Source organism: Cryobacterium sp. HLT2-28 (assembly GCF_004402495.1).
GTDB classification, from domain to species: Bacteria; Actinomycetota; Actinomycetes; order Actinomycetales; family Microbacteriaceae; genus Cryobacterium; species Cryobacterium mannosilyticum.
On record NZ_SOFH01000009.1, the window covers coordinates 55,784 to 110,369 of the forward strand.

Here is a 54,586-nt window from a genome sequence, read left to right on the forward strand (position 1 = left end):
ACCCGGACATGCCGGTGCCGTCGTAGGCGATATCGAGCCTGATCCGGGTCGTTTCCGGCGGAAGGGTCTCGTCGAACACCGGGGGAAGAATCACGGAGGTAAGTGTATGGGCCGGGCCGGGTTATCGTTGAACCCGGACAGCGTCCGCTCCCGCCATGAATCCCAGTCGCCCCAACCCCACAGTCGCTCGCCCGGACTCCGTGGGCACCGCGCCGAAGCGCCTGGCCGGGCTGGACGGGCTGCGCGGGATAGCGGTCACCCTGGTGGCGGTCTACCACTTCTTCCCGGCCGCTTTGCCCGGCGGGTTCGTCGGCGTCGACGTCTTCTTCGTGATCAGCGGTTTCCTGATCACCGGGCTCCTGATCGCGGAGCACCGGCGCACGGGCAGGTTCGCCCTCCGCCGGTTCTGGCAACGGCGGGCCCTGCGCCTACTGCCGCCCTTGGTTCCCCTGGTCCTGGTGGCCTGCACCGCCGCCTGGCTCATCGGCGGGGACGTGCTGGTCGGGCTCGGCTGGCAGGTGCTCGGCGCGCTGACTTTCGGCTACAACTGGGTGTCGATCGCCGGGTCGACGAGCTACTTCGACACCGCCCAGCCCGAACTGTTCCGCAACTTGTGGTCGCTCGCGGTGGAGGAGCAGTTCTACCTGGTCTGGCCGTTCGTGCTCTTCGCCGTGCTTCTGATCCGCGGCCCCTGGCGCCGCGTGGCCCTGGTCGGCGGGCTCGCCGCGGCCGCCATGCTGTGGATGGCGGTGCTGTACCACCCGGGGAGCGACCCGACCCGGGTGTACTACGGCTCGGATACCCACAGCTTCGGTCTCTTTGCGGGTGCCGCCCTCGCGCTCCTGCTCGCCCCCGGCGCACCGGCGACGCCACTCCCCCGGCTCCGGGCGGTCCTCGGCCGGGCACGGCCGTGGCTGGGACTGACCGCCTTCGCCGGACTCCTCGCCGCGGCCTGTGCGCTGCCCGCGACCGGGGCCGTGACCTACCGGGGCGGACTGGTCGCGGTCAGCCTGCTCAGCACTATCGTCGTCTGGGCCGCGGTCCGCGGCCGCCGGTTCGGACCGTCCCTCGATGTGGTGCCCCTGCGCTACCTCGGCGAGCGGTCGTACGGCATCTACCTCTGGCACTGGCCAGTGCTCGTGCTGGTGCAGGTGGCGTGGCCCGCGGCCGCCGGGCCCGATGGGTTGGCGGGGTTGCCGGCCGGACTCTTCGCGGGGATCGTTGCCGGGGCGCTCACCCTGTCGGCGGCGGCGGCGTCTTATCGCTGGCTGGAGCGACCCGTCCGGGCCTCTGGGGTGCGGGCCGGCATCCGTCGGCTGTCCGCCGCAGCATCCGGCTCGGTCCCGCGCCGCTCACTGGTGGCCGTCGGCATGGTCGCCTCGCTGCTCGTCGTCGGAGGCACGGCGGCGGCGCTGGTCACCGCGCCCCGCGAGACCAGCGCGCAGCAGGAGATCGACCGCGGGCAGAGGGCGATGGATGCCGCGGCCGCGGCCGCCACGGTCGCCGCCAGGCGCGCCGCCGACTCCAGTCACCGGCCGCTGCCCGGCGGCAGCATGATCACCGCGGTGGGCGACTCGGTGATGCTGGCGTCCGCCCCCGAGCTGCAGACCAGCTTCCCGGGGATCTCCATCGATGCCGCGGTGAACCGGGGCATGCGCTCCGCACCCGGCATCCTCACCGCCCTCGACCAGGCCGGCACCCTGCGCTCGGTCGTCGTCATCGGGCTCGGCACGAACGGGCCGATCGACGAGGATGAGCTCGCCGCGATCCAGGCCGTGACCGGACCGAATCGGCAGTTGATCATGGTCAACGCCTTCGCCGAGCGAGACTGGACTGCCGGCGTCAACGCCACCCTGGCCGACTTCTCCGCCCGGTATCCGCTCGTGGAACTGGCCGACTGGCACGATGCGATCGCTCCGCACTCCGACGTGCTCGCCGAAGACAACATCCACCCGGGACCGACCGGCGGGCAGATCTACGCCGACACCATCTCCTCGGCGATCCGGCTCCTCGCCACCCACCCGCCGCGCGGACCGCTCGACGTCTACCGCCTCGGCGACTAATCGGCCGGCCTCGCCCGCTTCCTCTCCCCCGGCTTCCCGATTCCGCCGCCGAACTGTGAGTTCGGCACCACTTCGGGCCGAAAAACAGGTGCACAGCTCACAGTTCGGCGAGGTGTACCTGAGGCGGATGAGGCTTTTGGGCATGGAAAAAGGGGCCCGACCTGAGTCGGACCCCTTTCAGGTAAACAAAGAGCTCGCGCTTACTTGGCTTCCTCAGCGTCGGCCGGAGCAGCGGCGTCGGCCTCAACGACCTCGACCGGTGCGGCGTCGGCCTCAACGACCTCGACCGGTGCGGCGTCAGCTTCAACGACCTCGACCGGGGCAGCCTCTTCAGCGACAGGCTTCGCGGCCTTGGCCGAGGAGGACTTCTTGACCTTCGGGGTCAGCGGCTCGAGGACGAGCTCCATCTGGACCATCGAGGCGTTGTCGCCCTTGCGGAAGCCGAGCTTCGTGATGCGGGTGTAGCCGCCCTCGCGAAGTGCAACCTGCGGCGCGATCTCGGTGAAGAGTTCGTGCACGACGGTCTTGTCGCCGATGGTGGCGAGGACGCGACGACGGGCGTGCAGGTCGCCCTTCTTCGCGAACGTGATCAGTCGCTCGGCAACCGGACGCAGGCGCTTGGCACGGGTCTCGGTCGTCTTGATCGACTTGTGGGTGAACAGGGACGCGGCCAGGTTGGCGAGCATCAGGCGCTCGTGGGCCGGTCCGCCGCCGAGGCGGGCTCCCTTAGTGGGCGTAGGCATTGGTAATCTCCAGTATCAAAAGTCGAAAGTCAGTCTGAGCGACTGCTTTAGATGGTTTCTTCGTCGTAGCCGCTGTAGAAGTGGGCGCCGTCGAATCCGGGCACCGAGTCCTTGAGCGACAGGCCGAGCTCTACGAGCTTGTCCTTGACCTCATCCACCGACTTCTGACCGAAGTTGCGGATGTTCATCAGCTGGGTCTCCGAGAGGGCGACCAGTTCGCTGACGTTGTTGATGCCTTCACGCTTGAGGCAGTTGTACGAACGAACCGACAGATCGAGGTCTTCGATCGGAATCGACAGTTCGGTCGACAGCACGGCGTCGACCGGCGCGGGGCCGATTTCGATGCCCTCAGCCGCGGTGTTCAGCTCGCGGGCCAGACCGAACAGCTCGGTCAGCGTGCGACCGGCGGATGCGATGGCGTCGCGAGGCGAAATCGCCGACTTGGTCTCCACGTCGACGACGAGGCGGTCGAAGTCGGTGCGCTCACCGGCACGAGTTGCCTCGACACGGTAGGTCACCTTGAGCACGGGCGAGTAGATCGAGTCGACCGGGATCTGGCCGGCCTCTGAGTACTCGTTGCGGTTCTGGGTGGCCGACACGTAGCCGCGGCCACGCTCGATGGTCAGTTCGAGTTCGAACTTCGCCTTGTCGTTCAACGTGGCGATGACCAGCTCGGGGTTGTGCACCTCGACCCCGGCCGGAGCCGAGATGTCAGCGGCGGTGACCTGGCCGGAACCCTGCTTGCGCAGGTACGCGGTGATCGGCTCGTCGTGCTCGCTGGAGATGACGAGACCCTTGATGTTCAGGATGATCTCGGTGACATCTTCCTTGACACCGGGAACGGTGCTGAACTCGTGCAGCACACCGTCGATCCGGATGCTGGTGACAGCGGCTCCCGGGATCGAGGACAGCAGGGTGCGGCGCATCGAGTTGCCGAGGGTGTAACCGAAACCAGGCTCGAGAGGTTCGATGACGAACCTGGATCGGAACTCCGAAATGTTCTCTTCGGTGAGCGTGGGGCGCTGTGCGATAAGCACTATTGATTCCTTTCGGCTAAGTGTCCGCTATATGACACTTGCGTGGCGAGGTATTGAGTGTGAAAGAAAACGGTGACCTGGCAGCGACAGGCTCGAGTCCGAGCCTGTCGCTGCCATGGTGGCGGTGATCGAGCCGGTCGAAAGCTCGACGAACTCGATCACCGCGAGGGAGTTAGACCCGGCGACGCTTGGGCGGACGGCATCCGTTGTGAGCCTGGGGCGTCACATCGTTGATCGAACCGACCTCGAGGCCGGCGGCCTGAAGCGAACGGATCGCCGTCTCGCGTCCGGATCCGGGGCCCTTGACGAAGACGTCTACCTTCTTCATGCCGTGCTCCTGCGCCTGGCGGGCGGCCGACTCGGCTGCCAGCTGTGCGGCGAACGGGGTCGACTTGCGCGAACCCTTGAAGCCGACTCCGCCTGAGGACGCCCAGCTGATGACCGCACCGGTGGTGTCGGTGATCGAGACGATGGTGTTGTTGAACGTGCTCTTGATGTGGGCCTGGCCCACAGCGATGTTCTTCTTTTCTTTCTTGCGCGGCTTCCGAACGGCCGACTTTGGTGCTGCCATGAATTTCTCCTGAATCCTGAGGGCGAGACGGGCCGGGCCGAGGCCTAGCGCGCCTTCTTCTTGCCGGCTACGGTGCGCTTCGGGCCCTTGCGGGTGCGAGCGTTGGTCTTGGTGCGCTGGCCGCGAACGGGCAGGCCCTTGCGGTGGCGGATGCCCTCGTAGCTGCCGATCTCGACCTTGCGGCGGATGTCAGCGGCAACCTCACGGCGGAGGTCACCCTCAACCTTGAAGGTTCCTTCGATGTAGTCACGGAGGGCGACGAGCTGGTCGTCACTCAAATCCTTGACTCGGATGTTTCCATCGATTTCAGTGTCGGCGAGGGTCTTGAGTGCCCTCGTACGGCCAACACCAAAGATGTAAGTCAGTGCAACTTCCACGCGCTTGTCGCGAGGAATATCAACGCCGGCTAGACGTGCCATTGTGGCTTCTCCTGTATATGAGTGGAGGTCTGTAGCAATGCCTGTTCATCGGCCTCCAACCGATGGTGTCGCCCCGAAGGGTTCCCGGCAGTGCTATTTTCTGTATTCAGTTTGTCTCGACGCGCCCGGCACCTGTGCGGTGATCGGGCGTGTCAAGATCAGCCCTGACGCTGCTTGTGACGCGGGTTCTCGCAGATGACCATCACGTTGCCGTTACGGCGGATGACCTTGCACTTGTCGCAGATCTTCTTGACGCTGGGCTTGACCTTCATTGTGTGTCCTTGTATTCGCTGTCTTCGTACCCCAGGAACGCCTCGGGCCGTTACTTACAGCAACGCTTACTTGTAGCGGTAGACGATCCGGCCGCGAGTCAGGTCGTACGGGCTCAGCTCCACGATCACGCGGTCCTCAGGGAGGATACGGATGTAGTGCTGACGCATCTTGCCCGAAATGTGGGCAAGAACTTTGTGGCCGTTGGTCAACTCAACACGAAACATCGCGTTGGGAAGAGCTTCGACTACTGCGCCCTCGATTTCGATGACACCGTCTTTTTTTGCCATAACTCACTATCGCTAGGGTATTGATTGCTGGTCGTGCGTGGATTGTGGTGCCTTGACACGCCGAATGCGACGGCATCAGACACCAAGGATTTACTCTATGGTATGAAGTTGCGATTTGCCAATTCATGCCTATAATCCGCGGAGTGTCCGACGCCGCCGCCGGGTTCGTGCCCTCGAGCGTGTTGTCTAGAGCCGGTCCTGGGCCGCGCGGACGACCTGCACCACGTCCGCGAAGAGCGGATGCGCGGGGTCGAGACCGCAGACCTGGCCGGTGAACGCCTCCGCGGTCTCGGAGCGCAGCATCCGTTGCAGTTCGACGCTCTGTTCGTCATCCGGCACGTCGAACCGGAGGGCCGCGCCGACCGCCGCGAGCAGCGCTGTCGGGCGCGCGCCGCCTTCGGCGATCTCCGCCGCCGGCCCGATGAACCGCTCGTGGCGGCTGAGCTTGCGCATCGGCTGGCGCCCCACCCGTTCGACCGTGTCCGGCAGGGCGGGGTTCGCGAAGCGCACCAGGATCTTCTCCCGATAGGCGCGCTGCGCCGCCTCGTCGAGGCCGTGCTTGGCCACCAGCAGGGCGGAGGTCTCCTCCAGCACGCGACGGGCCCCGTCCAGGACCTCGGGCACCGAGAGGGCGTCGGAGATCCGGGACACGCCGGCGAGCGCGCCGAGGTAGGCCACTGTGGCGTGGCCGGTGTTCACGGTGAACAGCTTGCGCTCGATGTAGGGGGCCAGGTTGTCGACGAAGGTCGCCCCGGGGATGACCGGGGCGGAGTCGCCGAAGGCGCCACGCTCGATCACCCATTCGTAGAACGCCTCGACGGTGACGTCGATGCCGGATCCGGCCGCCTGGCCGGGCACGATCCGGTCGACCGCCGTGTTGGCGAACGCGGCCCTCCGGGAGAGGTTCTTCCGGTCCTCGGCGGACACGTCCTTCCAGACGTGCCCGGCGAGCACGTCGGTGGCGTTGATCGCGTTCTCGCAGGCCATCACGGCGAGCGGCGCGAGCTCGGCCGCCCTCCGTCTCAGGCCGGCGAGGATCACCGGCGCCACGAAGGGGAGGACGGTCGGCCCGACCGCAGTCGTGATGATGTCCGCGGTCGCGATCTCCTCGATCAGCCGTTCCTCCTCGGCGCGGCTGTTGATGGCGCGGAAGTCGTCGACCACGCGGTCGGTCGACGTCTCCCCTGCCTCGTGCACGGTGTAGCTCGTCGCGGCCTGCAGGGCCTCGATCAGGGAAGCATCCACATCGGCGAAGACAACCTCGTATCCGGCATCGTGGAGCAGGAGGCCGACGAATCCGCGGCCGATGTTGCCCGCGCCGAAGTGGATGGCTTTCATTCTGCGTTGACCTCCTCGAGGAGCGTGAAGATGTCCTCGGCCGTTACGGCATCGATCAGTTTCTGCACCTCGTCCTCGTCCGAGAAGACGACGGCGATCTTCGAGAGGATCCCCAGGTGCTCATTGTTGAGGCCGGCGATGCCGACGGCGAACCGCACCGGCTGCCCGTCCCAGTCGATCGGTTCGGGATAGCGCACGAGCGACAGGGACGACCGGATGATCGACTCCTTGGCTTCGTTCGTGCCGTGCGGGATGGCGAGGAAGTTGCCCATGTAGGTCGACACGCTCGCCTCCCGGTCGAACATCGAGTCGACGTAGGCGCTCGTCACGGCGCCGGCCGCCACGAGCAGGGCGCCGGCCTCGCGGATCGCGTCCTGCTTCGTGGTGGCCGTGCCGGCGGCCACCACGTTGCCGGGTTCCAGGATGTGCTGGGTCATCGTGTTGCTTCCTCGGTCGCCCGGCTCTGCAGCAGGGTGACGACCTCGTCGTATTTCGGGCTGTTCATGAAGTTGTCCACCGAGACGAAGATCGAGTCAGGCGACTTGGCCTGCGCTCGGGCGGCCAGGTCCTGGTGGGTGATGACCAGGTCGGCCGTGCCGTCGAGGTTCGCGATGGCCTGGTTGACCACAGTGATGCCGTCGAGCCCGGCCTTCTTGATCTTGTTGCGGAGCACCGATGCGCCCATGGCGCTCGAGCCCATGCCGGCGTCGCAGGCGAAGACGATGTTCTTGACCGGACGGCTGGTGCCGGCCGCCGTGGCGCCCGCTCCGGCGAGTCCGCCAAGGACGCTGCTGGACTTGCCCTTCATCGCCTCCGTCTTCGCGACGGCTCCGGTGAGGTCGCCGTCGAGGCCGTTGGCGATGTCGCGCTTGCGGCTGGACCGCAGGATGACCGCGGCGATCAGGAACGACACCGTAGCGGAGAGGATCACGGAGAGGATCACGCCGAAGTAGCTGTCCGACGCGGTCTGGATGAGGACCGCGAAGATGCTGCCCGGTGAGGCCGGAGCGCGCAGGCCGGTCTGGAAGGCCACGTTGGTCGCCACGCCGGTCATGCCGCCGCCGATGGCCGCGAGGATGAGGATCGGCTTCATCAGCACATACGGGAAGTAGATCTCGTGGATGCCGCCGAGGAAGTGGATGATGATCGCACCGGGCGCGCTCGCCCGGGCAAGGCCGAGACCGAAGAACGAGTAGGCGAGCAGGATGCCGAGGCCGGGGCCGGGGTTCGCTTCGATCAGGAAGAGCAGCGACTTTCCGGATTCCGAGACCTGCTGAACGCCGATCGGCGTGAACACGCCGTGGTTGATGGCGTTGTTGAGGAACAGCACCTTGCCGGGCTCCACCAGGATGCTCGCCAGCGGCAGCAGGTTGTTGGCGACGAGCCAGTTCACGCCACTCTCCAGCACGGAGCTGAAGCCGGTCACGACGGGGGCGATTCCGAAGAATGCCCCGAGGGCGAGGATGCCGCCGAGGATGCCGGCGGAGAAGTTGTCCACCAGCATCTCGAAGCCGGGCTTGATCTTGCCGGCCCACAGGCCGTCGAGCTTCTTCAGCAGGTACGCCGAGAGCGGGCCGACGAGCATGGCGCCGATGAACATCGGGATCTCACTGCCGACGATGACACCCATCGTGGCGATCGTGGCGATGACACCGCCGCGGATGCCGTAGACCATCCGGCCACCGGTGTTGGCGATGAGCAGTGGGAGCAGGTACACGATCATCGGGCCGACCATCTTGGCGACCGTTTCGTTGGGGGTCCAGCCGGTGGGAATGAAGAACGCGGTGATGAGACCCCACGCGATGAAGGCCGCGATGTTGGGCATGATCATTCCGCTGAGGAAGGTGCCGAAACGCTGGACGTGCACGCGGGCTCCCCCGCTCTTGTTCTGTGTCCCGGTTGACGTCGTCGTCATTTTTCTGCCTTTCGTGTTGGTTGTGATTGTGCGGGTGCGTGGATTGTGTGCGTGCGGATCACGCCTGGGCGTCGTGGTCGGTGGTGAGCAGGCCGGCAAGGGTGTCGAGCACGAGGTCGGCATCGGTTCCTTCGGCGGTCAGGGTGACCTCGTCGCCGAAGTTGATGCCGAGCGAGATGACCCCGAGGATGCTTGCCGCGTCCGCGACAGTGCCGCCCTTGGCGGCCAGTGTGACCTCGAGGCCGGAATCGGAGGCGGCCTGCGTGAACAGCCTCGCCGGCCGGGCGTGCAGCCCGTGGGTCGATCCGATCAGAACGGTGCGTTCAGCCATCGGCGTGTGTCCTTTCTCGTGCATTCGTTCTCCCGCGGTCTCGGTGGAGTCCGGGGGTGGTCAGCCGGTCAGAGTGTGCAGCGCCGCTTCCAGTGCCTCGTCGCCATCGCGTGCGGTGAAGATGGTGGCCGGCAGCAGCGAGCAGCCTGCGCCCGCCCGTTCGGCCAGCGCAGTGAACTCGTCGATGCGGGGAGCAAGGTGCGGTCCGACCAGGAGGACATCGACGCCGTCGAGGGCATCCGGCAGGTCCGACTCGCTACCCGCCGACACCTCCAGGTCGAGACCGCGGGCGGCGGCCGTCCGGCGCATCCGCAGGGCCACGAACGTGCTGGACGCACCGGCACCGCAGACAACCAAAATCTTCATCGATTCACCTTTCGCAGTAGCGCTGAGCCCAGTCTGGCCAGATGGTCCTGATCCGGCCACCACGTCCTTTTCCGCACCCCCGGAAGCGGTTCTGAGCGGAACAACGGGCCAGGCGTGGTTGACTACAAGCGGATTGATGGAGCTGTGTGCAATGAGCGATAAACAGACACGGATGCTGGACTACCTGTCCCAGACGCCGGCCTGGGTCACCGCCGGCGAGCTTGCCGACCTCCTGGGCGTCACCCCTCGCACCGTGCGGAGCTACATCACCGCGGTGAAGGCGGCCGCGCATCCGCTCGAGGTCGTCGAATCGGGTGCCGCCGGGTACCGGCTCGACCTGGATGCCTACGCCGCCTACCGGGCAGCGCGGCGGTCGAGCACCGAGCCGGAGACCCCGCAGAACCGGCTGTACGCGCTGGTGCGCCGGCTCACCGAGGCGGAGGCCGGACTCGACGTGTACGACCTGTCCGAGGAGTTGTTCGTCAGCGACTCAACCGTCGACGCCGACCTGGCGAAGGTCAGGCAGCTGCTTCCCGACACCGGGCTCACCCTGATCCGCCACGGCAGCGTGGTCACCCTCAAGGGCTCCGAGACGGATCGCCGCCGCCTTCTCAGCCGGATGTTCCGGGAGGAGAGTTCCCGCGGCCTGCTCGAGCTCGAGGCGATCCAGAAGGAGTTCGCGTCCGAGAGCCTGGGGGCGTTCAAGACCGACCTGATTGCGATGCTCGACTCCCAGGGCTACTTCGTCAACGAGTACGGCACCAACGACGTGCTTCTGCATGTGGCCATCGCGATCGACCGGGTGACCAGGCGCACCGCCCCCGGGTTCGCCGCCGCCTCCACCGGCCCGCCCGACGACATGACCTTGGCCCTCGCCGCCCTGGTCACACGCCATTTCCAGGTCGAACTGGGCAGCGGGGACCTCGATTACCTGGCCCTGCTCCTGAAGACCAGGGTGATCACGCCCGGCCACGACAAGCCCGCCGCCGTGCTGATCGAAAGCTTCGTGCGCGCCGAAGACCTCGAATCGGTGCGCCGGATCGTCGGCCAGGCCGGTGAGGAGTTCCTGGTCGACCTGGTCGAGGAGAATTTCATCGTTCGCCTGACGCTGCACGTTCGAAACCTGATCAACCGCGCGCAGGACCGTTCGTACTCGCACAATCCGCTCACCCGGTCGATCAAGACGAGCTACCCGATGATCTACGAGCTGGCGGTGTACATCGCCAGCGCGCTGCAACGCCAGGAGAACATCGTCATCAACGACGATGAGATCGCCTATATAGCCATGCACGTCGGGGCGCACCTGCAGCAGCAGTCCCGCCGGGAAGACCTGGTCAGCTGCGCCCTGGTCTGCCCGAACTACTACGACATGCACGTGCTGCTCCGGGAACGCATCGAACGGGTGCTGGGCGACGAGCTCGAGGTGGTCTCGGTGATCACCCGCAGCGACGTCGAATGGGCGGAGATCGAGGCGGACCTGGTGCTCACCACCATCGACCCGCTGGTGCCCTCCGAGGGCGTCATCGTGATCCAGCCGTTCCTCACCGAGGGCGACATCGAACGGGTCAGGAAGGCCGCCAGCCGCATCCGCCGGATGCGTCGCCGCGCCCACCTCAAAGACGACCTGCTGCAGTTCTTCGACGAGTCGCTGTTCTCGCACAACTTCTACGTCGCCGACGAGAGCGCCATGATCAGGGCCCTCGGCGAACGGATGCTCAACCAGGGCACCATCGGGCAGGACTACATCGACGGCGCGATCGAACGCGAACTGATGTCGTCGACGGCGTTCACCGACAATCTCGCGGTGCCGCACTCGATGTCGATGACGGCGAACCAGACCTCGATCGCAGTCGTCGTCAACGACTCACCGATGGACTGGGGTGAGAACCGGGTCAACGTGGTGGCCCTGGTGGCGTTCAGCAAGGAAGGACGGCGCAGTTTCCAGACCGTCTTCGACCAATTCGTCGAGGTCTTCTCAGACCGTGCCGATGTGCAGCGACTGGTGAAACGGTCCGTGGACTTCGCCTCGTTCATCGACGAACTCGTCCACCTGATGGACCAGTAACCGGCTGGAACTCCGGCGCCGGCTCAGGCCGTCGCGTCCACCCAACTGCGGGACTTGAAGGCGTAGATGGCCGCGTCCAGGGCCTCGTCGCCGTTCTGCGAGGCGAAGACGGTGTCCGGAAGGAGCGCGATGCCGACCCCGGCCTTGATCGCCTGCGCCCGGATCTTCTCATAGCGCGGCGCCAGGTGCGGCCCGACCAGCAGCACGTCGACCGGCCCGAGGGAACCGGGCAGGTCGGATTCGCTTCCGGCGTGCACCGAGACATCGAGGCCCCGCTCGGTCGCCGTGTGGCGAACGCGGTGTGCCACGAAGGCGCTGGAGGCACCGGCACCGCAGACGACGAGGATCTTCATTGACGTGCTCTTTTCTCTTGGCGGGTTGTACCCACCTCAAGTCTCTCGCGTCCGGCGCCGCCCCGCCACCAAACCGCGCCCGGCCCAATCCCCCGTTCGCGAGGCCTTGCGGGGGACTCCCCTACTGGATCGGCACCGGGGTGATGCCGAGCGGCGCCAGGCCGGCGGCGCCGCCGTCTTCCGCGGTGAGCACCCAGATGCCGTCCTTGTGCACGGCGACGCTGTGTTCCCAGTGCGCGGCGGCTTTGCCGTCTCGGGTGGCGACGGTCCAGTCGTCAGCCCGGGTGTACGTCTCGATGTCGCCGAGCACGACCATGGGTTCGATCGCGACGACCAGGCCGGGCTTGACGTCCGGGCCCTTCTGCCGCACCCGGTAGTTGAACACCGGCGGGGCCTCGTGCATGGACCGGCCGATGCCGTGGCCGACGTAGTCGGTCAGGATCCCGTACTGGCCCTGGGATTCGACATAGTCCTCGATGGCGTCGCCGACCTCGTTCAGGTGGCGCGCGACCGCCAGCCTGGCGATGCCGTGCCACAGGGACTGTTCGGTCACCTCCGAGAGCTTCTGGCGTTCCGCCACGAGCTCAGGCCGGCTCGGGTCGGGAATGACGAAGCTGAAAGCCGCGTCGCCGTTCCAGCCGTCCAGGATCGCGCCGCTGTCGATTGAGACGAGGTCACCGGCCGCGAGGACCCGGGAGCCGGGGATGCCGTGCACGACGTCGTCGTTGACCGACGCGCAGACCGTGTGGTGGTAGCCCTGTTCGAGTTTGAAATTCGGCTGTCCGCCCAGCGCCACGATGGCGGCCTCCGCCGCGGCGTCGATCTCCAGGGTCGTCGCCCCGGCCCGGATCGCGGCGCGGGCCGCGTTCAGCGACGCGGCCGTCGCCAGGCCCGGGGCGAGCATGAGTCGCATCTGCGCCGGCGACTTGTAGATGGAACGTCGAAGGCTCATGGTGTCGATCCCTGCATTGCTGATTGTCGTGCGTGAATTGCCGCCGGCCGGGTGCGGCCCGCGTGCGCTCGGGCCCGCGGCTCAGGCGGCGTGGATGCCGCGCTCTGCCAGGGCGTCAAGGATGCGGGTGGTGACCTCGTCGACGGCGCCCAGGCCGTCCACGGTGACCACGATGCCGCGGGAGCCGTAGATGTCGATCAGCGGGGCGGTCTGCTCCGCGTATACGTCCAGGCGGTGCCGGATGACCTCGGCCGTGTCATCGGCCCGGCCCTGCTCGGCTGCACGCTTGAGCAGCCGGGCGACGACCTCGTCGGTGTCGGCGACGATCTGCACGACGACGTCGAGGGCAGTTCCGTCGGCTTCGAGCAGACGGTCCAGCTCCTGCACCTGGTCGAGCGTGCGCGGGTACCCGTCGAGCAGGAAGCCCGCGGCGGCATCGGCCTGGTGCAGGCGGTCGCTGACGATCGCGTTGGTCAGGGAGTCGGGCACGTACTTGCCGGCGTCGATGTACTCCTGCACCTGGATGCCGAGGGGGGTCTTGTTCTTCACGTTGTAACGGAAGATGTCCCCGGTCGAGACGGCCGGGATCGCGAAGGCCGTGGCCATCCGCTCGGCCTGGGTGCCCTTGCCGGCCCCGGGCGGGCCGATCACGAGGAGACGCGTCATCGGAGAAGCCCTTCGTAGTGGCGCTGCTGGAGCTGCGAGTCGATCTGCTTGACCGTCTCGAGTCCGACGCCGACGATGATCAGGATGCTTGCTCCACCGAACGGGAAGTTCTGGTCGGCGCCGATCGCGGAGAAGGCGATCAGCGGCAGCAGCGCGATCAACCCCAGGTACAGGGCGCCGGGCAGGGTCACCCGGGTGAGCACGAAGTCGAGGTACTCGGCCGTGGGGCGTCCCGCGCGGATACCGGGGATGAAGCCGCCGTACTTCTTCATGTTGTCGGCGACCTCTTCGGGGTTGAAGGTGATCGCGACGTAGAAGTAGGTGAAGCCGACGATGAGCAGGAAGTACATTGCCATGTAGAGCGGGTGATCGCCCTTGGTCAGGTTGTTGGTGATCCAGGTCACCCAGGCGGCGGGCGACTGGCCGGCCGCGGGCTGGTTGAACTGCGCGATCAGAGCGGGCAGGTACAGCAGCGATGAGGCGAAGATGACGGGCACGACGCCGGCCATGTTCACCTTGATCGGGATGTACGTGTTGTTCCCGCCGTAGGTGCGGCGACCGACCATCCGTTTGGCGTATTGCACAGGGATGCGCCGCTGTGACTGCTCGACGAAGACCACGGCGGCCACCACGAGCAGTCCGACCACGATCACGATCAGAAGGATGTCGATGCCCTTCTGCTGGCCGATCGCACCGAGCGAGTTCGGGAAGCGGGCCGCGATCGAGGTAAAGATCAGCAGGGACATGCCGTTGCCGATGCCGCGCTCGGTGATGAGCTCACCCATCCACATGATCACGCCGGTGCCGGCGGTCATGGTGATGACCATGAGCATGATGGCGTACCAGGCGTCATTGGTGATCAGTTGCGAGCACTCGGAGCTGGCCGACGTGCCGAAGAGAGCACCACTGCGGGCCACCGTGATCAGCGTCGTCGACTGGAGGATGCCGAGGGCGATGGTGAGGTAGCGCGTGTACTGGGTCAGGGTGCTCTGACCGGACGCACCCTCCTTATAGAGGGTTTCAAAGTGTGGGATGACCACGCGCAGCAGCTGCACGATGATCGAGGCCGTGATGTACGGCATGATGCCCAGCGCGAAGACTGAGAGCTGCAGCAGTGCGCCACCGCTGAACAGGTTGACGAGCTCGTAGAGGCCGCTGGTTCCCTGGTTCGCGGCAAGACAGGCTTGCACGTTTCCGAAGTCGACGAACGGCGCCGGGATGAATGAGCCCAGGCGGAACAGGGCAACGATCCCCAGGCTGAACCCGATCTTCTTGCGAAGGTCGGGCGTGCGGAATATCCGCGCAATGGCGCTGAACACAATGCCTCCAGTTGATAACGTGAAAAACGAGCTTGTCGAGACCAGCATCGAAAGATTTCGATCGGTGGCCTCGACAAGCTCGTTCAGCGTCGACGGACTTACTTGATTGAGCCACCTGCAGCGACGATCTTCTGCTCTGCCGAGCCGGAGACCTTGTCCACCGCAATGTTCAGCTTAACGGCAATGTCACCGTTGCCGAGAACCTTGACCTTCTCGTTGTCGCGAACCGCGCCCTTGGCCACCAGGTCGGCGATGGTTACATCGCCGCCGTTCGGGTAGAGCTCGGCCAGCTTCTCCAGGTTGACAACCTGGTACTCGACGCGGAACGGGTTCTTGAACCCGCGCAGCTTCGGGGTGCGCATGTGCAGAGGCATCTGCCCACCCTCGAAGCCGACGCGCACGTTGTAGCGTGCCTTCGTGCCCTTGGTGCCACGACCCGCGGTTTTACCCTTGGATCCTTCACCACGTCCGACGCGCTGACGCGACTTCTTGGCGCCGGCGGCGGGACGAAGGTGGTGCACCTTCAGGACCTGCTCGCGCTTCTCAGCAGGAGCGGCCTTGACGGCAACCTTGGCGGCAGCAGCCTTCTTGGGGGCTGCAGCCTTCTTCTCGGTGGCGGGCTTGGCGGCTGTCGTCTTGACAGCGTCCTTCTCGTCAGCCATTAGTCGATCTCCTCAACCTTGACAAGGTGAGCGACGGTGTTGACGTAGCCGCGGTTCTGCGAGTTGTCCTCGCGGATGACCACGGCGCCGATGCGTCGGAGACCCAGGCTGCGAAGCGTGTCGCGCTGGTTCTGCTTCTCACTAATTTTGGACTTGATCTGTGTCACTTTGAGGCGAGCCATCAGGCACCTGCCTTTGCTGCTGCTGCGGCTGCTGCCGCTGCGGCGTCGGCACGCAGGAAGCGTGCCGGGGCAACGTCTTCGTACGCGAGGCCACGGCGAGCCGCAACCGCACGCGGCTCTTCGAGCTGGTGCAGGGCCTCGACAGTGGCGTGGACGATGTTGATGGTGTTCGACGAGCCGAGCGACTTGCTCAGCACGTCGTGGATGCCGGCGCACTCGAGTACGGCGCGCACCGGGCCACCGGCGATAACGCCGGTACCTGCTGCGGCCGGACGGAGCAGAACGACGCCTGCAGCGGCCTCACCCTGGACGGGGTGCGGGATGGTCAGGCCAACGCGGGGAACGCGGAAGAAGTTCTTCTTCGCTTCCTCGACACCCTTGGAGATCGCGGTAGGCACTTCACGCGCCTTGCCGTAGCCGACTCCGACCAGTCCGTTGCCGTCTCCGACGACGACGAGGGCGGTGAAGCTGAAGCGACGACCACCCTTGACGACCTTGGACACCCGGTTGATGGTGACGACGCGCTCCAGGAACTGGCTCTTGTCGGCATCGCGGCTACCGCGGTCCTTGTTGGGGTTGCGCTCACGGCCACCACGACGAGCCTCACGAGGCTCGTTCTGCGGGGGCGTCGTCGACGCAGCAGTTTCGACGGGTGCCTCAGCGGCCACCACGTTCTCCTTCGTTGCTGTGCTTGCAGTTTCAGTGCTCACAGGTTCAATCCACCCTCTCGAGCTCCCTCGGCGATGGCAGCGACGCGTCCTGCGTACTTGCTGCCGCCACGGTCAAATACGACGGCTTCGATACCGGCGGCCTTCGCGCGCTCGGCGACGAGTTCGCCGACCTTGCGGGCCTTGGCGGTCTTGTCACCATCGAAGGTGCGCAGACCGTCTTCGAGCGTGGACGCCGACGCAAGGGTGAAGCCCTTGCTGTCATCGACGACCTGCACGAACACGTGGCGAGCCGAACGGGTCACGACGAGACGCGGCCGAAGCGCGGTCCCCTCGATCTTCTTGCGAAGACGTGTGTGCCTGCGTCCGCGGGCAGCAGCCTTGCTCTTACCTCTAGTTCCGAGACCCATGGTTACTTACCACTCTTTCCGGCCTTGCGGCGAACAATCTCGCCGGCGTAACGCACACCCTTGCCCTTGTAGGGCTCTGGCTTGCGAATCTTACGGATGTTGGCGGCGACCTCGCCGACAGCCTGCTTGTCGATGCCACCGACCGTGAGGCGGTTGACGCTCTCCACGGTGAGGGTGATGCCGGCAGGTGCCTCGACGAGGACCGGGTGCGAGAAGCCGAGGGCGAACTCGATCGAGGTGCCCTTCTGGGCGACGCGGTAACCGGTACCGACGATCTCGAGCGACTTGGTGTAACCCGTGGTCACTCCGATGATCTGGTTGGCGATCAGCGTGCGGGTCAGGCCGTGCAGCGAACGCGAGTTGCGCTCGTCGTTCGGGCGGGTGACGACGACGTGGCCGTCTTCGATCTTGACCTCGATGGGGTTGGCGACGGTGAGCGCGAGCTCGCCCTTCGGACCCTTGACGCTGATGAGCTGGCCGTCAGCGGCCACAGTGACATCCGCGGGGATCGGGATGGGGAGTCTTCCAATACGTGACATCGTCGACTACCACACGTAGGCGAGAACTTCTCCGCCCACGCCCTTCTTCTCGGCCTGGCGGTCGGTGAGCAGACCGCTGGAGGTGGACAGGATGGCAACGCCGAGGCCACCGAGAACGGTGGGGATTTCGGTCGACTTCGCGTACACGCGCAGGCCGGGCTTGGAAACCCGCTTGATGCCTACGATGGAACGCTCGCGGTTCGGACCGAACTTGAGGTTGAGCGTGAGGGTCTTGCCGACCTCTGCATCCTTGACGTCCCAAGCCGAGATGTAACCCTGGGCCTTGAGGATGTCTGCGATGTTCGCCTTGAGCTTGCTGTGCGGCATGGACACGGTGTCGTGGAACGCCGAGTTAGCGTTGCGCAGTCTGGTCAGCATGTCTGCGACCGGATCTGTCATTGTCATTTGTGGTGCCTTTCTCGCCTGGTTTCGTTCATCCGTTACACGGGTGACGACCTTGGTCGTTGTGGGGCTGGACGGTTGTCCAGCCCCCGGGGTGTACTACAAGGAGCCGAAGCTACTTTACTTGGTGTTTTCGGCCGTCTTGAACGGGAAGCCCAGCGCCTTGAGCAGCGCGCGTCCTTCTTCGTTGTTCTTGGCCGTCGTCACAACCGTGATATCCATACCGCGGATACGGTCGATCCGGTCCTGGTCGATCTCGTGGAACATGACCTGCTCGGTGAGACCGAAGGTGTAGTTGCCGCTGCCATCGAACTGCTTGTCCGACAGACCGCGGAAGTCACGGATACGGGGAAGCGCGAGGCTGAGCAGCCGGTCGAGGAACTCCCACATGCGGTCGCCACGTAGTGTGACGTGCGTGCCGATGGGCTGTCCTTCACGCAGTTTGAACTGCGCGATCGACTTGCGTGCCTTGGTGACCTGCGGCTTCTGGCCGGTGATCTTGGTGAGGTCGGCGACGGCGCCATCCATGATCTTGCCGTCGCGAGCTGCCTCGCCGACACCCATGTTGACAACGATCTTGACCAGGTTCGGAACCTGGTGAACGTTGGTGAAGCCGAGGTCCTTGGTGAGCTGGGCAGTGATCTCATCGCGGTACTTCTGCTTCAGGCGCGGCAGGACTGCCGGAGTTGCTTCGGCCGCTGCTACTGCAGTGTCGGTCATCAGAGGTCCTTCCCTGACTTCTTGGCGTAACGGATGCGGACGGTCTTGGTGACCCCGTCCTTCGTCACGTCTTCGAGGCGGACGCCGACGCGAGTCGGCTTCTTGGTCTCCGGGTCGACGATGGCCACGTTGGACACGTGAATCGGCGCCTCCATGGTCTCGATGCCGCCGGTCTTGGTGCCGCGCTGGGTCTGGCCAACGCGAACGTGCTTCGTGACGAAGTTGATGCCCTCGACGAGGACCCGGTTCTTCTCCACGAACACGGCGATGACCTTGCCCTGCTTGCCGCGGTCGCCGCCGCGGGCCTGGGTACGGCCGGTGATGACCTGAACGAGGTCACCCTTTTTGAGTCTGGCCATGATTTAGATAACCTCCGGTGCCAACGAGATGATCTTCATGAACTTCTTGTCGCGAAGTTCGCGACCGACCGGTCCGAAGATTCGGGTGCCGCGAGGGTCACCGTCGTTCTTCAAAATCACTGCGGCGTTCTCATCGAACTTGATGTACGAACCGTCTGAACGACGGGTCTGCTTTTTGACGCGAACGACAACGGCCTTGACGACGTCGCCCTTCTTGACGTTTCCGCCCGGGATCGCATCCTTGACCGTGGCGACAATCGTGTCGCCCAGTCCGGCGTAGCGACGGCCGGAGCCGCCGAGCACGCGAATGGTCAACAGTTCCTTGGCACCCGTGTTGTCGGCAACCTTGAGTCGTGATTCTTGCTGAAGCACTTTTTAACTCCTTCTATCAAGCAAGCGCGAGGCTTACTTGGCCTTCTCGAGGATCTCGACCAGGCGCCAGCGCTTGGAGGCGCTGAGCGGACGGGTCTCACTGATCAGGACCAGGTCGCCGATGCCGGCGATGTTCGCCTCGTCGTGAGCCTTCAGCTTGGACGTACGGCGGATGACCTTGCCGTACAGGGGGTGCTTCACGCGGTCTTCGACCTCGACAACGATGGTCTTGTCCATCTTGTCGCTGGTCACGTAACCACGCAGCGTCTTGCGGTAGCCGCGAACGAGAGCCTCAGCCTCGGCAGCGACGACCTTTTCGTCAGTCTTCGCCATGACTAGGCCTCCTTCGTCTCGACGGCGTCGTCCGCAGCGGTGTCGTCAACAGACTCGACTGCAGGCTTGGCCTTCTTTGTCTTCTTCTCAGCCTTTTCCGCCTTGGCGGGGGCCTCGACGGGCACGGGAGTCGGGCGAATGCCCAACTCGCGCTCACGGAGAACCGTGTAGATGCGAGCGATGTCGCGCTTGACCGCGCGGAGGCGGCCGTGGCTTTCGAGCTGGCCGGTGGCCGACTGGAAGCGAAGGTTGAACAGTTCTTCCTTCGCCTTCTTCAGCTCGTCGAACAGTCGCTCATTTTCAAAAGTGTCGAGCTCGACCGAGGCGAGCTCCTTGGATCCGATCGCCATTATGCGTCGCCCTCCTCGCGCTTGATGATGCGTGCCTTCAAGGGCAGTTTGTGAATTGCGCGGGTCAGCGCTTCCTTCGCGACGATGTCGGTGACACCGCTCAGCTCGAAGAGGACGCGACCCGGCTTGACGTTGGCGACCCACCACTCGACGGAACCCTTACCTGAACCCATGCGGGTTTCGGCCGGCTTCTTGGTGAGCGGGCGGTCCGGGTAGATGTTGATCCAGACCTTCCCGCCACGCTTGATGTGACGCGTCATGGCGATACGAGCGGACTCGATCTGACGGTTGGTCACGTAGGCGGGCGTGAGTGCCTGGATGCCGTACTCGCCGAACGACAGTTCAGTACCACCGGTTGCGTGGCCTGTGCGGCCCGGGTGGTGCTGCTTGCGGTGCTTGACTCTGCGTGGAATCAACATGGTTATGCCTCAACTCCTGCTGCAACCGGTGCCGCTGCCTCTGCGCGGGGCGCACGGCGGGGTCGGTCGTCACGTCGTTCGGGGCGGGTCGACTTAGCGTTGGCCTGCTCGCGAGCGAGTTCCTTGTTGGTGATGTCGCCCTTGTAAATCCAGACCTTCACGCCGATGCGGCCGAAGGTGGTCTTGGCTTCGTAGAAGCCGTAGTCGATGTTCGCGCGCAGGGTGTGCAGTGGCACGCGTCCCTCACGGTAGAACTCCGAACGGCTCATTTCGGCGCCACCGAGGCGACCGGAAACCTGGATGCGAACACCCTTGGCGCCGGCGCGCTGGGCACCCTGCAGGCCCTTGCGCATCGCGCGGCGGAATGCCACACGTGCGGAGAGCTGCTCTGCGATGCCCTGGGCGACGAGCTGAGCGTCGACCTCGGGGTTCTTGACCTCGAGGATGTTTAGCTGGATCTGCTTGGCGGTGAGCTTCTCGAGGTCGGAGCGGATGCGCTCGGCCTCCGCGCCGCGGCGACCGATCACAATGCCCGGACGGGCGGTGTGAATGTCGACGCGAACGCGGTCACGAGTGCGCTCGATCTCGATGCGGGACACGCCGGCACGGTCGAGGCTGGTGCTCAACAGTCGGCGGATCTTGACGTCTTCAGCAACGAAGTCGCTGTAACGCTGGCCGGGCTTCGTCGAGTCAGAGAACCATCGCGACACGTGGTCGGTCGTGATTCCCAGACGGAAGCCGTAGGGGTTTACCTTCTGACCCATTACTTCGTACCCTCCTCAGGAGTGGCGAGCACAACAGTGATGTGGCTCGTGCGCTTCTTGATCTGGAATGCGCGACCCTGTGCTCGGGCCTGGAAACGCTTGAGGGTCGTACCCTCGTCAACGAACGCCTGGCTGACGAACAGATCCTGCTCGTCCAGGAAGGTGTTGGCTGCATCTGCCTTGACCCGGGCGTTCGCGATTGCCGAAGCAACCAGCTTGTACACCGGATCGCTCGCACCCTGGGGTGCGAACTTCAGGATTCCCAGGGCCTCATGTGCCTGCTTGCCGCGGATCAGGTTGACAACGCGACGAGCCTTCTGGGGGGTAACGCGGATGTGACGCACGCGTGCGATCGACTCCACCATTTCTTCTCCTCCTTCACGTCCCCGCGTTAGCGGCGACGGCCCTTCTTGTCGTCCTTCACGTGTCCACGGAAGGTGCGGGTGGGCGCGAACTCGCCGAGCTTGTGCCCGACCATGCTCTCGGTGACGAACACCGGGATGTGCTTGCGTCCGTCGTGAACCGCGATGGTGTGCCCGAGCATGCCGGGGATGATCATCGAACGGCGCGACCAGGTCTTGATTACGTTCTTGCTGCTGGCTTCGTTCGCCTTGACAACCTTGCGAAGCAGGTGGTCGTCAACGAACGGGCCTTTCTTGAGACTGCGAGGCATCGTCTACTCCTACTTACGCTTCTTGCCGACGGTACGGCGACGAACGATGAGCTTGTCGCTTTCCTTGTTCGGGTGGCGGGTGCGCCCTTCCTTCTGGCCCCAGGGGCTGACGGGGTGACGTCCACCGGACGTCTTACCCTCACCACCACCGTGCGGGTGGTCGACCGGGTTCATGGCAACACCACGAACGGTCGGGCGAACGCCTTTCCAGCGCATACGGCCGGCCTTGCCCCAGTTGATGTTCGACTGCTCGGCGTTGCCGACCTCGCCGATCGTGGCGCGGCAGCGGGCGTCGACGTTACGGATTTCTCCGGACGGAAGGCGCAGCTGGGCGTAGATGCCATCCTTCGCGACGAGGCGAACAGACGATCCGGCGGAGCGGGCCATCTTGGCGCCACCGCCCGGACGCAGCTCGACCGCGTGAATGATGGTACCGGTGGGGATGTTCTTCAGCGGCAGGTTGTTGCCGGGCTTGATGTCAGCACCGGCGCCCGACTCTACGATGTCGCCCTGGTTCAGCTTGTTCGGGGCGATGATGTAGCGCTTGGTTCCATCGAGGAAGTGCAGGAGCGCGATGCGCGCCGTGCGGTTGGGGTCGTACTCGATGTGAGCGACCTTGGCGTTGACGCCATCCTTGTCGTTACGACGGAAGTCGATCAGACGGTACTGGCGCTTGTGTCCGCCACCGATGTGACGGGTGGTGATGCGACCCTGGTTGTTACGGCCACCGGTCTTGGACAGGGGGCGAAGCAGGGACTTCTCCGGGGTCGACCGGGTGATCTCTGCGAAGTCTGCAACAGATGAACCGCGACGACCGGGAGTCGTGGGCTTGAACTTACGAATAGCCATTTCTTATTCCTCTAGTCCGCGCCGCTTAGCCGACGGCCGTGAAGATGTCAATGGAACCGGACTTGAGCGTGACGATGGCACGCTTGGTGTCCTTGCGCTTGCCCTGACCGAACTTCGTGCGACGCGTCTTGCCGATCCGGTTCATGGTGTTGATCGAAGCGACCTCCACCTTGAAGATCTTTTCGATCGCGAGCTTGATCTCGGTCTTGTTGGAGCGCGGGTCCACGATGAAGGTGTACTTGCCCTCGTCAATCAGGCCGTAGCTCTTTTCAGAGACGACCGGAGCGATGATGATGTCGCGGGGGTCCTTGTTGAGCGGGGTAGCCATTATGCGGACACCTCTTCCTTCTTGGTCTTGCTCTCCACGAACGCGTCGAACGCGCCCTTGGTGAAGACGATGTCGTCACTGACGAGCACGTCGTAGGCATTCAGCTGGTCCCACGGCAGAACGTGCACCGTCGGCAGGTTGCGGATGCTGCGGAGCGTCATTTCGTCCGTGCGCTCCAGTACAACCAGGACGTGCTTGCTGCTGGCGATCTGGCTGAGCAGTTCGATGGCGCCCTTGGTGCTGGGCGTCTCGGCGCTGAACAGTGCCGTCACGACGTGCAGGCGGTCGCCACGGGCGCGGTCCGAAAGCGATCCGCGCAGTGCTGCCGCGATCATCTTTTTCGGGGTGCGCTGCTCGTAGTTGCGCGGGGTCGGTCCGTGGACGATGCCACCACCGGTCATCTGAGGGGCGCGGATCGAGCCCTGACGAGCGCGACCGGTTCCCTTCTGCTTGAACGGCTTGCGGCCGGCACCGGAAACTTCACCACGACGCTTGGTCTTGTGCGTGCCCTGGCGTGCGGCAGCGAGCTGCGCGACGACGACCTGGTGGATCAGCGGGATGTTGGTCTGAACGTCAAAGATTTCGGCGGGCAGCTCAACGTAGCCGGCCTTCTTGCCCTTGGCGTCGATGAGATCGAGTGAGGTAGTCATGCGACTAGGCTCCCTTCACTGCATTGCGGACGAATACGAGGCGGCCCTTGGCACCGGGAACGGCACCCTTGACCAGCAGGAGGCCCTTGTCGGCATCAACGGCGTGAACCTTGAGGTTCAGCACGGTGACGCGCTCGCCACCCATACGACCGGCCATGCGCATGCCCTTGAAGACACGGCTCGGGGTCGAGGAAGCACCGATGGAACCGGGCTTGCGGTGGTTACGGTGTGAACCGTGCGAGGAGGAGACACCCTTGAAGTTGTGACGCTTCATAACACCGGCGAAACCCTTACCCTTGCTGGTGCCCATGACGTCGACCTTGGTGCCGGCAGCGAAGACACCGTCAACGGTGAGTTCCTGGCCCAGGGTGTAGTCAGCGGCATCCGCGGTGCGGAGCTCGGTGAGGTGACGGCGAGGCGTGACGCCTGCCTTTTCGAAGTGTCCGGCGGAAGGCTTGTTGACCTTGCGCGGGTCGATGGCCCCGGCAGCGATCTGAACGCCGGCGTAGCCGTCGATCTCCTTGCTGCGGATCTGGGTGACAACGTTGGGCGAGATCTCGATGACGGTGACGGGAACGAGCTTGTTGTTCTCGTCCCAGACCTGCGTCATGCCGAGCTTCTTGCCGAGGAGACCCTTGGTGGTCTTGGTATCTGCGTAAGACATCGCGGGCCCTAGAGCTTGATCTCGATGTTGACGTCGGCCGGAAGGTCGAGACGCATGAGCGAGTCGACTGCCTTCGGGGTCGGGTCAATGATGTCGATCAGACGCTTGTGGGTGCGCATTTCAAAGTGCTCCCGGCTGTCCTTGTACTTGTGAGGGGAACGGATGACACACACCACGTTCTTCTCGGTCGGAAGCGGCACGGGGCCGACGACGGTCGCGCCCGCACGGGTCACGGTGTCGACGATCTTGCGCGCCGAGATGTCGATGACCTCGTGGTCATACGACTTAAGTCGAATGCGGATTTTCTGTCCCGCCATGTCGAACTCTCTTTCTTGTCAAGGCTTCGTACATCCCGAAGGCTGCATTGGACGCCGTAGTAGCACTGCTGCTGTCGCACCACTGTTCATCTGTCAATTTCGATTCATCGCGCCGCAGCCGCTGGGCCGCGCCACTTCGAACCGCGCCAACGCCTGCTCCGGCCGGAGCCGGGGGAAGGCATGGTTTTACCCGTGCAATCCCGGTTGTTGGTTTGAGCTCTGTTCTGCTACCCGCGGCCTAGCTGCGTATCCCGGCGTGTTGCCACGCACGACACCAGCTATGCACTGCCTGGCAGTGATCCCGACACCGCGTGCAGCGCGGCAGTCGAAAGTGTTGAACTAGAAGAGTCTGCCACAGGCCTTGCCCTTTCTGCAACCCGGGCGTGTCGCGCCCGGCGTGTCGCAGGGCACCGTCTCCCCGAGCGCCCCTCCCCCCTCGCCTCGAGCGCGCCACTTCTGCCGCTGCGCGCCAGGCATGCCTGGCGTGCAGCGGCGCAACTGGCGCGTTCGAGGCATCCGCTCTGCCCGTCACCCTGGTCACCAGGAGCGCAGCGTGGGCCGGGTGATCGGCAGGCCGAACTCGACAAGGCGCGTGCGCAGCCGCACCTTGCTCACCGAGACCGAGAACGGCCAGCGCGTGAACCCGTGAACCTGGCGGCGCACTCCGTCTTCCCGGAGCTTCTCAGCCCAGAGCACCTGCTCAGGCGTGCGACCGTCGCGCATCACCGGGTCGAAGTACTTGACCTTGCCATCGGTCTCCCCCACCTTGTGCTGGTCGGGGAAGCAGAAGTCGACGAAGACTTCGGCTCCGTCGACGATGAACGGATGCTGGAGCACCGGTTCAGGGAATCCGCTCAGGGCGATGTTCACCCGGCTTGCCGACTCGTTCGGCGACCCCGCCAGGTGGGTCGCGAAATCGATCACGGCTTTCGCGCGAACGGAGCCGCGGAATGGCAGCATTCGCGCCCACGTCTCGTAGAGTTCGGCCTTCGTGGCCAGAGCCGGCCGATGTCCCCGGCGGTCGGCGGAGAGGGCGCGGTCGGCCACGACGACGGCCGATTGGAGGTCGAGCGCGGCGGCGAGGTCCACAACCGTGCGCGCCACCGTCGTGACCAGCAAGCCGTTGACCAGGGTGATGTCCCGGGGATCGAAGTGGACCGCGTGCTTCCGAATGCCGGGCTTCGATCTGCCCCCGGCCGCCCGAGGAACGATGAAATGGACCTCGGCTGGAGGTCCGAAGAGAAACGGGAGGCCATGAAGCACGGCCGCCGATTGATGAGAGAGCACGAGTTCACTCCGTCGGGCGGCTGCCGCCGCGACCACCACGACGGCGTAACGCTCCTCATTCCGGAAGGTGTCCCATTGCCCCTGAGGAAAGTAGTGCCCGCGGGAGACGCGGTGGAACTCACCACGCAGCGCGCGACGACGCAGTCGCAGGTCCGCGCCGAAAGACCGGGTGTAGTCGGCCACTGAGAACAGTCGGTCGGCCGGATTGTCCGAATGCGCAGGTGAATTCATGCACCCACAGTGCGGCGGCCCCGCTCCTGCCCGGCACCACCGCCGTGATCTGTGGACAGCGGCCGGCATCCGTCACCCGTGAATGGATGCTGTCCGGCCCGAGCGCGCCAGTTGCGCCGCTGCGCCCCCGGCGTGCCTGGCGCGCAACGGCGAAGTCGGCGCGCTCGACTGAATGGCCGTTCGCGATGTGTGCCAGCGGCTACTCGTCGCCGATCTTCTCGTCGCCGATCTTCTCGTCGGCGGCGGCGCGGGCACCCTCGATCTGTTCCTCGAACTTGCCGCCGGTGACCTTGTTCGCCGCGTCGGCGACACCGCCGAGGAGCTTGTCGCTGATGTCCTCGGCCTGTTCGCTGTTCAACGCGTCCTTGACCTTGTTGTCGCCGAGGAACTCCTGCGCCTTCTTGGTGATGTCTTCGAGTCCCATGGTGCTCTTCCTGTTCGGGCAGCGGCGTTGCTGCCGAGTCAAAAGTGGAGCGTGGCCGCCCTTCGGCGCAAGAGACTTTCGGGCGCGAAAAAGGGGCCGGTCCCGAAGGACCGGCCCCTGATCTCGACAAGCTCGATCACCGAGCTTCACGCTCGATCACCGAGGTGACCGGGCTCTGAAGGGAACTACTTGATGATCTTCGTCACCGTTCCGGCGCCGACGGTGCGGCCACCTTCACGAATAGCGAAGCCGAGGCCCTCTTCCATGGCGATCGGCTGGATCAGCGCGACGTTCATGTCGGTGGTGTCGCCGGGCATGACCATCTCGGTGCCCTCAGGCAGCGTGATGACGCCGGTGACGTCCGTGGTGCGGAAGTAGAACTGCGGACGGTAGTTCGCGTAGAACGGGTTGTGACGGCCGCCCTCTTCCTTTGACAGGATGTACGCGGTGCCCTCGAAGTCGGTGTGCGGCGTGACCGAACCCGGCTTGACGACGACCTGGCCGCGCTCGACGTCTTCGCGCTTGGTGCCACGAAGAAGAAGACCACAGTTCTCGCCGGCCCATGCCTCGTCGAGCTGCTTGTGGAACATCTCGATACCAGTGACCGTGGTCTTGATGGTCGGGCGGATGCCGACAACCTCGACCTCGGAGTTGATCTTGAGGGTTCCACGCTCGGCGCGGCCGGTGACGACGGTTCCACGACCGGTGATCGTGAAGACGTCCTCGATCGGCATCAGGAAGGGCTTGTCCTTGTCGCGGACGGGCTCCGGGAAGTACTCGTCGACGGCCGTCATCAGCTCGAGGATGTTGCCGACCCACTTCGGGTCGCCTTCCAGTGCCTTGAGCGCGGAAACGCGAACGACGGGAGCGTTGTCGCCGTCGAAGCCCTGCGCGGTGAGGAGTTCGCGAACCTCGAGCTCGACGAGCTCAAGGATCTCTTCGTCGTCGACCATGTCGGACTTGTTCAGTGCGACGAGCAGGGACGGCACGCCGACCTGCTTCGCGAGCAGAACGTGCTCACGGGTCTGAGCCATCGGGCCGTCGGTGGCGGCAACCACGAGGATCGCGCCGTCCATCTGGGCAGCACCGGTGATCATGTTCTTGATGTAGTCAGCGTGGCCCGGTGCGTCAACGTGCGCATAGTGACGCTTCTCGGTCTCGTACTCAACATGCGAGATGTTGATCGTGATACCGCGCTGGCGTTCTTCCGGAGCCGAGTCGATCGACGCGAAGTCGCGCTGAACGTTCGTCTTGGACGGGAACGTGTCAGCCAGGACCTTGGAGATCGCTGCAGTCAGCGTGGTCTTTCCGTGGTCAACGTGACCGATCGTTCCGATGTTTACGTGCGGCTTGGTCCGCTCGAACTTGGCCTTGGCCACTGTGGGTCCTCCTCAGGACTCTCGGCTTCACCGCCCGCTGGTTTGCGGCCGGTGAACCTGCTGGATTTGTGTACTTATGCTACTCGGGCCGGGAGGCCTAAGCGATTTGGGCCCGAAGGCCCCAGGCTATTCGCCCTTGTTCTTCTGGATGATCTCTTCGGCTACAGCCCTCGGGACCTCCGCATAGCTCTCGAAAGTCATCGAGTACACGGCGCGGCCGGAGGTCTTGGACCTCAGGTCGCCGATGTAGCCGAACATCTCCGAAAGTGGAACATGGGCGCGAATTACCTTCACACCGCTTGCGTCCTCCATGGTTTGGATCTGACCGCGGCGCGAGTTGAGGTCGCCGATTACGTCACCCATGTATTCCTCAGGGGTGCGTACTTCGACACTCATCAACGGCTCGAGCAGAACCGGGTCTGCCTTACGAACGGCTTCCTTGAAGCCCATCGATCCGGCAATCTTGAACGCCATCTCCGAGGAGTCGACGTCGTGTGCGGCGCCGTCAAGCAGGCTTGCCTTGACGCCGACCATCGGGTAGCCGGCCAGGACGCCAACGTGCAGCGCATCCTGGATTCCTGCGTCCACCGAGGGGATGTACTCCCTGGGGATGCGGCCACCCGTGACCTTGTTTACGAACTCGTAGCTCTTCTCGGCCGTGATCTCGAGCGGCTCGATCGCGATCTGAATCTTCGCGAACTGCCCGGATCCACCGGTCTGCTTCTTGTGCGTGTAGTCGTGACGCTCGACCGCCCTGCGGATGGTCTCGCGGTATGCGACCTGGGGCTTGCCGACGTTGGCTTCGACGTTGAATTCACGCCGCATCCGGTCGACCAGGATGTCCAGGTGCAGTTCGCCCATTCCCTTGATGACCGTCTGACCAGTTTCCTGGTTCTGCTCGGTACGGAAGGTCGGGTCTTCTTCGGCCAGCTTCTGGATCGCGAGACCCAGCTTTTCCTGGTCCTGCTTGGTCTTCGGCTCGATCGCAACCTCGATGACCGGGTCAGGGAACGTCATCGACTCGAGCACGACCTGCGCGTTCGGGTCGCACAGGGTGTCGCCGGTGGTCGTGTCCTTGAGGCCGATGACCGCGTAGATGTGACCGGCGGTCACGAAGGCCACCGGGTTCTCCTTGTTGGCGTGCATCTGGAAGATCTTGCCGATGCGCTCCTTCTTGCCCTTGGTCGAGTTGATGACCTGGGCACCGGAGTCGAGGTGGCCGGAGTACACGCGAACGTAGGTCAGACGACCGAAGAACGGGTGCACGGCAACCTTGAACGCGAGAGCCGTGAACGGCTCGGTCGCATCCGGGTGGCGCATGATGACCTTCTCCTCGTCACGCGGGTCGTGCGCCTCAATGGCGGGCACGTCGAGCGGGGTGGGGAGGTAGTCGATGACGGCGTCGAGCATCGGCTGGACGCCGCGGTTCTTGAACGCCGAGCCACAGAGGACCGGGTAGATCTCGCTGTTGACCGTGAGCTTGCGAATGGCGCCCTTGATCTCGGCGACGGTCAGCTCTTCGCCGGAGAAGTACTTCTCCATGAGGTCGTCGTCGGTCTCGGCGACGGTCTCGAGGAGGAGCTTGCGGTAGGAGGCGGCCTGGTCGACGAGGTCGGCCGGGATCTCTTCGATGGCGTACTTGGAGCCCATCTCGACGTCACCCTTGGAGTCGCCGCGCCAGGTCAGTGCACGCATCTCGACGAGGTCGACAACACCTTCGAAGGTGTTCTCGGCGCCGATCGGCAACTGGATGACGAGCGGCTTCGCGCCGAGGCGCTTGACGATCGTGTCGACGGTGTAGAAGAAGTCGGCGCCGAGCTTGTCCATCTTGTTGACGAAGCAGATGCGGGGCACGTCGTACTTGTCGGCCTGGCGCCAGACGGTCTCGGACTGGGGCTCAACGCCCTCCTTGCCGTCGAACACGGCGACGGCGCCGTCGAGGACACGGAGCGAACGCTCCACCTCGACGGTGAAGTCGACGTGGCCGGGGGTGTCGATGATGTTGATCTGGTTCTCAGCCCAGAAACAGGTCGTCGCGGCAGACGTGATGGTGATGCCACGTTCCTGCTCCTGCGCCATCCAGTCCATCGTCGAGGCGCCGTCGTGCGTCTCACCGATCTTGTGATTGACACCCGTGTAGTACAGGATGCGCTCAGTGACGGTGGTCTTGCCAGCATCAATGTGAGCCATGATGCCGATGTTGCGGACCTTACTCAGGTCGGTGAGCACGTCAAGTGCCACGGGGGTCCTCCGGAAGTTTGCTTATGGTGATTGGGGCGAAACAGGGCATCCGGCGTTCAAGCCGCGGTGACCGAGCTTGTCGAGATCTGATCTCGACAAGCTCGACCACCGGATCGGCTCGAAGCCGGAACGCGACTACCAGCGGTAGTGAGCGAAGGCCTTGTTCGCCTCGGCCATCTTGTGCGTGTCCTCGCGGCGCTTCACAGCGGCACCGAGGCCGTTGGATGCGTCGAGGATTTCGTTGGTGAGACGCTCGGTCATGGTCTTCTCGCGACGGGCCTTGGCGTAGCTGGTCAACCAGCGGAGGGCCAGGGTGTTGGCGCGGTGCGGCTTGACTTCAACCGGAACCTGGTAGGTGGAACCACCGACGCGGCGCGAACGCACCTCGAGGGTGGGGCGCACGTTGTCGAGTGCCTTCTTCAGCGTGACAACAGCATCCGCACCGTTCTTGGCAACGACACCTTCGAGTGCATCGTAAACGATGCGCTCGGCGAGGCCCTTCTTGCCGTCGAGGAGGATCTTGTTGACGAGCTGGGAAACGATGGGGGCGCCGTATACCGGGTCAGCGATAACGGGACGCTTGGGCGCTGGGCCTTTACGAGGCATTACTTCTTCTCCATCTTGGCGCCGTAGCGGCTACGAGCCTGCTTGCGGTTCTTGACGGCCTGGGTGTCCAGTGCGCCGCGAACGATCTTGTATCGAACACCGGGGAGGTCCTTGACACGACCACCGCGGACGAGCACCATCGAGTGCTCCTGCAGGTTGTGACCCTCGCCGGGGATGTAGGCGGTGACCTCTGTGCCGTTGGACAGCTTGACGCGGGCGACCTTGCGGAGAGCCGAGTTCGGCTTCTTCGGGGTGGTCGTGTAGACACGGGTGCAAACGCCGCGCTGCTGGGGGTTGGACTTCAGGGCGGGAGCCTTGGTCTTGGTGACCTTGGGGCTGCGTCCCTTTCTGACCAACTGCTGAATGGTGGGCACTAATTACTCCTTGTTTTTGCTGCACGGTGACAGCTCATTGATGGTTAGCATTCGAATCGTTCGGTTTCCCGGCCGACTCGAGTTCATCTGGACCCGCCGGCACACACGCAATGAATTCCGTGTGATTTGGTGGGTATGCCGTGGGGGCTGCTCGGTGAGCACACCCTGAGTGAGTGCCGAACCGGACGCGCCTAAGGTGCAGCACGAGGGTATCGCGGTGGCATGACTCAAGCGCACGACAAAGCGCACACCTCGAAATACTAACTCGGCAGTGGCGGCCCGGTCAAATGGGTTACGGGGTCTGACGGGTTCGTTCAGCCGTTGTTCAGATGCTGCGCGGCCAGAGCGGCGAATCGAGCGCCGTGTCGAGGTCGGCGAGGAGGGCCAGCACCCAGGGTTCGACGTAGTCGGCGACGGCCTGGCGCATCCGCTCACGGTGCCGGAACAGCTCGGCGCAGACCCGGCTGCCGACCAGGGCCGCGTGCTCGTCGGCGAGTTTCAGTTCGGTGCGGATGGCCGTCTTCTCCTCCGCCGTGAGCGGCGGCGGAGCGGATTCGGCGGCCGCGGCCTGGTCGGGCCGGGCCAGTTCGGCGAAGGTGAACAGGTAGGGCGCATCCGCGGTGGTGGGCGGGTCGAGGTCGAGGCCTTTGTACTCCGGGTCGAGGCCCTCGGTGGGGTGGTAGCTGGCGGCCGCCTTGCGTTCCTCGTTCAGGTGGATCTCGCGGCTGAGCAGGGGCAGGTTGAGCTCGGTGTATTCGTCGACGGCGGCGTCGATGACGAGCTTCACGCGCATGGCGAGGGCATGCTGCACGGCGTGCGGGACATCGGTGGCCAGGCCGGCGGCGACGATGACCGGCGAGCCGAAGCAGGTGCGGCAGAGGCGGGCGCGGCCGCGGTGCGTGCCCGGGCGCCAGCGCGGGAGCCAACGCAACCAGTTGTCAACCTCATGGCTGACGCGTGACTCGATGGATCCGTCCATGGACGTTAAGGATAGCCGCAATCAGCCCTTGCGAACCGGGAGATTCCGGCCAATCTCACTGCGCCAGGGTCAGGGTTCCTCGTGACGCTCCCAGGGCCAGAGTGGACGCCCGTGCTCACCGACTCGCGAGGCCAGGATGACCGAGTAGAGCAGAGTCACGACGAAGGCGAGAAGGCCGGTCACCGCTGCAAACGGCCGGGCCAGGGTGGTCTCCGCGAAGGTGAGCGCGTCAAACGCCTGGCCGCTGGTCAACGGGTACAGGATGGCACCCACGACGATGAAGACGGCGAACGCCGCCGCCCCGGTCCCGAGCGAGTAGCCCACGGCGACCCGCTGCCGGTTGGGGCGATCACGCAGCCCGAGCGTGAGCATGAGCGCGAAGACCAGCACAATCGAGGCCGCGGCCATGCTCGGGCCGACGAGCGGGCCGGCATCCGGTTCACTGATGACGTCGAGGTTCGTGGCAAGGCTGATCATGCCGAAGGCCGCCACGATCAGCGCGGCGTAGAGCACCGCCGCGAAAACCGCGACGACGCTCGCGTACTTCTGGTAGTCACGCATCGCTCCCCCTATCCGAGTCTTGCGCAGCCCCACCAGCGCCGCATGTCCGTTAGTTGGAGCGGATGCCCTGCGGTCCGTCGGCGAGCACGCGGTCGTACTCGGCCTTCGTCGTGGCGTTGCGCTCGGTAACCGAGCGGCCGCGGCGGGCGATCCACGCGCCGGTCCAGATCGGCACCTCACGGGCGACGACGGCGGCGGCGATCGCGCCCGGGTTCAGCCACTGCTGGCTGACGAAGCGGTAGGCCTCGTCGGGCGTGAAGTTCCACGCCTGCACGCTGAGCAGGGCCGCCCCGATGTAGGAGAAGTAGACGACGACGGCCACGAGGAAGCCGAAGAGCACGTAGGCCCACCAGCCGCCGCGGTTGACGATCGCGACCAGCAGGGCGAAGCCGAGGAAGAAGAAGATCGCCGGCACGTAGAAGATCGGCAGCACGATGAAGTCGGTGAACTTCGCCGTGGTGTCGGCGAGCGAGCCGCTGCCGATGCCGGAGAGTGCCAGCGCGACGAGGGCGTAGAGCGCCGCGAAGACGGCCGTGCCGAGGAGCGCGATCAGGATGCCGACGCCGCGGTTGCCCTTGTGCTTGGGCGCGGTGGGCGCCTGGATGTACACCGGGGGCTGCACGGTGGTGTTCGTCGGCGTGTAGGCCTGGGTCGGCTCGGCCGGCTGGGTATACGGGGGCTGTTCGCGGGTGGGCGCGTCGTCGCTGGCGAGCGTGGCGGCACCGGTGCCGCCGACCGTGGCGGCCGGCACGTAGGTGTCGCGCTTGACCGAGTCGGCGGACACGGGCGCGGGCGCGTACGCCTGGGTGGCGGCGGAATCGGGCGCATCGTAGGAGATCGGCTCGCCGATCGGCGCGCCCGGGTGCGCCTGCTCGGGGTTGGTCTGCTCGGCAGGGTGGGCGAATGCCGCGGGTGCCGCGCCGTCGCGGGCGTCTGCCTCGCGGCGGGCCGTTTCGGCGTCGACGCCGACGGGGCCGGTCTCGTGGCGTCCGGTGGTGGTTGCCGAGGCATCCGTGTCGGGGTTGGTGTTGCCGTCGTTGGGCGTGGTGTCGCTCATGCTGCACTCCTCACGGGCCTGGCGGCCGTAGCTCTCTGCAGTAACCATAGCAATGCGCGTGCTGTGCGCCGCGGAAGCGCGGCGCAGAGTCTGGTGGCGGGGTCGGTCGGGTCGCGTCTGGACGCGCATTTGACCCTCGCAGCGCCCACACCGCGTCGAGATCTACCCTTTCGGTCGAGCACGGCTCGCACGCCGGCCGGTTTCGACCGAAAAGGTAGGACTCGGGAGATGCCCGAGCTACCCGGCCGGAGGTGCAGCCGCGGCGGGCGGATCGATCAGCACGTAAATCAGGGCGGAGATCGTGGTGGTGACCTGATCCGACGTCGCTGGAGTGTCGACGGTGGTCGTGGTGATAGCCGTGGGCGCTGCTGCAGGAGGCGATTCTGCTCGGGCCGTTGCAAAGGTGGTAACCATGACCAACCGCGTGCCCTTTTGAAGACCCTCAATGAAGTCGAGTACGTTCCCGTAGCTTCCGGAAACGGAGAGAGAGATGGGCACGGACACGAAGTTTGACGCTGTGATCAGCGCGTTCGGCACGGGCGCCAGTGCAGCAGCGACCTCAGCAGCAGTTGGTGCCGCTGATGCGGTGGGAGCGGGTGTTGCCGTTGGTGTGGGCGCAGTCTGCGCCCCCTCAGCTGCAGTTGCGGTGGGAGCGACAACGACCGGCACGTACGCCTGCGCGTCCTTCACCGAAATATCGGTCAGCGTGACTTGGTGCTGCTGGGCGATGGAATCCAGCTGCGCGACGAATGCTGGGATCTCGGCCGCGTTGGGAACAGCCAATCTGAGCGCCGATAATTCGCCCTTGAGATCCCCGATGTTCTCGAATTTCACTTTTAGAGCGGCTACTTTGAGTGCAGACGCGGAGTTTTGGGTTTCGACTGCCACGCGGTCTGCGTCTGCAATACTCGCTTCGCTGAGTTTCGGAGAGATCCCGAGAACCCAACCCAGGACGGCGGTGGCGGCGATCAGTACGACGCTTCCAAGAACCCAGAGCCTGTTCAGGTCCATTGTTACTTTCCCTCCGGTGTAGCGAAGCGATTCGAATACGCGCCGCCGTTGATGTGCAGAACGAGGTCGACGGTGTATGCGCCGCTATCGGACCGTTTGATCGACCCGGGCGTGGCATCCGCGTAGCCTGGCAGCCCCTTGATCGCGTCGAGCCATTGGGGGACCGAAGGAAGGTTTGGGCTGGTCACGGTGAGCGTGAGGGTCGCCACGCGGGCAGCTTGTAGGGGAGCAGTTGGTTGCATATACGCGCCCAGCGGGGACGCGGAATCCACGCTTACCGTGTCAATGGAAACGTCTTCTGGCAGCGCCGCACGGACCTTGGAAAGGTAAGACTTCCAGTCGACTTCGGTGGACGCGCCGAATTGGCGTGCCGCGACGGTCAAGTCGACCTCGTTTTGCACCTGATTCACCTCGGCATACTTCGCCTGACCGGCGAGCAACTCTGCCGTGCGCTGCTGAGCGGAAGCCAGCTCAATCTGGCTCTGCTGCGCATGCCATGTCGCAGCGCCCACCCCGGTGATCATCAGAACCACTACTGCGATGAGGATAGCGCCAAGACGCCGACGGGTTGCCTTGACTTTCTTGCCTGCCTTGACCTCCGGCGGCAACAAGTCGACGCGTGGCTCCCCGCCGAGTACCAGCTCGTCACCATCTCTCGAGCGACTCATGCGTGGCTCCCAAGGGCGAGCCCCAGTGCGACGGAATAAGCGCCCCGAGTATTCTGTAATGCTTCTGCGTTGACGCCGCGCCCAAGCGTTACCGCCGCAGCGGGATCGGCCTCAAAGACCGGAAGTCGCGTCAACTCGCCCAGCGCGGTAACGAAGCCACGCAAATGGGCACCACCGCCAGTCAGGACAATCCTCGTCACTGGCATGTGGTTTCTCGTGTTGACGAAGTAGTTGACAGTGTTCCTCAGGCTGTTGAGCAGTTCGGCCGTCACCTCATGGATGATCGTGGCCGCCTGCGGATGCTCGGGCGCTGGATCTAGACCGATCGTGCGCTTCAGCAGCTCTGCCTCATCGGAGGTCAGACCCAGTCGAAGGACCATCGCTTGGGTGAGGTCTCCACCACCCGCGGGAATGAGTCGCACAAATTGCGGGACCCCGTTCAGCGTGACGACGACAGTGGTGGTCGCCAGACCGACGTCGATCTGCACAACCGCACCATCCGCTTGAGCACCCCTGTTGATTACCCGAGTCAGCGCGAAAGGAATCAGATCTACTTCCACGGGTGTAAGCCCAGCCAGCTGGACCGCCTTCACATTCCCCTGGACCGCGTCCTTGACGGCAGCGATCAGGAGCCCGTTTACCTCCGGTCCGGATTCTCCTTCACTCTCTGAAACCGGATAAAAATCGAGCAGGGCGTCGGCCACCGGCACGGCGAGCAAGTCTTGCACCTGGAAGGGAAGCGACTCTCTGATGCGCTTGATCGGCATCTTTGGCACCGTGAGATCGCGTGCAAGCACGCGATGGTTCCCCATTCCGAGAACTACCTTTTTGCTCTTGAAACCGCCTGCTGACCACAGGGTCTTGATTGCGGCCGAAACAGTGTTGGGCTCAACGACTTCCCCCCGGTTGACCGCACCTACGGGCAATTCCACGGCGTGGTAGCGAAGCAAGGTCGGCTTCCCCTTGCCTGCGTCACTCACCTCAGCCGCACGCACTCCGGACGTTCCGATGTCGATTCCTACGACACTTGTCGTCATTGCTTCTCCCTCGCGAGTGCTGCGGTCATGCCAAACCAAAAAGCGACAAATAGCCGACGGCTATCTGTTCACCATAGAAGATGCCGAGCCATGCTCCCGCCAACATCCATGGGCCAAACGGGATACCGCTTTTCCTGTTGGCCTGACGGGCGATGAGGAGCACGAGCGCAAACAGGCCGCCCAGTAGAAATGCTGAGAACGCCCCGACAGCGAGCTGGCCCCAACCGAACCATCCCAGGTAGAGACCGAGCAGCCCAGCGAGCTTCACGTCGCCCATCCCCATGCCGGCCGGGTAGGCCAGCGCCATGAGAAAGTACAGTGCGAATAGCCCGCCAGCCCCGATGATGGCCCCGATGAGCCGCCCGGGCTCGCCCGCCGCCACGGCTGCAGAGGTGAGCAACACCGCACCCACCGGGTAGGCCGGCAGCACAATCCGATTGGGGAGGGTGTGCGTATCGAGATCAATCAACGCTAGGGCGACGCTCACCGCGGCCAGGTACAGCAAGGCCACGAGCGTGAGGATCATTGCGAGGGTCTCGCTTGTTGTCGTTGGGACCTGCACGGCGCGACCAGCCAGAACCCACCAGGCCACGGCGCCGAAGAAGACGGCTGTGCCCAGCTCAACGAGCGGGTACCGTGCCGAAATCTTGATCCCACAGTCCCTGCAGCGGCCCCACAACAGCAGCCAGGACAGCACGGGAACGTTGTCGCGAGCACGGATCGGCCCGCCGCATCCGCCGCAGGCACTCGGTGGCGAGACGATGGACCGTTTGAGCGGCAACCGGTAGACGACGACATTGAGGAATGAACCGATCACGGAGCCGAACATCCCGATGAGAATGGCCACGCTAGCCCGCGTTGATGTTGCGAAGGGCGGTACGGATTCCCAGCACTCCCGTGCCGGGCAGGGTGATGCTCGTCGACGTGCCGTCGCTGAGGTTGACACCGGGGATGCCGATGGGCACGTAATTCAAAATGAACGCATTCGCGGTCTTGGTTCCCGCCGCGTAGATCTGACCCTGCCAGACATCGGCGGAGTTGGTGATCGTGCACGGCGAGTAGATCAGGGCGTTGACCCGCGCGCTGACCGTTGTGTGGCTTGCCATCTTGAAGGTCCCCCCGATTGGGCAGTCCGGAAACTGGTTTCCGCCGACTCCACGGTCCGGCGTGATGAGCCACATATTCCGAGTGTTGGCCACGTTCGACGACACGAAGTTGTTGTTGCCCAGGTTGAACGAGTTGGCGATGACCACGAGGTCGCTGGTGAGCGTCTGGGTGGAACTGAGCTTGGTGAAATCCAGCCCCGAGGATCCGCACGCGAGCCCGTTGAGCACCTTGGGCGTGGTCGACGCCAGCATGGCGGTCATGGCGCTCACGAACCCGGAATTGGTGCAGTCGGACATCACAAATTCGGTGAACCCGCCGGGTGCCCAGTCGGACAGACTGTAGGGGTAGTCCACCCAGCCCGGCACGAAGGGAATGACCGGAGCGACGATGCCGGTCTTACCCGTGAGGGTTGACCCGATGATTGTCCCTCCCGCCGTGTTCAAAGTGCCGGCCACAATCACCGATCCTCCCACCGATCCGGATATCTTCGTGACTCCACCAGCGGGCCCCGCAACGATGTTCCCGCCGACCGCTCCCTGGACAAGAACCGGGCCACCAGCCAGCACATTGCCCTGGACAATCGCGGACGGAGCCAGCGACACAGACGGGTAGGCTCCGCTGTCGGCGCTCACGTTTCCGGTAACCGTGGCACTGTTCAGAGACACCGACCCCGAGGCATAAAGGTCCCCATCGATGAGGCACCCGCTGGCCAAGGACGCCCCACCCTGGCCGAGAATCACGCTGCCGTGAATCGTCGAGCCTGAGGTGCAGCTCGCGCTGCCGGACAGGTACTGGATCGTGGCAGGGGTCGCGCTTGAGGAGTTGATATCGAGGTTGTTGACGGTGCTGTCCGTCTGGGAGAACGAGTAAATGGCCGCGCCCGACGCCGTAATCCAGGTAGGGGGTGTCGGCGTGTAGGGGTAGATCGCCTCGACTTTGCGTTTGTCCCCGGACGCATTACCAAGCATCCCCAGCGTGTTCGCTGATCCCTCGGAGACGAGTTTGACCCTCTTGAATGCTGCCGATGTAGGACACCCGGCCACCCAGGACGTATCAACATCGCCCGTTGCAGATGCTGACAGCAGAGACGAAGACACCGTGACGGTGAACACTGGTTCCGTGGCGGTAGGCCCATACTGCGGCTGGCACACCGAGGTCGCGAGCTTCGCCGCGGCGTAATCGATTCCCGCCTCGCCAGCGGCCTGTGCCTGCACTCCGGAGCGCGTCGAAGTGGTGTAGCCGACGGCGTACAGCGAGCTCGAGGTGATCGTTATTGCGATTATGGAAGCCACGGCCGTCAGTCCGAGGGCGACAAGCATGGCGCTTCCGCGTTCGTGACGCAAACGACCTGAGAGTTTGGCGATTACTAGAAGCACGGTGCGCTCACCATCGATATCTGTGGGGTATAGGTCGTCGTATTGATCAAAACGTACGGGTGGGCCCCGGCCGCAACACTGAACTTCAGGTCTACGCGGGAACCGCTGGGGGCGTTGAAGACTCGCGCGGTCACAGGGTCTGCCGGACTCACCCCGCTTCCCAATAGGGACCACACGCCCTGGGGGCCACCGGCGGGCACAGTAATGAGGGAGGCCGGGGACGAGGTCCTCTTCGTGTAGACGGAACCGCCGTTGAGAGGGGTGTAAAACCAAGCCTGGCACGATGCCGCCGTCGAAGTGGGATCGGTTCCGATGGTACGAACGACCAGCAACTGGGTGCCGGCTACGGCATCAGTCACGACCGTGACCGCTGAGGCGTTTCGCACGCCGGCCTGTACCGAGCGCGCAATCTGCTGGGCGGTAGTTGAGGCGTTCGTGACGGACTGAGTTGTCTCCTGTGTTCGCAGGCCGTTGATCAACAGCCCGCCGGCGACGAACAGCACCAGTACGAGCAACGCCATGTAGATCAGAAGTTCAGCCAGCGAGAATCCCCATTCGCGGTTCTGTGCTGCGTGCTGCTCCATGGCTAGTACCCCCCCGAAGCGACGAAGATGAGCGTGCTGGCGGAGGCAGTGGAATTGGGATATCCGACCTGGGTGACTGACACTCTCACCCGAACGTACCCCGCCGTCAGGCTCGCTGTGCAGCCGCTGAAGGTGTCCCAGACGGGCTGCAACACGACGCCGCGCGGATCGACGACCGGAGCCTGGGTGAGAGCGAGAAACGACTGGATGTCGGTGCAGCTCGGTGTCGTGGATGTGACCGAACGCACAGCGCGGGCCGCCTCGATCTGCATATTGACGATCTGAGCCGCGGTGGCAATCGTCGTGTTTCTAGCCGTGAACTGCAGATTCGTGATGAGTATGGGGGCGAAGGAGATGATGAGCAGGCCCAGTAGAAACATGGACACAACGATTTCAATAATGCCGAAACCGCGCTCGTCGTCGTTAGCCTGCGTGCGCCGGCCGGGCTGGTCGTTCATCCGTGCCTCGCTTGGATGTCGGGTATCCGTGGGTTTCGTGACTCCTGGCCGTGCGGCACTGGAGCCCACATAAATGGGGGTCACTGAGTGAGCACTCCGGTGGCCGAACACGCGGTGAACGCGCAGGACGCGACGCCCGAGACATGACTGGCACCGACCTTCGCGCCGGTCGTGGAGACTGCATAAACGCAGAAGTCCGTTGAGGCACCAGTGCCCTTAGTGAGCACGGGGATGGAACCCGGAGAGACATAGTTATTGTCGGTGGCCAGCGGAGAAACATACCCGTATTTCGCGGGCAAACTGGCCACGTCGGCGGGAAGGGAACCCTCGCTATCCGTCGCGTACGCGACGACGGCGGTCTTGGCATTGCGCACGTCCGACTTCACGGCACTGTCCACGGCGTTGTTCTGAATGCCCAGGTACACCGGGACGGCGATTGCGGACAATATGCCGATGATGATGACGACGACGAGGAGCTCAATCAGGGTGAAGCCCTGCACGCCCTGCGACAAGCGCCCGCGACGAGCAGCCGGGGCGCGCGAGACGCTGGAAGTCATCATCTCTATCCGTTCCTGAGTAGTGAAAGGGCAAAGGTGAGCATGCCCACTACCGAGCGGTGACCTGGGGGCACTGTGAGGCACCCCCAGGTCGATGCGGCCGATTGTTACGGGGTGAGTACTCCGCCTGCGCTGCACGCGGTCGTCGCGCTGGAGACGATGCCGGAGATGTCGCTGGCGCCGATCTTGGTGCCGGTCACCGCAGTGGCAATGATGCAGAATGCGCTACCGGAAAACGAAAGCGTGGGAAGCCCGGCGGCGGAGGTGTAGTTCCCGCCAGTTCCTGCCGGCGCGACGTAGCCGTACTTCGACGGCAGGGCGCTGAGGGTGGCAGGAAGCGCGCCGTTGTTGTCGGTCGCGTATGCCGCGATAGCGGTCTTGGCGTTGGCCACATCCGACTTCACGGCGCTGTCCTTGGCGTTGTTCTGGATGCCCAGGTACACCGGGATGGCGATCGCGGCGAGGATGCCGATGATGATCACGACGACGAGGAGCTCGATCAGGGTGAAGCCCTTTTCGCTCTTCTGGAGGGAATTACGGCGGCTGTTGAGCCCGCCCATGATGCGAGAAACCATGAGGATGTCCATTTCAATCTAGTGCTGCTGTGGGCGGGAATTCCGGATCAGATGATCCAGCATGGTACTCATGATATTGAGAGAAATCTCCCAGAAGAATCCCGCCAATGGGGGGGTATACACCGATACTCCCCCCCAGTTGTAGGGATGGGGAGAGCGACACCCCCCCACTTCGGGGACTACTTGATCAGTGTCGAGATGTTGAAGATCGGCAGGTATAGGGCGACTATCATGCCTCCGACCACGACGCCGAGGAAGGCGACCATTAGAGGTTCGATCATGGCGGTCAGTTGCTCGGTGGCGGACTCAACTTCCTGATCGTAGAAATCCGCGATCTTGTTCAGCATCTGCTCGAGGGAACCGGAGTCCTCACCAACGGAGATCATCTGGGTCACCATGTTTGGAAACACGGGCTCCTGGGCAAGGGGACCGCCAATGGAATGTCCCTGGCGTACCGAGTCGGCCACCTTGACCAGTGCCTGCTCGACCACCCAGTTGCCCGAGGTCTCACCGACGATGTGAAGGGCCTGAAGGATGGGTACGCCGGCGCCAATCATATTCGCGAAGTTGCGACTAAATCGAGCGACCGCGATCTTCTTGAGCAGCTGCCCGAAGACCGGCAGCTTCAACTTGAGCGGATCAAGGAACTTGCGCACACGTTCCGTGTTCTTATTGCGCGGCCACCAAATCGCAAAGGCGATCCCGATCACGACGAGAATCGGAGCGATGTAAATCATCGACCGGGACAGATACACGAGCATCATCGTGGGGAGCGGGAGTTGCCCACCCAGATTCGTAAACATGTTCTCGAATACCGGAACGATGAAAATCAGCATCGCGACGACAGATACCAGGGACATGACAAGCACGATCACGGGATAGGTCATCGCAGACTTAATCGTGCCTCGCAGTTTGACCTCCTTTTCGAAGTTTTCGGCGATCGAATCCAGGGAACCCTCCAGGAAACCGCCGGTCTCACCCGCCCGAACCATGTTCACCATCAAAGGCGGGAACGATTTGGAATGCTGCGCCATTGCATCGGAGATGGACACACCAGTCTCGACGTCATCCCTAACCGCAACGAGAATTTTAGTGAGCGGCTTACTCTCGGTTTGTTCGGCGAGAATGTTGAGCGTTCGCAAAAGGGAAAGTCCCGCCCCGATCATGGTTGCCATCTGCCGGCTCATGATCGCCAGGTCCTTCAGGCTCACGCCTTTGCTGAAACCAGGAATGTTGATTTCTCGGCTCAGCCCGCTCCCTTCCGGGACGACGACCATGGAGATTGGTGATAGCCCCATGGCGCGGAGGCGCGACATTGCCACGCTTTCAGACGAGGCATCCAGACGCCCCTTGACGGCTTTGCCAGCCGCGTCACGAGCCTTGTATGCGTAGGCAAGGTTCGATGCCACTAACGGCCCCTGGGCGAGTAGGAGTCGCCGAAGTCGATTCCGCCGGCTGACATGGCGTTCACGGACGCCTCGGTCGGATCGACGCGCCGGATCAGCTGCGCGAGGCCTTCGAGGTCCTGCGCCTTCTCCTCGGCCGACGCCCGGGTGATCGAGCCCGCGTCCACAAGCTCGGCGAGGTGCTGATCCATCGTGTGCATGCCCAGGGCGCGACCGGCCTGCATCGACGACGCGATCTGGTAGGTCTTTCCTTCGCGAATCAGGTTCGCAACCGCCGGCGTGGTGACCATGACCTCTGTGGCGACGACCCGGCCACCGCCGACCTTCTTGACCAGGGTCTGACAGACCACGCCCTGCAGGGTGGCGGCGAGCTGGGCGCGCACCTGCCCCTGTTGGTGCGGCGGGAACACGTCGATGACACGGTCTATGGTCTGGGCCGCGGACTGCGTGTGCAGGGTGGCGAAGACGAGGTGGCCGGTCTCGGCGGCGGTCAGGGCGACCGAGATCGTCTCCAGGTCGCGCAGCTCGCCGATCAGGATCACGTCGGGGTCCTGGCGCAGCACGTGCTTCAGCGCGGCGGCGAAGCTCTTGGTGTCGTGGCCCACCTCGCGCTGGTTGACCAGGGATTTCTGGTGCTTGTGCAGGAACTCGATCGGGTCCTCGACCGTCACGATGTGGTCGGCGCGGGTGCGGTTGACCAGGTCGATGAGGGCCGCCAGGGTGGTCGACTTGCCCGAACCAGTCGGGCCGGTCACCAGCACGAGGCCACGGGGCAGCTTGGCGAACTGACTCACGGTCTCGGGGATGCCGAGCTCTTTCAGCGGCTTGATCTCGCGCGGGATCAGCCGGAACGCCCCGCCGATCGAGTTGCGCTGGTAATAGTAGTTGACGCGAAAGCGCGCGCCGCCCGCGGTGTAGGCGAAGTCGAGCTCGAGCTCTTCCTCGAACTGTGCGCGCTGCTTGGCCGAGAGGATGCTGTAGAGCGCCGAAGTGACCTTGTCACCCATCCAGCGGGACTCACCCTCGATCGGCCGGAGGCCACCGTCGACGCGGATGCTCGGCGGGGCGCCGACCGTGATGTGCAGGTCGGACGCACCGGTGTCGAGCACCTCGGCCAGTGCATTCAGCAGATCGAGGTCCGAGACCTCGTTGTCGGTGCTCCTGGTGCGGGAGCGACGCCCTGTTGTCTCGACCGGCCCGGTGTCCGAGTCCACCGGAAGAACGGCGGTCTCTAGAAGATGGGCCTGCGGGACATCCGTGACAGGCGCTGCAACAGCCGGGATCTCCGCAACCTCGTCAACGGACTCGTCGAGGTCGTCTGGTTCGGCATCGCCGAGGCTCCAGCTGCCTCCCGCTGTTCCCGGCGGTGTCACCGGAATTTCATAGATGGGCTGGCTCATGCAGATGTCCCCTTCAGCACTATGCGACCACTCGCAAGATTTCTTCGATCGATGTCAAGCCCAGCCGGGCTTTCGCCCAGCCGTCTTCGCGGAGGGTGATCATGCCCTGCTCGCGCGCGACCCGGCCGATTTCGGCGCTGGACGCGCGGGCGACGGCGAGGCGCTCGATGTCCTCGGTCACCGTCATCACCTCGTGCACCGCGATTCGGCCGCGGTAGCCGGTCTTCGAACAATGCGAGCAGCCGACCGGTCCATAGATCGTGGGCAGCGGCCGCTCCGGGTCGAACGCGAAGCGCAACCGGGTCAGGTACTCCGCTGACAGCACGGACGGCTTCTTGCACTTGTCGCAGAGGCGTCGGGCCAGCCGCTGGGCGACCACGCAGTCCAGGGCGGACCCGACCAGGAACGGTTCGATGCCCATCTCCGTGAGCCGGGTGATCGCGCTCGGCGCGTCGTTGGTGTGCAGGGTCGACAGCACGAGGTGCCCGGTCAGCGACGCCTCGATGGCGATCTGCGCGGTCTCGTGGTCGCGGATCTCACCCAGCAGCACGACATCCGGGTCGCTGCGCAGGATGCTCCGGAGCGCGCTGGCGAAGGTGAGGCCGGCCTTCGGGTTCACCTGCACCTGGTTAATGCCCGCCATGCGGTACTCGACCGGGTCTTCGACCGTGATCACATTGATCTCGGGGCGGGCGACGGCGCCCAGGGTCGTGTAGAGGGTGGTCGACTTGCCCGAACCCGTCGGACCGGTGATCAGAATCATGCCGTAGGGCTTGGAGTACGAAGTCTTGTACGCCTCGAAGTTGTAGTCCAGGAGAGCCAGCGCGCGCACGTCGAGAGTCGTGTTCGAGTTGTCGAGGATTCGCATGACGACCTTCTCGCCCCACACGGTGGGCAGGGTCGCGACGCGCAGGTCGATCTGGCGGCCGGCGTGACGCACGGTCATGCGGCCGTCCTGCGGTTTGCGCCGCTCGGCGATGTCGATGTCGCTCATGATCTTGAGCCGCGAAATGACGCCGTTCTGGATGCTCTTGGGCGCGGTCTGCATCTCGTGCAGCACGCCGTCGATGCGGTAGCGCACCCGCAGGCTGTGCTCGCCGGGTTCGATGTGGATGTCGGAGGCTAGGTCCTGGATGGCCTGGCTGACCAGCAGGTTCACGAACCGAACGATCGGGGCGTCGTCGTCGATGGAGTCCGAGACGCCGAAGGATGAGCTCTCGGCGGCGGCGTTCTCTTCCTCCAGGGTGGAGGTGAGGTCGCTGAGTTCGTCGTCGGCGCGGTGGTAGCGGGTTATCGCAGCGAGCAGGTCGCCACGTTCGGCGACCACCTGGGTGACGCGCATTCGGGAGGCCTCGCGCACGTCGTCGACGGCGAAGACGTTGCCGGGATCGACCATGGCCAGGATGAGCCGGCCGTTGTCGACCGCGATCGGGATCACTTCGTGGCGTTTGCAGACCGCGACCGGCACCAGCGAGACCGCAAGCCGGTCGACCGGGTAGTCGGCAAGCTCGACGAAGGGGAGGTTGGCCTGCTGCGCTCGGGCCTTGGCGAATTGCACCTCGGTGATGACGCCCTTGGTGACGAGGGCGCGCACGGCGGTCTCGTCGGCCGGGTCGCCGGCCATCAAATGGTCGAGTTCCTCGATCGGCAGCAGACCGTGCAGGATCAGAATCTCGGTGAGGCTGGCCACGCGAACCTCTCCCGGACTGTAGAGCGCTGCTGGAACTGCGAGTGCTTGCAGCAGGGTGAAGCGGCACTCGAAATGTAATGGGTAACGAAAAACGATATCCCGCCGGGGTGCCGCCGAACAGTCCCGCGATCAGGGGGTACGGGGGTGAAACGGTACGTACCCAGGGATTCACTTTGCTGAGCCGTACTTGAAGAGTAGCGCCCCGGAACCGTCGCCCGACGCCGCAGCGCCGGGGAGAGGGAACCAGATCGCCGCGGCTTCACCCCGTTCGGTGGGCCGGGAGGCACCTCGCCAGCTAGTCGCCGAAGTACACGTCGGGGGATACCGACGGTGCCGGCTTCGAGAACAGGTAGCCCTGGCCGTAGCGGCAGCCCATCCCCGTCAGGAGATCTCGTTGCCCGGTGGTCTCGATGCCTTCGGCGACGACGTCGAGGTTGAGGGAATCGGCCAGACGAAGGATGCCCTCGACGATCGCCCGGTCGTGCTCGGAGCGCTCGAGGTCACGGATGAAGGTGAGGTCGATCTTGAGCAGGTCCACGGTGAACGCCTTCAGGTGGGTGAAGGAGGAGTAGCCGGTGCCGAAGTCGTCGATGGCAAGCCGCACCCCGAGGGAGCGCAGTTCCTGGAAGGTGCGGGCGGCGGAGTCGATCGCGTCGAGCACGGCGCTCTCGGTCAATTCCAGCCAGAGCTGGTGCGGCGGAAGGCCGCTCTCCTTGAGGGCGCGTTTCACGACGGCCCCGAAGTCGTCCTGCACGAACTGCCGCGGCGACACGTTCACGCTGACGGCCATGCCCTCGTCGAGGGAGGCCACCGCCTGGCAGGCCTGGCCGAGCACCGTGGTGCCGATTCCCTTGATCAGCCCGACTTCTTCGGCGATCGCGATGAACTCACCGGGGAGAACCAGCCCCCGTTCGGGGCGCCGCCATCGTGCGAGCGCCTCGGTGGCCACGACGGTCCGTTGCTGCAGGTCGACGATCGGCTGGAACCACGTCTCGATTTCGCCGAGATCCACCGCGTCACGCAGGGCCAGCTCGGTGTCGAGCCTGCGCTCGATCCTCGCGCGCAGGTCGTCGTCGAAGACCTCGTAGCGGGCCCGGCCCCGGCCCTTCGCGAGGTACATGGCCTGGTCGGCGTTGCGCAGCAGCGATTCGGCATCGTCGTGGCCGAGACCGAACGCGATGCCGATGCTGGCGTCGACGGATGCGACCTGGTCGCCGACGTGGATCGGCTCGGCGATGGCCTTCTGCAGCGCCTCGGCGATCTTGTGCACGTCACGGTTACTGCCGACATCCGGGCAGATCACGACGAATTCGTCGCCGCCGATGCGGGAGACCGTGTCGGTTGCCCGGGCGTTCATCCGCAGACGGATACCGACCTCGGTCAGCACGGCGTCACCGGCGTGGTGGCCGAGGCTGTCGTTGACGAACTTGAACCGGTCGAGGTCGATGAACAGCACGGCGACGCCCTGGCCCTGATGCGCGGCCCGGATAAGCGCCTGGTTAAGCCGGTCGAGCAGCAGCAGGCGGTTGGGCAGACTGGTCAGGGGATCGTGGAAGGCGAGGTGCTCCACTCGCGCCTCGGCCAGCCGGCGGGCGGTGATGTCCTCCAGTTGATAGAGGAGTCCCCCGGTCGACTCTCCCTCGTTGATCTCGGCGATGCTGACCTTGACCCAGGTTTCCTCTGCATCGACGCGTCGCATCCGTCGGTCCATTCGCTGGCGGGTGGACGGCCCGTCGGTGAGGCTGATTCGATCGCCGCCGTCGGCTCCGGCCGGCATGAAGATCTCGTCGATGTGGCCCGTGATCACGGCGGTGGACCGCCCGGCAAGGTCGAACAGGCGTTTGTTGGCCTCCAGCACCTCTCCGTCGAGAGAGACGATCGCCGTGCCCAGAGGCGAGGACGCGAAGGCCGCCTCGAAGCGTGCCCGCGCTGCGGCGGCCGCTTCCTCGGCGTCGCGCAGCTCGGTGATATCGGTCACGGTGGCCAGATGACCGGTGACTGTCACGGCATCCAGGCCGTGGATCGGCGCGGTGCTGACCTGGACCCAGTGCACCAGGCCCTGCGGGTTGAGGAAGCGGAGGGTCGTCTCATAGATCGACCCGGCAGCGACCGCCGCGCCCCACTCCCCTGATACCCGATCAACGTCATCCGGGTGCATCGCCCGCACCCAGCCGTCGCCCAGGCATTCGCGCAGGGGCAGGCCGCTCAGGGCGAGCCACTGGTCGTTCGCGGTGAGGAGGCCTCCCTCGGAGTCCAGCTGGACGATGCCGACCGGGGCGATCTTGATGAACGTGTGAAGTTTGTCGGCGACTTCGCCCAGTTCCCGGGTGCGACGATCGACGGTCTCCTCGAGGGTGTGGTTGACCTCGGCCAGGGCCTGCATGGCTTCGTTGCGCTGCCGGTCGAGTTCCCGGAGCTTGAGGGCCGCGATCCACATCAGCGCGACGCCCAGCACCGTCATGCTCATGATGAGGATGGCGACGCCGAACACCGTGTCGTACAGGCCCTCGCGCTGCCCCAAGATGCGCAGCCAGCCGAGGAGGAAGGGCCCAAGGACGAGGAACGGCACGGCACGGCGCATCAGTTGGCCCGCGCTGCCCCGCTCGCGAAGCAATCCCACCAGGCCCACCGTGGGCTGCTGAAGCAGCACCGCCACCGACAGAATGGCGAGGCTCAGCGCCGTGTGCAGTGCGATGCTCGTGAACCCGGCCACGGTGTAGAGGGAAGAAACACCATAGGCATAGCCCAGGAGGGCTATCAGGCTGATCAGCAGGGAGGCATGCGCGAAGACCTGCGTCAGGGTGGTGCGGGACAGCCGCACCGCGATCGCGGCCGTGCCGAGGAGGATCAGCCCCACCGCCGAGAGCGGCGCCATCCGCGGTTCCTGGCCGGCCAGGTCGATCCCCGGCACCCACCCGGCGATGCCGAACGTGGACCCGAGCGCGTACCCGACCAGGGTCGCAAGTGCGAGGGCGACCGTGACGGCGGCCAGGCTTACGGCCGCCCACCGATGCGCGAGCCCGACGGAAAGTGACAACACGATCAGGGCGACGGCGGTGATCGGTTTCATCGGCGCGAGATGCGGCAGCACTGTCGTCAACGCGGCGGTGCCGGTGTACCAGCCGATCAGGACGACGAGTCCGACGGCCCCGACGAGGACCGCCCCGATCCGACTTGTCAAACCCATGGTGCTCCCAGCTCGCGATGGGCGAGAATGCCGCCACCAGTAGAAGAATACGGGGTTCCGGCATTCTCGCCGTCCCGCGCCACGGATTCCTCTGTTATGGCGGTCTCGGGAGGCGTAGCATCATCTCTATATGCGATAGTCACCGCCCACCGATCCGAGGAAAGCCCGGTCGGGGGACGAGGAGTTCTAGTCCGCCACTGCGCTCGTCGCCACCGCGGCCGGCACTCCCACTCGGAAGCAGGCGCTAGCGGTCGGCCGAGACGGCGCGGGTCCGCGGCTGGGACCCCAGGGCGCTCTTCCTGTTCCGCCCGTTCCTTCATCGATGAGAAGGGATTCTCACATGTTCAAGGAAGTACACACGGTATTGCCCGCGGCAGATCTCAAGCGCGCGCAATCCTTCTATCACGACGCTCTCGACCTCGACCCTGCCGAGGTTCATCAAGGCGTTCTCGTCTACCGCCTGGATTCCGGCCAGGCCTTTGAAATCTATGAGACGAGCAATGCCGGAACCGCCAAGAACACGCAGATGGGTTGGGTGACCGACGATCTCGACAGTGAGATGACGAGGTTGCGGGCCCGCGGAGTGGTCTTCGAGGACTACGACATTCCCGGCATGAAAACCGTCAACGGGGTCGCGGCCAAGGACGAGATGAAGTCCGCCTGGTTCCGCGACACCGAGGGCAACTTCATCTGCGTTTCCGAGATGCTCTGACGTCAACCGGCCCGACCGGCCGCCTGGATGGCGCTTCGGCACCATCCAGGCGCGGACGGCAAGGCAATGTCAGAGTGCGCGCAACGGGAGGTAGACCGAGTTGCCCAACCGGGTGAATTCGGCCGATTTCTCGGCCATACCCGACTCGATGGCAGCCGCGCTGGTGAGGCCGTTTTCCTCGGCGTAAGCACGAACATCCGCTGAAATGCGCATTGAGCAGAATTTCGGCCCGCACATAGAGCAGAAGTGCGCCGTCTTCGCCGGCTCGGCGGGGAGCGTTTCGTCGTGGAAGCTGCGGGCGGTGTCCGGGTCGAGTGACAACGCGAACTGGTCATTCCACCGGAATTCGAACCGGGCCACGCTCAGCGCGTCGTCACGTTGCTGTGCCCTCGGATGCTGCTTGGCCAGATCTGCGGCATGGGCGGCGATCTTGTAGGTGATCACTCCGGTCTTGACATCGTCGCGGTTCGGCAAACCGAGATGTTCCTTGGGCGTCACGTAACAGAGCATGGCGGTGCCGGCCTGGGCGATGATGGCCGCGCCGATCGCGGAGGTGATGTGGTCGTAGGCCGGGGCGATGTCGGTGGCGAGCGGACCCAGCGTGTAGAAGGGAGCCTCTTCGCAGAGTTCCTCCTCGAGCCGGACGTTCTCGACGATCTTGTGCATCGGCACATGACCGGGGCCTTCGATCATCACCTGCACGCCGTAGGACTTGGCGACCTTCGTCAGCTCGCCCAGGGTGCGCAGTTCGGCGAACTGTGCCTCGTCGTTCGCGTCGGCGATGGACCCGGGCCGAAGTCCGTCACCGAGCGAGAAGGTCACGTCATAGCGGCGCAGGATCTCACAGAGCTCGACGAAGTGCGTATAGAGGAAGCTTTCCTCGTGGTGGGCGAGGCACCAGGCCGCCATGATGGACCCGCCGCGGGACACGATCCCGGTGACGCGCTTGGCCGTGAGCGGCACATACCGGAGCAGAACCCCGGCGTGCACGGTCATGTAGTCGACGCCCTGTTCGCACTGCTCGATCACCGTGTCGCGGTAGAGCTCCCAGGTGAGCGCCGTCGGGTCGCCGTTGACCTTCTCCAGTGCCTGGTAAATCGGCACCGTGCCGACGGGAATGGGCGAGTTACGGAGGACCCATTCCCGGGTGAGGTGGATGTCCTTGCCGGTGGACAGGTCCATCAGAGTGTCCGCTCCCCACCGGGCGGCCCACACCATCTTCTCCACCTCCTCCCCGACCGACGACGTGACCGCGGAGTTGCCGATGTTGGCGTTGATCTTGACCGCAAATGCCTTGCCGATGATCATCGGCTCGCTCTCCGGGTGCCGGTGGTTCGCCGGGATGACGGCGCGGCCGCGGGCGACCTCATCTCGCACAAGTTCGACCGGTAGGCCTTCCCTGGCTGCCACGTATGCCATTTCCGGAGTGACGAGTCCGGCTCGCGCCCAGACGAGCTGGGTGGCCGCCCCGTCGATGGGCGCCGGCCGGATCCAGCGGTTCCTGGTCTTCGCCAGACCCGCGTCCAGGTCGATTTCCGCGCTCTCGTCGGTGTACGGGCCCGACGTGTCGTAGAGATCGAAGTGCTCTCCGTTGCTCAGGTTCACCCGGCGAACCGGGGTGGCCATTCCCGGGAATCCGGGAACTGATTCGTGCCTCTTCGTGCTGCCCCAGACGGCTCCTGTGGTGACGGTGGACATGGCTATAGCGTCGTTCGTGCTCATTCGGCAGATCTCCCTACGCCGGCATTACCCGGACAGGTTCAACGGTCGACGGCCCCGGCCGTCCTCTCAGCTCGCTGGTGCGAGCTCCCGTGGTGATGTGTTGACTCCACCACCCTATCCGCGAATCGGACGCCGGCGAACTGTCCGGCTACGCCCCGGCCCAGACGTTGGCGATGATGTCGTGGGTGTAACCGTCGGGGCCCGAGTTGACGTAGTGGGTCGCCAGCCAGATCCCGTCCCGGACGAAGTGCGACTCACCGGAGGTGCCGGCATCCCCGCTGGTCTCGGTGACGCAGCGCAGCCCGCCGAGCTCCTCGTAACAGGTCATCCCGGCGGCGGCGAGGCGCGCCTTCACGGCCGCGCTCTGCTCCGCGGTGACCCAGACCAGGTTCGTGGTGAGCCCGCTGTCGGAGCCGCCCTTCGGGTTTCCCCAGACGCAGGTGAGCTTGTCGGCCGCGTCGATGACCGTGCTGAGTTCGGCATCCGCTGTGCCGTGCCGCACTTCGGAGTCCGCCGCTTCGGTCCAGGCCGGGTTGAGCACCGCCGTGCCGAATGCCGCCGCCATCGCCGGGCTGTAGAGTTCGCCGCAGGTCGACGGATGCGGCCCGGCCGGGGTGGCCGCCGGGGCAGGCGCCGCGGCCAGGGCCACCGGCGCCGGGGTCTTGCTCGGTTGGGGGCGGGCGCCCGCGGCGGTGTCACCGGGCAGGCCGGCGCCGCCGCGCCAGACGATGAGCAGCACGACGAGGGTCACGACCAGCGCCGAGCCGATAGCGCCGAGCAGGAACCAGAGCCGGCGCCGGGCGCGCGGTGGAGCGGACGGAGCTGGTGCGGTCATTGGCGAACCCCCTGGCAGATTGGGGCCAGCCTAGCGGGCACGGTGGTCTCGACGGGCTCGATCACCGGGCGGGTCCGATGATCGGCCATTGGGCTCGTCGACATCACCGGGGCTCAACGACGGATGGCCCCCTGCCGAAGCAGGGGGCCATCCGTTGTAGCTAGCGAATGCTAGTTGTAGGTGCCGGGCGTGAAGTCATCCGACGAGAAGCTGTCGAAGTCGACGAAGCTCAGGTCACCCTCGTTGAAGGTCGCATCATCGGTGAAGATGCGGTTCGGGTAACGCTCAGCCTTGGCTTCATCCGTTGCCTCGACGGTGACGTCGCGGTAGCGGGGAAGACCGGTGCCGGCCGGGATCAGCTTTCCGATGATCACGTTCTCCTTGAGGCCCATCAGCGGGTCGCTCTTGCCTTCCATGGCCGCCTGGGTGAGAACCCGGGTGGTCTCCTGGAAGGAAGCGGCCGACAGCCACGACTCGGTGGCCAGCGAAGCCTTGGTGATGCCCATGACTTCCTGACGAGCCGAAGCCGTCTTCTTGCCCTCGGTGAGCGCGGTGCGGTTCAGCTCGTTGTACTTGAGCCGGTCGACCAGCTCGCCGGGGAGCAGGCCGGTGTCGCCGTGCTCGACGACGGTGACCTTGCGAAGCATCTGGCGAACGATGACCTCGATGTGCTTGTCGTGAATCGGCACACCCTGCGAACGGTAGACATCCTGCACGCCACCGACGATGTGCTTCTGCACAGCGCGAACACCCTTGACGCGAAGAACTTCCTTCGGGTCGACGGCGCCGATGATGATCTGCGTGCCGAGCTCGACGTGCTGACCATCCTCGACAAGGAGGGTGGAGCGCTTGAGCACCGGGTAGGCGATCGGCTCGTCGCCGTTGTCGGGGGTCAGGATGACCTTCCGGCTGCGGTCGGTGTCCTCGATCGTGATGCGGCCCGCGGTGTCGACGATGGGCGACGCACCCTTCGGGGTACGAGCCTCGAAGAGCTCCTGGACGCGCGGCAGACCCTGGGTGATGTCGTCGGCGGATGCCGAACCACCGGTGTGGAAGGTACGCATGGTCAGCTGCGTGCCGGGCTCACCGATCGACTGCGCGGCGATGATGCCGACGGCCTCTCCGATGTCCACTAGCAGGCCGGTCGCAAGCGAACGGCCGTAGCAGACCGCGCACACACCGACGGCGGACTCACAGGTGAGCACCGAGCGAACCTTGATGGTCTCGACGCCGGCCTCGACCAGCTTCTCGATGAGCACATCGCCCACGTCGTCACCGGCCTCCGCGACAACCTCGCCCTTGGCGTTGACCGCGGGTGCGGCCAGGCTGCGGGCGTAGACCGCGTTCTCCACGTTGGGGTGGCGAACGAGTTCTCCGAGCGGGTTGATCTCAGCGATCGGCAGCTCGAGGCCCTTGGTCGTTCCGCAGTCGTCTTCGCGGATGATGACATCCTGCGAGACGTCCACGAGACGACGGGTGAGGTAACCCGAGTCGGCGGTACGGAGAGCGGTGTCGGCCAGACCCTTGCGAGCACCGTGAGTAGCAATGAAGTACTCGGCGACGGACAGGCCTTCGCGGTAGCTCGAGATGATCGGGCGAGGGATGATCTCACCCTTCGGGTTGTTCACCAGGCCTCGCATGCCGGCGATGTTTCGCACCTGCAGCCAGTTACCACGAGCACCGGACGTGACCATGCGGTTGATGGTGTTGTCCTTGGGGAAGTTCTCCTGCATGGCCTTGGCAACGTCTTCCGTTGCCTTCGTCCAGATCTGGATGAGCTCCTGGCGACGCTCGAGGTCGGTCGTGAGACCCTTCTCGAACTGCGACTGCACCTTGGCGGCCTGCTTCTCGTAGCCGGCAACGATCTGCGGCTTGTTCGGCGGGGTCAGGATGTCGCTGAGCGCCACGGTCACACCGGAGCGGGTTGCCCAGTAGAAACCGGCATCCTTCACGCGGTCGAGCGTTGCGGCCACTTCCACCTTGGGGTACCGCTCGGCGAGGTCGTTGACGATCGCCGAGAGGGTGCCCTTGTCGGCGACCTTCTCGAAGTACGCGTAGTCGACCGGCATTGCCTCGTTGAAGATGGCGCGCCCGAGGGACGTGGTCACCAGCACGGTGCCGACGGCCTGACCGTTGACCAGTTCGACGCCTTCAGGCTGGGTGCCCTCTTCGAAGTACTTGTCGGTCAGGCGGATGCGCACCTTGGCGTTCAAGTCGAGCGACTTCTGGTCGAAAGCGAGGATCGCTTCCGCGACCGAGGAGAACGCGCGGCCCTCGCCGACGACGCCTTCCTTGAGCGTGGTCAGGTGGTGCAGACCGATGATCATGTCCTGGGTGGGCAGGGTCACCGGGCGACCGTCGGACGGCTTCAGGATGTTGTTCGAGGCGAGCATGAGGATGCGCGCTTCGGCCTGGGCCTCCATCGACAGCGGCAGGTGCACAGCCATCTGGTCACCGTCGAAGTCGGCGTTGAACGCGGCACAGACGAGCGGGTGCAGCTGGATGGCCTTACCCTCGACGAGCTGCGGTTCGAACGCCTGGATGCCGAGGCGGTGAAGGGTCGGCGCACGGTTGAGCAGCACCGGACGCTCGCGGATGATCTCCTCGAGCACGTCCCAGACCTGCGGACGGCTGCGCTCGACCATGCGCTTGGCGGCCTTGATGTTCTGAGCGTGGCTCAGGTCGATCAGGCGCTTGATCACGAACGGCTTGAACAGCTCGAGTGCCATCTGCTTGGGCAGACCACACTGGTGCAGCTTGAGC

General features: G+C 64.7%; 64 protein-coding genes and 1 riboswitch (2 of these 65 cut by a window edge). Of the genes, 3 read left to right on the forward strand and 61 right to left on the reverse strand.

The window, feature by feature from the left end; all coding sequences use genetic code 11:
• A protein-coding gene (locus E3O48_RS04425) for a tRNA pseudouridine(38-40) synthase TruA (protein WP_134537516.1) crosses the window boundary here: on the reverse strand, nt 1-10 show its start. The gene continues 824 nt to the left of window position 1, outside the view; 10 of the gene's 834 nt are visible here — the first part of the coding sequence; its start codon is at nt 8-10; the stop codon falls past the left edge of the window.
• Between the two features lie 145 nt (nt 11-155).
• Here E3O48_RS04425 and E3O48_RS04430 point away from each other — a divergent pair, with 145 nt between their 5' ends.
• Nucleotides 156-2,063 (forward strand): acyltransferase family protein, encoded by a 1,908-nt coding sequence (locus E3O48_RS04430; protein ID WP_134537451.1) that lies wholly within the window; start codon nt 156-158, stop codon nt 2,061-2,063.
• A 200-nt stretch (nt 2,064-2,263) separates the two neighbouring features.
• Here the strand turns inward: E3O48_RS04430 and rplQ are convergent, their stop codons facing one another.
• The 11 genes from rplQ to E3O48_RS04485 all read right to left on the reverse strand — a co-directional run bounded on the left by rplQ (nt 2,264) and on the right by E3O48_RS04485 (nt 9,343).
• Nucleotides 2,264-2,806: a 50S ribosomal protein L17 gene (gene rplQ / locus E3O48_RS04435; protein ID WP_134537452.1), complete on the reverse strand. Its 543-nt coding sequence runs from the start codon at nt 2,804-2,806 to the stop codon at nt 2,264-2,266.
• Between the two features lie 47 nt (nt 2,807-2,853).
• Entirely contained in the window at nt 2,854-3,843 is a 990-nt protein-coding gene (locus E3O48_RS04440) for a DNA-directed RNA polymerase subunit alpha (protein WP_134508190.1), read from the reverse strand.
• A gap of 172 nt (nt 3,844-4,015) precedes the next feature.
• Entirely contained in the window at nt 4,016-4,414 is a 399-nt protein-coding gene (gene rpsK, locus E3O48_RS04445; RefSeq protein WP_055821293.1) for a 30S ribosomal protein S11, read from the reverse strand.
• 44 nt (nt 4,415-4,458) lie between these two features.
• The gene (gene rpsM, locus E3O48_RS04450) at nt 4,459-4,833 is read right to left on the reverse strand and encodes a 30S ribosomal protein S13 (RefSeq protein WP_134363338.1); all 375 of its coding nucleotides are present in this window, start codon (nt 4,831-4,833) and stop codon (nt 4,459-4,461) included.
• Between the two features lie 158 nt (nt 4,834-4,991).
• Nucleotides 4,992-5,105 (reverse strand): 50S ribosomal protein L36, encoded by a 114-nt coding sequence (rpmJ, locus tag E3O48_RS04455; protein WP_035834639.1) that lies wholly within the window; start codon nt 5,103-5,105, stop codon nt 4,992-4,994.
• 66 nt (nt 5,106-5,171) lie between these two features.
• On the reverse strand, nt 5,172-5,393 hold the full coding sequence (gene infA, locus E3O48_RS04460) for a translation initiation factor IF-1 (RefSeq protein ID WP_022883252.1): 222 nt from the start codon (nt 5,391-5,393) through the stop codon (nt 5,172-5,174).
• A 186-nt stretch (nt 5,394-5,579) separates the two neighbouring features.
• Nucleotides 5,580-6,731, reverse strand: a complete 1,152-nt coding sequence (locus E3O48_RS04465) for a mannitol-1-phosphate 5-dehydrogenase (protein ID WP_134537453.1) — start codon at nt 6,729-6,731, stop codon at nt 5,580-5,582.
• Complete coding sequence (locus E3O48_RS04470; RefSeq protein WP_134508193.1) at nt 6,728-7,168, reverse strand: PTS sugar transporter subunit IIA; 441 nt, start codon at nt 7,166-7,168, stop codon at nt 6,728-6,730. Before E3O48_RS04470 ends, E3O48_RS04465 begins: the two co-directional genes overlap by 4 nt.
• Nucleotides 7,165-8,646 (reverse strand): PTS mannitol transporter subunit IICB, encoded by a 1,482-nt coding sequence (locus tag E3O48_RS04475; protein WP_134537454.1) that lies wholly within the window; start codon nt 8,644-8,646, stop codon nt 7,165-7,167. The genes E3O48_RS04470 and E3O48_RS04475 overlap by 4 nt, the downstream gene beginning before the upstream one ends.
• A 58-nt stretch (nt 8,647-8,704) precedes the next feature.
• A complete protein-coding gene (locus E3O48_RS04480) occupies nt 8,705-8,977 on the reverse strand; it encodes an HPr family phosphocarrier protein (protein ID WP_134508197.1) in 273 nt (90 codons plus the stop codon).
• Nucleotides 8,978-9,037: 60 nt separating this feature from the next.
• Nucleotides 9,038-9,343, reverse strand: coding sequence for a PTS sugar transporter subunit IIB (locus E3O48_RS04485; RefSeq protein ID WP_134537455.1), 306 nt, complete (start codon nt 9,341-9,343; stop codon nt 9,038-9,040).
• Nucleotides 9,344-9,494: 151 nt separating this feature from the next.
• On the opposite strand from E3O48_RS04485, the gene E3O48_RS04490 reads away from it, so the two are divergent.
• Complete coding sequence (locus E3O48_RS04490) at nt 9,495-11,408, forward strand: BglG family transcription antiterminator (protein WP_241982393.1); 1,914 nt, start codon at nt 9,495-9,497, stop codon at nt 11,406-11,408.
• Between the two features lie 23 nt (nt 11,409-11,431).
• On the opposite strand, the gene E3O48_RS04495 is transcribed toward E3O48_RS04490, so the two are convergent.
• The 46 genes from E3O48_RS04495 to E3O48_RS04720 form a co-directional block, all read right to left on the reverse strand.
• Nucleotides 11,432-11,761: a PTS sugar transporter subunit IIB gene (locus E3O48_RS04495; RefSeq protein WP_134508203.1), complete on the reverse strand. Its 330-nt coding sequence runs from the start codon at nt 11,759-11,761 to the stop codon at nt 11,432-11,434.
• A gap of 121 nt (nt 11,762-11,882) precedes the next feature.
• Nucleotides 11,883-12,713: a type I methionyl aminopeptidase gene (gene map, locus E3O48_RS04500; protein WP_134508205.1), complete on the reverse strand. Its 831-nt coding sequence runs from the start codon at nt 12,711-12,713 to the stop codon at nt 11,883-11,885.
• Nucleotides 12,714-12,794: 81 nt separating this feature from the next.
• Nucleotides 12,795-13,379, reverse strand: coding sequence for an adenylate kinase (locus E3O48_RS04505; protein WP_134508207.1), 585 nt, complete (start codon nt 13,377-13,379; stop codon nt 12,795-12,797).
• Nucleotides 13,376-14,698 (reverse strand): preprotein translocase subunit SecY, encoded by a 1,323-nt coding sequence (gene secY, locus E3O48_RS04510; RefSeq protein WP_134508209.1) that lies wholly within the window; start codon nt 14,696-14,698, stop codon nt 13,376-13,378. Before secY ends, E3O48_RS04505 begins: the two co-directional genes overlap by 4 nt.
• Before the next feature lie 98 nt (nt 14,699-14,796).
• On the reverse strand, nt 14,797-15,360 hold the full coding sequence (gene rplO, locus E3O48_RS04515) for a 50S ribosomal protein L15 (protein WP_134508211.1): 564 nt from the start codon (nt 15,358-15,360) through the stop codon (nt 14,797-14,799).
• On the reverse strand, nt 15,360-15,542 hold the full coding sequence (gene rpmD / locus E3O48_RS04520; protein WP_174774754.1) for a 50S ribosomal protein L30: 183 nt from the start codon (nt 15,540-15,542) through the stop codon (nt 15,360-15,362). The genes rplO and rpmD overlap by 1 nt, the downstream gene beginning before the upstream one ends.
• Nucleotides 15,542-16,252: a 30S ribosomal protein S5 gene (rpsE, locus tag E3O48_RS04525; protein WP_370249150.1), complete on the reverse strand. Its 711-nt coding sequence runs from the start codon at nt 16,250-16,252 to the stop codon at nt 15,542-15,544. The genes rpmD and rpsE overlap by 1 nt, the downstream gene beginning before the upstream one ends.
• A complete protein-coding gene (rplR, locus tag E3O48_RS04530; protein WP_134508213.1) occupies nt 16,249-16,620 on the reverse strand; it encodes a 50S ribosomal protein L18 in 372 nt (123 codons plus the stop codon). Before rplR ends, rpsE begins: the two co-directional genes overlap by 4 nt.
• Nucleotides 16,621-16,622: 2 nt before the next feature.
• Nucleotides 16,623-17,159 (reverse strand): 50S ribosomal protein L6, encoded by a 537-nt coding sequence (rplF, locus tag E3O48_RS04535; RefSeq protein WP_134508215.1) that lies wholly within the window; start codon nt 17,157-17,159, stop codon nt 16,623-16,625.
• Between the two features lie 6 nt (nt 17,160-17,165).
• The gene (gene rpsH / locus E3O48_RS04540; RefSeq protein WP_134363327.1) at nt 17,166-17,564 is read right to left on the reverse strand and encodes a 30S ribosomal protein S8; all 399 of its coding nucleotides are present in this window, start codon (nt 17,562-17,564) and stop codon (nt 17,166-17,168) included.
• Between the two features lie 117 nt (nt 17,565-17,681).
• Complete coding sequence (gene rplE, locus E3O48_RS04545) at nt 17,682-18,281, reverse strand: 50S ribosomal protein L5 (protein WP_134508217.1); 600 nt, start codon at nt 18,279-18,281, stop codon at nt 17,682-17,684.
• A complete protein-coding gene (rplX, locus tag E3O48_RS04550; protein WP_134508219.1) occupies nt 18,281-18,640 on the reverse strand; it encodes a 50S ribosomal protein L24 in 360 nt (119 codons plus the stop codon). The genes rplE and rplX overlap by 1 nt, the downstream gene beginning before the upstream one ends.
• A 3-nt stretch (nt 18,641-18,643) precedes the next feature.
• Nucleotides 18,644-19,012 (reverse strand): 50S ribosomal protein L14, encoded by a 369-nt coding sequence (rplN, locus tag E3O48_RS04555; protein WP_134508221.1) that lies wholly within the window; start codon nt 19,010-19,012, stop codon nt 18,644-18,646.
• A gap of 33 nt (nt 19,013-19,045) precedes the next feature.
• Nucleotides 19,046-19,345, reverse strand: coding sequence for a 30S ribosomal protein S17 (gene rpsQ / locus E3O48_RS04560; RefSeq protein ID WP_134508223.1), 300 nt, complete (start codon nt 19,343-19,345; stop codon nt 19,046-19,048).
• A 2-nt stretch (nt 19,346-19,347) separates the two neighbouring features.
• Nucleotides 19,348-19,695 carry a 50S ribosomal protein L29 gene (gene rpmC / locus E3O48_RS18215; protein ID WP_134508225.1) on the reverse strand — a complete coding sequence of 116 codons (348 nt, stop codon included), beginning with the start codon at nt 19,693-19,695 and terminating at the stop codon, nt 19,348-19,350.
• A complete protein-coding gene (gene rplP / locus E3O48_RS04570; protein WP_134508227.1) occupies nt 19,695-20,114 on the reverse strand; it encodes a 50S ribosomal protein L16 in 420 nt (139 codons plus the stop codon). Before rplP ends, rpmC begins: the two co-directional genes overlap by 1 nt.
• A 2-nt stretch (nt 20,115-20,116) precedes the next feature.
• Entirely contained in the window at nt 20,117-20,878 is a 762-nt protein-coding gene (gene rpsC, locus E3O48_RS04575) for a 30S ribosomal protein S3 (protein ID WP_104100964.1), read from the reverse strand.
• Nucleotides 20,878-21,243, reverse strand: coding sequence for a 50S ribosomal protein L22 (rplV, locus tag E3O48_RS04580; RefSeq protein WP_134369265.1), 366 nt, complete (start codon nt 21,241-21,243; stop codon nt 20,878-20,880). Before rplV ends, rpsC begins: the two co-directional genes overlap by 1 nt.
• 26 nt (nt 21,244-21,269) lie before the next feature.
• Entirely contained in the window at nt 21,270-21,551 is a 282-nt protein-coding gene (gene rpsS / locus E3O48_RS04585; RefSeq protein ID WP_104100966.1) for a 30S ribosomal protein S19, read from the reverse strand.
• A gap of 9 nt (nt 21,552-21,560) precedes the next feature.
• Nucleotides 21,561-22,400: a 50S ribosomal protein L2 gene (gene rplB / locus E3O48_RS04590; protein ID WP_134508229.1), complete on the reverse strand. Its 840-nt coding sequence runs from the start codon at nt 22,398-22,400 to the stop codon at nt 21,561-21,563.
• A 25-nt stretch (nt 22,401-22,425) separates the two neighbouring features.
• Entirely contained in the window at nt 22,426-22,728 is a 303-nt protein-coding gene (rplW, locus tag E3O48_RS04595; protein ID WP_134508231.1) for a 50S ribosomal protein L23, read from the reverse strand.
• The gene (gene rplD, locus E3O48_RS04600) at nt 22,728-23,378 is read right to left on the reverse strand and encodes a 50S ribosomal protein L4 (protein ID WP_134537457.1); all 651 of its coding nucleotides are present in this window, start codon (nt 23,376-23,378) and stop codon (nt 22,728-22,730) included. Before rplD ends, rplW begins: the two co-directional genes overlap by 1 nt.
• Before the next feature lie 4 nt (nt 23,379-23,382).
• On the reverse strand, nt 23,383-24,042 hold the full coding sequence (gene rplC / locus E3O48_RS04605) for a 50S ribosomal protein L3 (RefSeq protein WP_134508235.1): 660 nt from the start codon (nt 24,040-24,042) through the stop codon (nt 23,383-23,385).
• An 8-nt stretch (nt 24,043-24,050) separates the two neighbouring features.
• Nucleotides 24,051-24,359, reverse strand: coding sequence for a 30S ribosomal protein S10 (gene rpsJ / locus E3O48_RS04610; RefSeq protein WP_035834607.1), 309 nt, complete (start codon nt 24,357-24,359; stop codon nt 24,051-24,053).
• Between the two features lie 537 nt (nt 24,360-24,896).
• Nucleotides 24,897-25,877: a hypothetical protein gene (locus E3O48_RS04615; protein WP_134537458.1), complete on the reverse strand. Its 981-nt coding sequence runs from the start codon at nt 25,875-25,877 to the stop codon at nt 24,897-24,899.
• 199 nt (nt 25,878-26,076) lie between these two features.
• A complete protein-coding gene (locus E3O48_RS04620; protein WP_134537459.1) occupies nt 26,077-26,301 on the reverse strand; it encodes an Rv0909 family putative TA system antitoxin in 225 nt (74 codons plus the stop codon).
• Nucleotides 26,302-26,486: 185 nt separating this feature from the next.
• Nucleotides 26,487-27,680 (reverse strand): elongation factor Tu, encoded by a 1,194-nt coding sequence (tuf, locus tag E3O48_RS04625; RefSeq protein ID WP_134508241.1) that lies wholly within the window; start codon nt 27,678-27,680, stop codon nt 26,487-26,489.
• Nucleotides 27,681-27,806: 126 nt separating this feature from the next.
• A complete protein-coding gene (gene fusA / locus E3O48_RS04630; RefSeq protein ID WP_134508242.1) occupies nt 27,807-29,921 on the reverse strand; it encodes an elongation factor G in 2,115 nt (704 codons plus the stop codon).
• A gap of 135 nt (nt 29,922-30,056) precedes the next feature.
• Nucleotides 30,057-30,527: a 30S ribosomal protein S7 gene (rpsG, locus tag E3O48_RS04635; RefSeq protein WP_066597688.1), complete on the reverse strand. Its 471-nt coding sequence runs from the start codon at nt 30,525-30,527 to the stop codon at nt 30,057-30,059.
• A complete protein-coding gene (gene rpsL, locus E3O48_RS04640) occupies nt 30,527-30,901 on the reverse strand; it encodes a 30S ribosomal protein S12 (protein WP_055811472.1) in 375 nt (124 codons plus the stop codon). Before rpsL ends, rpsG begins: the two co-directional genes overlap by 1 nt.
• 325 nt (nt 30,902-31,226) lie before the next feature.
• Nucleotides 31,227-31,880 carry a spermidine/putrescine ABC transporter substrate-binding protein gene (locus E3O48_RS04645; RefSeq protein ID WP_134537460.1) on the reverse strand — a complete coding sequence of 218 codons (654 nt, stop codon included), beginning with the start codon at nt 31,878-31,880 and terminating at the stop codon, nt 31,227-31,229.
• 69 nt (nt 31,881-31,949) lie between these two features.
• Nucleotides 31,950-32,441: a DUF6121 family protein gene (locus E3O48_RS04650; protein WP_134537461.1), complete on the reverse strand. Its 492-nt coding sequence runs from the start codon at nt 32,439-32,441 to the stop codon at nt 31,950-31,952.
• Nucleotides 32,442-32,490: 49 nt separating this feature from the next.
• Nucleotides 32,491-33,498 carry a tripartite tricarboxylate transporter TctB family protein gene (locus E3O48_RS04655; RefSeq protein WP_134537462.1) on the reverse strand — a complete coding sequence of 336 codons (1,008 nt, stop codon included), beginning with the start codon at nt 33,496-33,498 and terminating at the stop codon, nt 32,491-32,493.
• Between the two features lie 237 nt (nt 33,499-33,735).
• Nucleotides 33,736-34,509 carry a hypothetical protein gene (locus E3O48_RS04660; protein ID WP_134537463.1) on the reverse strand — a complete coding sequence of 258 codons (774 nt, stop codon included), beginning with the start codon at nt 34,507-34,509 and terminating at the stop codon, nt 33,736-33,738.
• Nucleotides 34,510-34,511: 2 nt separating this feature from the next.
• Complete coding sequence (locus E3O48_RS04665; RefSeq protein WP_134537464.1) at nt 34,512-35,177, reverse strand: PilN domain-containing protein; 666 nt, start codon at nt 35,175-35,177, stop codon at nt 34,512-34,514.
• The gene (gene pilM / locus E3O48_RS04670) at nt 35,174-36,214 is read right to left on the reverse strand and encodes a type IV pilus assembly protein PilM (protein WP_134537465.1); all 1,041 of its coding nucleotides are present in this window, start codon (nt 36,212-36,214) and stop codon (nt 35,174-35,176) included. Before pilM ends, E3O48_RS04665 begins: the two co-directional genes overlap by 4 nt.
• A 25-nt stretch (nt 36,215-36,239) precedes the next feature.
• Nucleotides 36,240-37,061, reverse strand: a complete 822-nt coding sequence (locus tag E3O48_RS04675; protein ID WP_370249166.1) for an A24 family peptidase — start codon at nt 37,059-37,061, stop codon at nt 36,240-36,242.
• A gap of 1 nt (nt 37,062) precedes the next feature.
• Nucleotides 37,063-38,640 (reverse strand): hypothetical protein, encoded by a 1,578-nt coding sequence (locus tag E3O48_RS04680; protein WP_134537466.1) that lies wholly within the window; start codon nt 38,638-38,640, stop codon nt 37,063-37,065.
• A gap of 47 nt (nt 38,641-38,687) precedes the next feature.
• A complete protein-coding gene (locus E3O48_RS04685; protein WP_134537467.1) occupies nt 38,688-39,281 on the reverse strand; it encodes a PilW family protein in 594 nt (197 codons plus the stop codon).
• Nucleotides 39,282-39,283: 2 nt separating this feature from the next.
• Nucleotides 39,284-39,739 carry a hypothetical protein gene (locus E3O48_RS04690; protein ID WP_134537468.1) on the reverse strand — a complete coding sequence of 152 codons (456 nt, stop codon included), beginning with the start codon at nt 39,737-39,739 and terminating at the stop codon, nt 39,284-39,286.
• Nucleotides 39,740-39,819: 80 nt separating this feature from the next.
• Complete coding sequence (locus E3O48_RS17775; protein ID WP_134537469.1) at nt 39,820-40,299, reverse strand: type II secretion system protein; 480 nt, start codon at nt 40,297-40,299, stop codon at nt 39,820-39,822.
• Nucleotides 40,300-40,403: 104 nt separating this feature from the next.
• Nucleotides 40,404-40,871, reverse strand: coding sequence for a type II secretion system protein (locus E3O48_RS18220; protein WP_134537470.1), 468 nt, complete (start codon nt 40,869-40,871; stop codon nt 40,404-40,406).
• Between the two features lie 179 nt (nt 40,872-41,050).
• Nucleotides 41,051-42,280 (reverse strand): type II secretion system F family protein, encoded by a 1,230-nt coding sequence (locus tag E3O48_RS04705; protein WP_241982394.1) that lies wholly within the window; start codon nt 42,278-42,280, stop codon nt 41,051-41,053.
• Nucleotides 42,280-43,677, reverse strand: a complete 1,398-nt coding sequence (locus E3O48_RS04710) for a type IV pilus twitching motility protein PilT (RefSeq protein WP_134537471.1) — start codon at nt 43,675-43,677, stop codon at nt 42,280-42,282. The genes E3O48_RS04705 and E3O48_RS04710 overlap by 1 nt, the downstream gene beginning before the upstream one ends.
• 19 nt (nt 43,678-43,696) lie before the next feature.
• A complete protein-coding gene (locus E3O48_RS04715) occupies nt 43,697-45,367 on the reverse strand; it encodes a GspE/PulE family protein (protein ID WP_134537472.1) in 1,671 nt (556 codons plus the stop codon).
• 295 nt (nt 45,368-45,662) lie between these two features.
• On the reverse strand, nt 45,663-48,554 hold the full coding sequence (locus E3O48_RS04720; protein ID WP_134537473.1) for a bifunctional diguanylate cyclase/phosphodiesterase: 2,892 nt from the start codon (nt 48,552-48,554) through the stop codon (nt 45,663-45,665).
• 340 nt (nt 48,555-48,894) lie between these two features.
• Between E3O48_RS04720 and E3O48_RS04725 the strand changes: the two genes are divergently transcribed.
• Complete coding sequence (locus E3O48_RS04725) at nt 48,895-49,266, forward strand: VOC family protein (protein ID WP_241982395.1); 372 nt, start codon at nt 48,895-48,897, stop codon at nt 49,264-49,266.
• 69 nt (nt 49,267-49,335) lie between these two features.
• Here the strand turns inward: E3O48_RS04725 and thiC are convergent, their stop codons facing one another.
• The 3 genes from thiC to E3O48_RS04740 all read right to left on the reverse strand — a co-directional run.
• Entirely contained in the window at nt 49,336-50,892 is a 1,557-nt protein-coding gene (thiC, locus tag E3O48_RS04730) for a phosphomethylpyrimidine synthase ThiC (protein WP_370249188.1), read from the reverse strand.
• An 89-nt stretch (nt 50,893-50,981) separates the two neighbouring features.
• Nucleotides 50,982-51,089: riboswitch (TPP riboswitch) on the reverse strand.
• A 47-nt stretch (nt 51,090-51,136) separates the two neighbouring features.
• Nucleotides 51,137-51,823, reverse strand: coding sequence for a hypothetical protein (locus tag E3O48_RS04735; protein WP_134537476.1), 687 nt, complete (start codon nt 51,821-51,823; stop codon nt 51,137-51,139).
• 170 nt (nt 51,824-51,993) lie between these two features.
• On the reverse strand, nt 51,994-54,586 hold the 3' portion of the coding sequence (locus E3O48_RS04740; protein ID WP_134537477.1) for a DNA-directed RNA polymerase subunit beta'. The gene runs 1,304 nt beyond the window's last position; the window shows 2,593 of its 3,897 coding nt (coding positions 1,305-3,897); the start codon falls outside the window, past its right edge; it ends in the stop codon at nt 51,994-51,996.

What these genes read in the sequence shown, in the direction of transcription:
- E3O48_RS04430 (WP_134537451.1), top strand. Translation starts at nt 156, where the DNA reads ATGAATCCCAGTCGCCCCAACCCCACAGTCGCTCGCCCGGACTCCGTG.
- rplQ (WP_134537452.1), bottom strand. Translation starts at nt 2,806, where the DNA reads ATGCCTACGCCCACTAAGGGAGCCCGCCTCGGCGGCGGACCGGCCCAC.
- rpsK (WP_055821293.1), bottom strand. Translation starts at nt 4,414, where the DNA reads ATGGCAGCACCAAAGTCGGCCGTTCGGAAGCCGCGCAAGAAAGAAAAG.
- rpsM (WP_134363338.1), bottom strand. Translation starts at nt 4,833, where the DNA reads ATGGCACGTCTAGCCGGCGTTGATATTCCTCGCGACAAGCGCGTGGAA.
- rpmJ (WP_035834639.1), bottom strand. Translation starts at nt 5,105, where the DNA reads ATGAAGGTCAAGCCCAGCGTCAAGAAGATCTGCGACAAGTGCAAGGTC.
- infA (WP_022883252.1), bottom strand. Translation starts at nt 5,393, where the DNA reads ATGGCAAAAAAAGACGGTGTCATCGAAATCGAGGGCGCAGTAGTCGAA.
- E3O48_RS04465 (WP_134537453.1), bottom strand. Translation starts at nt 6,731, where the DNA reads ATGAAAGCCATCCACTTCGGCGCGGGCAACATCGGCCGCGGATTCGTC.
- E3O48_RS04470 (WP_134508193.1), bottom strand. Translation starts at nt 7,168, where the DNA reads ATGACCCAGCACATCCTGGAACCCGGCAACGTGGTGGCCGCCGGCACG.
- E3O48_RS04475 (WP_134537454.1), bottom strand. Translation starts at nt 8,646, where the DNA reads ATGACGACGACGTCAACCGGGACACAGAACAAGAGCGGGGGAGCCCGC.
- E3O48_RS04480 (WP_134508197.1), bottom strand. Translation starts at nt 8,977, where the DNA reads ATGGCTGAACGCACCGTTCTGATCGGATCGACCCACGGGCTGCACGCC.
- E3O48_RS04485 (WP_134537455.1), bottom strand. Translation starts at nt 9,343, where the DNA reads ATGAAGATTTTGGTTGTCTGCGGTGCCGGTGCGTCCAGCACGTTCGTG.
- E3O48_RS04490 (WP_241982393.1), top strand. Translation starts at nt 9,495, where the DNA reads ATGAGCGATAAACAGACACGGATGCTGGACTACCTGTCCCAGACGCCG.
- E3O48_RS04495 (WP_134508203.1), bottom strand. Translation starts at nt 11,761, where the DNA reads ATGAAGATCCTCGTCGTCTGCGGTGCCGGTGCCTCCAGCGCCTTCGTG.
- map (WP_134508205.1), bottom strand. Translation starts at nt 12,713, where the DNA reads ATGAGCCTTCGACGTTCCATCTACAAGTCGCCGGCGCAGATGCGACTC.
- E3O48_RS04505 (WP_134508207.1), bottom strand. Translation starts at nt 13,379, where the DNA reads ATGACGCGTCTCCTCGTGATCGGCCCGCCCGGGGCCGGCAAGGGCACC.
- rplO (WP_134508211.1), bottom strand. Translation starts at nt 15,360, where the DNA reads ATGGCTGACGAGAAGGACGCTGTCAAGACGACAGCCGCCAAGCCCGCC.
- rpmD (WP_174774754.1), bottom strand. Translation starts at nt 15,542, where the DNA reads ATGGCTCGCCTCAAAGTGACACAGATCAAGTCCAAAATTAGTGAGAAG.
- rplR (WP_134508213.1), bottom strand. Translation starts at nt 16,620, where the DNA reads ATGGGTCTCGGAACTAGAGGTAAGAGCAAGGCTGCTGCCCGCGGACGC.
- rplF (WP_134508215.1), bottom strand. Translation starts at nt 17,159, where the DNA reads ATGTCACGTATTGGAAGACTCCCCATCCCGATCCCCGCGGATGTCACT.
- rpsH (WP_134363327.1), bottom strand. Translation starts at nt 17,564, where the DNA reads ATGACAATGACAGATCCGGTCGCAGACATGCTGACCAGACTGCGCAAC.
- rplE (WP_134508217.1), bottom strand. Translation starts at nt 18,281, where the DNA reads ATGACCGACACTGCAGTAGCAGCGGCCGAAGCAACTCCGGCAGTCCTG.
- rplX (WP_134508219.1), bottom strand. Translation starts at nt 18,640, where the DNA reads ATGGCCAGACTCAAAAAGGGTGACCTCGTTCAGGTCATCACCGGCCGT.
- rpsQ (WP_134508223.1), bottom strand. Translation starts at nt 19,345, where the DNA reads ATGGCGAAGACTGACGAAAAGGTCGTCGCTGCCGAGGCTGAGGCTCTC.
- rpmC (WP_134508225.1), bottom strand. Translation starts at nt 19,695, where the DNA reads ATGGCGATCGGATCCAAGGAGCTCGCCTCGGTCGAGCTCGACACTTTT.
- rplP (WP_134508227.1), bottom strand. Translation starts at nt 20,114, where the DNA reads ATGTTGATTCCACGCAGAGTCAAGCACCGCAAGCAGCACCACCCGGGC.
- rpsC (WP_104100964.1), bottom strand. Translation starts at nt 20,878, where the DNA reads ATGGGTCAGAAGGTAAACCCCTACGGCTTCCGTCTGGGAATCACGACC.
- rplV (WP_134369265.1), bottom strand. Translation starts at nt 21,243, where the DNA reads ATGGTGGAGTCGATCGCACGCGTGCGTCACATCCGCGTTACCCCCCAG.
- rpsS (WP_104100966.1), bottom strand. Translation starts at nt 21,551, where the DNA reads ATGCCTCGCAGTCTCAAGAAAGGCCCGTTCGTTGACGACCACCTGCTT.
- rplB (WP_134508229.1), bottom strand. Translation starts at nt 22,400, where the DNA reads ATGGCTATTCGTAAGTTCAAGCCCACGACTCCCGGTCGTCGCGGTTCA.
- rplW (WP_134508231.1), bottom strand. Translation starts at nt 22,728, where the DNA reads ATGGCTACCCCGCTCAACAAGGACCCCCGCGACATCATCATCGCTCCG.
- rplD (WP_134537457.1), bottom strand. Translation starts at nt 23,378, where the DNA reads ATGACTACCTCACTCGATCTCATCGACGCCAAGGGCAAGAAGGCCGGC.
- rplC (WP_134508235.1), bottom strand. Translation starts at nt 24,042, where the DNA reads ATGTCTTACGCAGATACCAAGACCACCAAGGGTCTCCTCGGCAAGAAG.
- rpsJ (WP_035834607.1), bottom strand. Translation starts at nt 24,359, where the DNA reads ATGGCGGGACAGAAAATCCGCATTCGACTTAAGTCGTATGACCACGAG.
- E3O48_RS04615 (WP_134537458.1), bottom strand. Translation starts at nt 25,877, where the DNA reads ATGAATTCACCTGCGCATTCGGACAATCCGGCCGACCGACTGTTCTCA.
- E3O48_RS04620 (WP_134537459.1), bottom strand. Translation starts at nt 26,301, where the DNA reads ATGGGACTCGAAGACATCACCAAGAAGGCGCAGGAGTTCCTCGGCGAC.
- rpsG (WP_066597688.1), bottom strand. Translation starts at nt 30,527, where the DNA reads ATGCCTCGTAAAGGCCCAGCGCCCAAGCGTCCCGTTATCGCTGACCCG.
- E3O48_RS04645 (WP_134537460.1), bottom strand. Translation starts at nt 31,880, where the DNA reads ATGGACGGATCCATCGAGTCACGCGTCAGCCATGAGGTTGACAACTGG.
- E3O48_RS04650 (WP_134537461.1), bottom strand. Translation starts at nt 32,441, where the DNA reads ATGCGTGACTACCAGAAGTACGCGAGCGTCGTCGCGGTTTTCGCGGCG.
- E3O48_RS04655 (WP_134537462.1), bottom strand. Translation starts at nt 33,498, where the DNA reads ATGAGCGACACCACGCCCAACGACGGCAACACCAACCCCGACACGGAT.
- E3O48_RS04660 (WP_134537463.1), bottom strand. Translation starts at nt 34,509, where the DNA reads ATGGACCTGAACAGGCTCTGGGTTCTTGGAAGCGTCGTACTGATCGCC.
- E3O48_RS04665 (WP_134537464.1), bottom strand. Translation starts at nt 35,177, where the DNA reads ATGAGTCGCTCGAGAGATGGTGACGAGCTGGTACTCGGCGGGGAGCCA.
- pilM (WP_134537465.1), bottom strand. Translation starts at nt 36,214, where the DNA reads ATGACGACAAGTGTCGTAGGAATCGACATCGGAACGTCCGGAGTGCGT.
- E3O48_RS04680 (WP_134537466.1), bottom strand. Translation starts at nt 38,640, where the DNA reads ATGCTTGTCGCCCTCGGACTGACGGCCGTGGCTTCCATAATCGCAATA.
- E3O48_RS04685 (WP_134537467.1), bottom strand. Translation starts at nt 39,281, where the DNA reads ATGGAGCAGCACGCAGCACAGAACCGCGAATGGGGATTCTCGCTGGCT.
- E3O48_RS04690 (WP_134537468.1), bottom strand. Translation starts at nt 39,739, where the DNA reads ATGAACGACCAGCCCGGCCGGCGCACGCAGGCTAACGACGACGAGCGC.
- E3O48_RS17775 (WP_134537469.1), bottom strand. Translation starts at nt 40,299, where the DNA reads ATGATGACTTCCAGCGTCTCGCGCGCCCCGGCTGCTCGTCGCGGGCGC.
- E3O48_RS18220 (WP_134537470.1), bottom strand. Translation starts at nt 40,871, where the DNA reads ATGGTTTCTCGCATCATGGGCGGGCTCAACAGCCGCCGTAATTCCCTC.
- E3O48_RS04710 (WP_134537471.1), bottom strand. Translation starts at nt 43,677, where the DNA reads ATGAGCCAGCCCATCTATGAAATTCCGGTGACACCGCCGGGAACAGCG.
- E3O48_RS04720 (WP_134537473.1), bottom strand. Translation starts at nt 48,554, where the DNA reads ATGGGTTTGACAAGTCGGATCGGGGCGGTCCTCGTCGGGGCCGTCGGA.
- E3O48_RS04725 (WP_241982395.1), top strand. Translation starts at nt 48,895, where the DNA reads ATGTTCAAGGAAGTACACACGGTATTGCCCGCGGCAGATCTCAAGCGC.
- thiC (WP_370249188.1), bottom strand. Translation starts at nt 50,892, where the DNA reads ATGGCCACCCCGGTTCGCCGGGTGAACCTGAGCAACGGAGAGCACTTC.
- E3O48_RS04735 (WP_134537476.1), bottom strand. Translation starts at nt 51,823, where the DNA reads ATGACCGCACCAGCTCCGTCCGCTCCACCGCGCGCCCGGCGCCGGCTC.